This window comes from Dactylosporangium salmoneum (assembly GCF_039532525.1).
Lineage (GTDB): Bacteria > Actinomycetota > Actinomycetes > Mycobacteriales > Micromonosporaceae > Dactylosporangium > Dactylosporangium salmoneum.
In genome coordinates, this window is the sequence record NZ_BAAARV010000058.1 from 1 (window position 1) to 56,511 (window position 56,511).

At 72.3% G+C, this 56,511-nt stretch carries 52 protein-coding genes and 1 tRNA gene (1 of these 53 only partly in view); 33 read left to right on the plus strand and 20 right to left on the minus strand.

The genetic code is table 11. The annotated features are described in order from the left end of the window. Positions 1-52 precede the first annotated feature (52 nt). Both ABD352_RS30005 and ABD352_RS30010 read right to left on the minus strand, forming a co-directional pair. Positions 53-826 (minus strand): class I SAM-dependent methyltransferase, encoded by a 774-nt coding sequence (locus ABD352_RS30005; protein WP_344615873.1) that lies wholly within the window; start codon positions 824-826, stop codon positions 53-55. A gap of 14 nt (positions 827-840) precedes the next feature. Next, complete coding sequence (locus tag ABD352_RS30010; protein WP_344615874.1) at positions 841-1,191, minus strand: winged helix-turn-helix transcriptional regulator; 351 nt, start codon at positions 1,189-1,191, stop codon at positions 841-843. Between the two features lie 48 nt (positions 1,192-1,239). Here ABD352_RS30010 and ABD352_RS30015 point away from each other — a divergent pair, with 48 nt between their 5' ends. Then, positions 1,240-2,025, plus strand: coding sequence for an SDR family NAD(P)-dependent oxidoreductase (locus tag ABD352_RS30015; protein WP_344615875.1), 786 nt, complete (start codon positions 1,240-1,242; stop codon positions 2,023-2,025). Here ABD352_RS30015 and ABD352_RS30020 read toward each other — a convergent pair. Next, entirely contained in the window at positions 2,000-2,866 is an 867-nt protein-coding gene (locus ABD352_RS30020) for an RNA polymerase sigma-70 factor (protein ID WP_344615876.1), read from the minus strand. The two genes, ABD352_RS30015 and ABD352_RS30020, sit on opposite strands and share 26 nt — an antisense overlap. 22 nt (positions 2,867-2,888) lie before the next feature. Next, complete coding sequence (locus ABD352_RS30025; protein WP_344615877.1) at positions 2,889-3,629, minus strand: helix-turn-helix domain-containing protein; 741 nt, start codon at positions 3,627-3,629, stop codon at positions 2,889-2,891. 215 nt (positions 3,630-3,844) lie between these two features. Here ABD352_RS30025 and ABD352_RS30030 point away from each other — a divergent pair, with 215 nt between their 5' ends. Genes ABD352_RS30030 through ABD352_RS30040 form a run of 3 tightly spaced genes read left to right on the plus strand, consistent with a single transcriptional unit; the run spans position 3,845 to position 6,233 of the window. Beyond that, positions 3,845-4,510, plus strand: a complete 666-nt coding sequence (locus tag ABD352_RS30030; protein ID WP_344615878.1) for a DUF4097 family beta strand repeat-containing protein — start codon at positions 3,845-3,847, stop codon at positions 4,508-4,510. A 14-nt stretch (positions 4,511-4,524) separates the two neighbouring features. Next, positions 4,525-5,463, plus strand: a complete 939-nt coding sequence (locus tag ABD352_RS30035; protein ID WP_344615879.1) for an ATP-binding cassette domain-containing protein — start codon at positions 4,525-4,527, stop codon at positions 5,461-5,463. Then, entirely contained in the window at positions 5,460-6,233 is a 774-nt protein-coding gene (locus ABD352_RS30040; protein ID WP_344615880.1) for an ABC transporter permease, read from the plus strand. The genes ABD352_RS30035 and ABD352_RS30040 overlap by 4 nt, the downstream gene beginning before the upstream one ends. A gap of 81 nt (positions 6,234-6,314) precedes the next feature. Here ABD352_RS30040 and ABD352_RS30045 read toward each other — a convergent pair whose 3' ends face one another. Genes ABD352_RS30045 through ABD352_RS30055 form a run of 3 tightly spaced genes read right to left on the minus strand, consistent with a single transcriptional unit; the run spans position 6,315 to position 8,163 of the window. Next, positions 6,315-6,509 carry a CsbD family protein gene (locus ABD352_RS30045; RefSeq protein ID WP_344615881.1) on the minus strand — a complete coding sequence of 65 codons (195 nt, stop codon included), beginning with the start codon at positions 6,507-6,509 and terminating at the stop codon, positions 6,315-6,317. A 41-nt stretch (positions 6,510-6,550) separates the two neighbouring features. Then, the gene (locus ABD352_RS30050; protein WP_344615882.1) at positions 6,551-7,180 is read right to left on the minus strand and encodes a DedA family protein; all 630 of its coding nucleotides are present in this window, start codon (positions 7,178-7,180) and stop codon (positions 6,551-6,553) included. Positions 7,181-7,206: 26 nt separating this feature from the next. Next, complete coding sequence (locus tag ABD352_RS30055; RefSeq protein ID WP_344615883.1) at positions 7,207-8,163, minus strand: sigma-70 family RNA polymerase sigma factor; 957 nt, start codon at positions 8,161-8,163, stop codon at positions 7,207-7,209. A gap of 60 nt (positions 8,164-8,223) precedes the next feature. On the opposite strand from ABD352_RS30055, the gene ABD352_RS30060 reads away from it, so the two are divergent. From ABD352_RS30060 to ABD352_RS30075, 4 genes are all read left to right on the plus strand, one after another. Continuing rightward, entirely contained in the window at positions 8,224-8,880 is a 657-nt protein-coding gene (locus ABD352_RS30060; protein ID WP_344615884.1) for an RluA family pseudouridine synthase, read from the plus strand. A gap of 23 nt (positions 8,881-8,903) precedes the next feature. After that, on the plus strand, positions 8,904-9,890 hold the full coding sequence (locus ABD352_RS30065) for a hypothetical protein (RefSeq protein WP_344615885.1): 987 nt from the start codon (positions 8,904-8,906) through the stop codon (positions 9,888-9,890). Between the two features lie 18 nt (positions 9,891-9,908). Continuing rightward, positions 9,909-9,981 (plus strand) — tRNA-Arg (locus tag ABD352_RS30070). Positions 9,982-10,652: 671 nt separating this feature from the next. Beyond that, complete coding sequence (locus tag ABD352_RS30075) at positions 10,653-11,246, plus strand: hypothetical protein (RefSeq protein WP_344615886.1); 594 nt, start codon at positions 10,653-10,655, stop codon at positions 11,244-11,246. A 105-nt stretch (positions 11,247-11,351) separates the two neighbouring features. Here the strand turns inward: ABD352_RS30075 and ABD352_RS57765 are convergent, their stop codons facing one another. Then, positions 11,352-11,702 (minus strand): DUF3592 domain-containing protein, encoded by a 351-nt coding sequence (locus tag ABD352_RS57765; RefSeq protein WP_425553689.1) that lies wholly within the window; start codon positions 11,700-11,702, stop codon positions 11,352-11,354. Positions 11,703-12,434: 732 nt separating this feature from the next. Between ABD352_RS57765 and ABD352_RS30085 the strand changes: the two genes are divergently transcribed. Further along, positions 12,435-13,235, plus strand: coding sequence for an AfsR/SARP family transcriptional regulator (locus ABD352_RS30085; RefSeq protein WP_344615888.1), 801 nt, complete (start codon positions 12,435-12,437; stop codon positions 13,233-13,235). Here ABD352_RS30085 and ABD352_RS30090 read toward each other — a convergent pair. Genes ABD352_RS30090 through ABD352_RS30100 form a run of 3 tightly spaced genes read right to left on the minus strand, consistent with a single transcriptional unit; the run spans position 13,174 to position 16,513 of the window. After that, positions 13,174-13,611 carry an SPW repeat domain-containing protein gene (locus ABD352_RS30090; protein ID WP_344615889.1) on the minus strand — a complete coding sequence of 146 codons (438 nt, stop codon included), beginning with the start codon at positions 13,609-13,611 and terminating at the stop codon, positions 13,174-13,176. The two genes, ABD352_RS30085 and ABD352_RS30090, sit on opposite strands and share 62 nt — an antisense overlap. Positions 13,612-13,646: 35 nt before the next feature. Further along, entirely contained in the window at positions 13,647-15,257 is a 1,611-nt protein-coding gene (locus tag ABD352_RS30095) for a glycoside hydrolase family 10-like protein (protein ID WP_344615890.1), read from the minus strand. Positions 15,258-15,313: 56 nt separating this feature from the next. Continuing rightward, positions 15,314-16,513 carry a DUF4407 domain-containing protein gene (locus ABD352_RS30100; protein WP_344615891.1) on the minus strand — a complete coding sequence of 400 codons (1,200 nt, stop codon included), beginning with the start codon at positions 16,511-16,513 and terminating at the stop codon, positions 15,314-15,316. A 149-nt stretch (positions 16,514-16,662) separates the two neighbouring features. Here ABD352_RS30100 and urtA point away from each other — a divergent pair, with 149 nt between their 5' ends. From urtA to urtE, 5 genes are read left to right on the plus strand one after another with little or no spacing between them, the layout of a single operon-like run. Beyond that, on the plus strand, positions 16,663-17,883 hold the full coding sequence (gene urtA, locus ABD352_RS30105) for an urea ABC transporter substrate-binding protein (protein WP_344615892.1): 1,221 nt from the start codon (positions 16,663-16,665) through the stop codon (positions 17,881-17,883). A gap of 16 nt (positions 17,884-17,899) precedes the next feature. Continuing rightward, positions 17,900-18,772, plus strand: coding sequence for an urea ABC transporter permease subunit UrtB (urtB, locus tag ABD352_RS30110; RefSeq protein WP_344615893.1), 873 nt, complete (start codon positions 17,900-17,902; stop codon positions 18,770-18,772). Next, a complete protein-coding gene (gene urtC / locus ABD352_RS30115; protein WP_344615894.1) occupies positions 18,769-19,803 on the plus strand; it encodes an urea ABC transporter permease subunit UrtC in 1,035 nt (344 codons plus the stop codon). Before urtB ends, urtC begins: the two co-directional genes overlap by 4 nt. Beyond that, on the plus strand, positions 19,800-20,555 hold the full coding sequence (gene urtD / locus ABD352_RS30120; RefSeq protein ID WP_344615895.1) for an urea ABC transporter ATP-binding protein UrtD: 756 nt from the start codon (positions 19,800-19,802) through the stop codon (positions 20,553-20,555). Before urtC ends, urtD begins: the two co-directional genes overlap by 4 nt. Then, positions 20,542-21,237, plus strand: coding sequence for an urea ABC transporter ATP-binding subunit UrtE (gene urtE / locus ABD352_RS30125; RefSeq protein WP_344615896.1), 696 nt, complete (start codon positions 20,542-20,544; stop codon positions 21,235-21,237). The genes urtD and urtE overlap by 14 nt, the downstream gene beginning before the upstream one ends. Here the strand turns inward: urtE and ABD352_RS30130 are convergent. Both ABD352_RS30130 and ABD352_RS30135 read right to left on the minus strand, forming a co-directional pair. Next, a complete protein-coding gene (locus ABD352_RS30130) occupies positions 21,227-21,652 on the minus strand; it encodes a GNAT family N-acetyltransferase (protein WP_344615897.1) in 426 nt (141 codons plus the stop codon). The genes urtE and ABD352_RS30130 overlap by 11 nt on opposite strands. A gap of 76 nt (positions 21,653-21,728) precedes the next feature. Beyond that, positions 21,729-21,923 carry a hypothetical protein gene (locus ABD352_RS30135; protein WP_344615898.1) on the minus strand — a complete coding sequence of 65 codons (195 nt, stop codon included), beginning with the start codon at positions 21,921-21,923 and terminating at the stop codon, positions 21,729-21,731. A 200-nt stretch (positions 21,924-22,123) separates the two neighbouring features. Here ABD352_RS30135 and ABD352_RS30140 point away from each other — a divergent pair, with 200 nt between their 5' ends. The 7 genes from ABD352_RS30140 (at position 22,124) to ABD352_RS30170 (ending at position 28,239) form a co-directional block, all read left to right on the plus strand. Then, the gene (locus ABD352_RS30140; protein WP_344615899.1) at positions 22,124-23,155 is read left to right on the plus strand and encodes a helix-turn-helix transcriptional regulator; all 1,032 of its coding nucleotides are present in this window, start codon (positions 22,124-22,126) and stop codon (positions 23,153-23,155) included. Positions 23,156-23,299: 144 nt separating this feature from the next. Next, positions 23,300-24,532, plus strand: a complete 1,233-nt coding sequence (locus tag ABD352_RS30145) for a hypothetical protein (RefSeq protein ID WP_344615900.1) — start codon at positions 23,300-23,302, stop codon at positions 24,530-24,532. A gap of 58 nt (positions 24,533-24,590) precedes the next feature. Next, on the plus strand, positions 24,591-26,060 hold the full coding sequence (locus ABD352_RS30150; RefSeq protein ID WP_344615901.1) for a glutamate-cysteine ligase family protein: 1,470 nt from the start codon (positions 24,591-24,593) through the stop codon (positions 26,058-26,060). After that, the gene (locus ABD352_RS30155) at positions 26,054-26,803 is read left to right on the plus strand and encodes an enoyl-CoA hydratase/isomerase family protein (protein ID WP_344615902.1); all 750 of its coding nucleotides are present in this window, start codon (positions 26,054-26,056) and stop codon (positions 26,801-26,803) included. The genes ABD352_RS30150 and ABD352_RS30155 overlap by 7 nt, the downstream gene beginning before the upstream one ends. A gap of 99 nt (positions 26,804-26,902) precedes the next feature. Further along, positions 26,903-27,121: a hypothetical protein gene (locus tag ABD352_RS30160; protein ID WP_344615903.1), complete on the plus strand. Its 219-nt coding sequence runs from the start codon at positions 26,903-26,905 to the stop codon at positions 27,119-27,121. A gap of 68 nt (positions 27,122-27,189) precedes the next feature. After that, positions 27,190-27,633 (plus strand): DUF4396 domain-containing protein, encoded by a 444-nt coding sequence (locus ABD352_RS30165; RefSeq protein WP_344615904.1) that lies wholly within the window; start codon positions 27,190-27,192, stop codon positions 27,631-27,633. Positions 27,634-27,642: 9 nt separating this feature from the next. After that, a complete protein-coding gene (locus ABD352_RS30170) occupies positions 27,643-28,239 on the plus strand; it encodes a DUF998 domain-containing protein (RefSeq protein WP_344615905.1) in 597 nt (198 codons plus the stop codon). On the opposite strand, the gene ABD352_RS30175 is transcribed toward ABD352_RS30170, so the two are convergent. The 4 genes from ABD352_RS30175 to ABD352_RS30190 form a co-directional block, all read right to left on the minus strand. Further along, complete coding sequence (locus ABD352_RS30175) at positions 28,184-28,882, minus strand: NRDE family protein (RefSeq protein ID WP_344615906.1); 699 nt, start codon at positions 28,880-28,882, stop codon at positions 28,184-28,186. The genes ABD352_RS30170 and ABD352_RS30175 overlap by 56 nt on opposite strands. Before the next feature lie 10 nt (positions 28,883-28,892). Next, entirely contained in the window at positions 28,893-31,379 is a 2,487-nt protein-coding gene (locus tag ABD352_RS30180; protein WP_344615907.1) for a putative bifunctional diguanylate cyclase/phosphodiesterase, read from the minus strand. A 40-nt stretch (positions 31,380-31,419) separates the two neighbouring features. Beyond that, entirely contained in the window at positions 31,420-33,195 is a 1,776-nt protein-coding gene (locus ABD352_RS30185; protein WP_344615908.1) for a S8 family serine peptidase, read from the minus strand. A 99-nt stretch (positions 33,196-33,294) separates the two neighbouring features. After that, positions 33,295-33,792: a winged helix-turn-helix transcriptional regulator gene (locus ABD352_RS30190; protein WP_344615909.1), complete on the minus strand. Its 498-nt coding sequence runs from the start codon at positions 33,790-33,792 to the stop codon at positions 33,295-33,297. 65 nt (positions 33,793-33,857) lie between these two features. Between ABD352_RS30190 and ABD352_RS30195 the strand changes: the two genes are divergently transcribed. The 5 genes from ABD352_RS30195 (at position 33,858) to ABD352_RS30215 (ending at position 43,359) form a co-directional block, all read left to right on the plus strand. After that, the gene (locus tag ABD352_RS30195) at positions 33,858-34,364 is read left to right on the plus strand and encodes a PaaI family thioesterase (RefSeq protein WP_344615910.1); all 507 of its coding nucleotides are present in this window, start codon (positions 33,858-33,860) and stop codon (positions 34,362-34,364) included. A 174-nt stretch (positions 34,365-34,538) separates the two neighbouring features. After that, positions 34,539-36,485: a glycosyltransferase family 39 protein gene (locus ABD352_RS30200; RefSeq protein WP_344615911.1), complete on the plus strand. Its 1,947-nt coding sequence runs from the start codon at positions 34,539-34,541 to the stop codon at positions 36,483-36,485. Positions 36,486-36,601: 116 nt separating this feature from the next. Next, entirely contained in the window at positions 36,602-37,816 is a 1,215-nt protein-coding gene (locus ABD352_RS30205) for a bifunctional glycosyltransferase family 2/GtrA family protein (protein WP_344615912.1), read from the plus strand. 139 nt (positions 37,817-37,955) lie between these two features. Further along, positions 37,956-38,993: an ABC-2 transporter permease gene (locus ABD352_RS30210; protein WP_344615913.1), complete on the plus strand. Its 1,038-nt coding sequence runs from the start codon at positions 37,956-37,958 to the stop codon at positions 38,991-38,993. 307 nt (positions 38,994-39,300) lie between these two features. Further along, complete coding sequence (locus ABD352_RS30215) at positions 39,301-43,359, plus strand: AAA domain-containing protein (protein ID WP_344615914.1); 4,059 nt, start codon at positions 39,301-39,303, stop codon at positions 43,357-43,359. Here ABD352_RS30215 and ABD352_RS30220 read toward each other — a convergent pair. Further along, positions 43,356-43,721 carry a DoxX family protein gene (locus tag ABD352_RS30220; protein WP_344615915.1) on the minus strand — a complete coding sequence of 122 codons (366 nt, stop codon included), beginning with the start codon at positions 43,719-43,721 and terminating at the stop codon, positions 43,356-43,358. The genes ABD352_RS30215 and ABD352_RS30220 overlap by 4 nt on opposite strands. A gap of 107 nt (positions 43,722-43,828) precedes the next feature. On the opposite strand from ABD352_RS30220, the gene ABD352_RS30225 reads away from it, so the two are divergent. Both ABD352_RS30225 and ABD352_RS30230 read left to right on the plus strand, forming a co-directional pair. Next, positions 43,829-44,206 carry a winged helix-turn-helix transcriptional regulator gene (locus ABD352_RS30225; protein WP_344615916.1) on the plus strand — a complete coding sequence of 126 codons (378 nt, stop codon included), beginning with the start codon at positions 43,829-43,831 and terminating at the stop codon, positions 44,204-44,206. A 7-nt stretch (positions 44,207-44,213) separates the two neighbouring features. Further along, positions 44,214-45,047: a hypothetical protein gene (locus ABD352_RS30230; RefSeq protein WP_344615917.1), complete on the plus strand. Its 834-nt coding sequence runs from the start codon at positions 44,214-44,216 to the stop codon at positions 45,045-45,047. Here the strand turns inward: ABD352_RS30230 and ABD352_RS30235 are convergent. Both ABD352_RS30235 and ABD352_RS30240 read right to left on the minus strand, forming a co-directional pair. Further along, positions 44,978-45,466 (minus strand): hypothetical protein, encoded by a 489-nt coding sequence (locus tag ABD352_RS30235; protein WP_344615918.1) that lies wholly within the window; start codon positions 45,464-45,466, stop codon positions 44,978-44,980. The two genes, ABD352_RS30230 and ABD352_RS30235, sit on opposite strands and share 70 nt — an antisense overlap. A gap of 61 nt (positions 45,467-45,527) precedes the next feature. Further along, a complete protein-coding gene (locus ABD352_RS30240; protein ID WP_344615919.1) occupies positions 45,528-49,202 on the minus strand; it encodes a family 78 glycoside hydrolase catalytic domain in 3,675 nt (1,224 codons plus the stop codon). A 168-nt stretch (positions 49,203-49,370) separates the two neighbouring features. Here ABD352_RS30240 and ABD352_RS30245 point away from each other — a divergent pair, with 168 nt between their 5' ends. The 5 genes from ABD352_RS30245 to ABD352_RS30265 form a co-directional block, all read left to right on the plus strand. Further along, on the plus strand, positions 49,371-50,183 hold the full coding sequence (locus ABD352_RS30245) for a cyanophycinase (protein WP_344615920.1): 813 nt from the start codon (positions 49,371-49,373) through the stop codon (positions 50,181-50,183). A 13-nt stretch (positions 50,184-50,196) separates the two neighbouring features. Further along, a complete protein-coding gene (gene cphA, locus ABD352_RS30250; RefSeq protein WP_344615921.1) occupies positions 50,197-52,821 on the plus strand; it encodes a cyanophycin synthetase in 2,625 nt (874 codons plus the stop codon). Beyond that, positions 52,803-54,254, plus strand: a complete 1,452-nt coding sequence (locus ABD352_RS30255) for a serine/threonine-protein kinase (RefSeq protein ID WP_344615922.1) — start codon at positions 52,803-52,805, stop codon at positions 54,252-54,254. Before cphA ends, ABD352_RS30255 begins: the two co-directional genes overlap by 19 nt. Before the next feature lie 134 nt (positions 54,255-54,388). Next, the gene (locus ABD352_RS30260; protein ID WP_344615923.1) at positions 54,389-55,888 is read left to right on the plus strand and encodes an FHA domain-containing protein; all 1,500 of its coding nucleotides are present in this window, start codon (positions 54,389-54,391) and stop codon (positions 55,886-55,888) included. 97 nt (positions 55,889-55,985) lie between these two features. Beyond that, positions 55,986-56,511 carry the start of a sensor histidine kinase gene (locus tag ABD352_RS30265; RefSeq protein ID WP_344615924.1) on the plus strand. The gene runs 575 nt beyond the window's last position, so the window shows 526 of its 1,101 coding nt (coding positions 1-526); its start codon is at positions 55,986-55,988; its stop codon lies beyond the right edge, outside the window.

Sequence of the window (56,511 nt, forward strand, 5' to 3'; positions counted from 1 at the left end):
GCCCGGCCGCCTACGCCGGTGTGCCGCCGGGGCCGGGCACGGGCCCGGCCGCCTACGCCGGTGTGACGCCCGCGACCGCGGCGTCGGTGCCGCCGCGCCACACCACGCCGGTCTCGGCGAAGCCGGCCGCGCGCAGCGCCTCCAGGTGCCAGGCGGCCGGTGGCAGCCACTCCGGCGAGTGCGGCTCGCTGTAGATGCGGTGGCGCTCCTCGACCAGCGGGGCGAGCACCGGGTCGACGGCGGCGAGGTCCCACCAGTCGCGCCACGACGGCACGGCGCCGGTGGCGTAGCGGCCCTCGCGGCGCGCGTCGGCCCGGGCCACCAGGCGCCGGGACAGACCGGGCAGCGCGTCGTCGGGCATGTGGTCGGCGTTGACGAAGACGCCGCCCGGGCGCAGCACGGCCGGCAGCTCCGCGTAGAGCTCGGTGAGCCGCTGCGGGGCCAGCCAGTGCAGCGCGGTCGCGGTCAGCACGGCGTCGTACGCCCGATGTGGCAGCCGGGCGGCCCAGCCCGGGTCGCGCAGGTCGGCGGGGACCAGGGTGGCCCGCTCGCCCAGGGAGGCCCCGGCGATGGCCAGCAGCGCCGGGTCGAGATCGAGCAGGGTGATCCCGACCCGGTCGAACCGGGCCAGCGCCCGCAGGCTGATCGAGCCGGTGCCGCCGGCCAGATCGAGGATCTTGATCGGGTCGCCGGGCGCCTCGGGCGCGACGGCATCGACCACGTCGAGCATCGCCGAGATGCGGTGCTCGCGGTCGGGCATGTACGCCTCTTGCTGGCGATCCCAGCTCTCCTGCCACGCGCGCGAATCGAGCTTGTAAGGAGTCATGGACATCAGGCTAATTACATCGATGCGGAACTTCCACCCCTTCGCACCGCCCATGCGGTCAGCGGGGCCAGCGACGCCATGAGGTCGGCGCCCTCGGCCGACAGCGCGTACTCCACGCTGGGCGGCACGGTCGGGAACACCGTGCGCTCGACCAGCCCGTCGCCCTCCAGCCCGCGCAGCGTGCGGGTCAGCATCCGCTGGCTGATGCCCTCGATGGCCCGGTGCAGCTCGTTGAAGCGGTACGGCCGGCGGGCCAGCAGCGCCAGCACGAGCAGCGTCCAGCGCTCGCCCATGCGGCGCACGATTCCGGTGACCGGGCAGGCGTCGTACTCGGCGACGGGCACACGGGTGTGCGCATCCAACATGAAAGTGCCTCCTTACGCGCTCGCCGCGAGTTTATTTCGATACGAGGCATGAAGACTGTGGTCATCAGCGGGGGCACGGACGGGATGGGGCGGGCCACGGCGCTCGCGCGGCGCGAGCGCGGCGACGCCGTGGTGGTGATCGGCAGCAACGCCGAGAAGGGGCGGGCGCTCGGGCCGGGCATCACGTTCGTCCAGGCCGACCTGAGCTCGACGGCGGAGGTCGCGCGGGTGGTCGCGACCCTGCGCGAGCGCCTGGAGTCGGTCGACGCGCTCGTGCTGTGCGCCAACCGGCAGAGCCCGCGGCGGCGCGAGACGCCGGAGGGGCTGGAGTACACCTTCGCGCTGTACTTCCTGAGCCGGCACCTGCTCGCCGAGGGACTGCGCCCGCTGCTGGAGGCCGCGCCCGCGCCGGTCGTCGTCAACGTGGCCGGGGTCGGGATGACCAAGGGCGCGATCGCCTGGGACGACCTGCAGCTGCGCCGGGGCTACGGCATGGTGCGGGCCCAGCTGCAGGCCGGGCGGCTCAACGACCTGCTCGGCGCGGGGTACCGCGGGAAGGCGCGCTACGTGCTGTACCACCCCGGCTTCACGCGCAGCGGGGACCTGAGCCCGCTGCCGGCGCCGCTGCGCCTGACCCTGCGGCTGCTGGCCCGGGTCGCGGCCCGCCCGGTCGCCGCCTCGGCGGCCCCGATCGTGGAGCTCGTCGACCACCCGCCGGCGGCCCGGCTGACCGCGGTGGACCGCGGCAAGGTGCTCGATCCGTCGCTGCCGACGCTCGACCCGGCCGCCGCCGAGCGCCTGCGCGAGGTCATCGAGCGGGCGGGATGGCGGTGAGCTTCTCCGGGTTGGCGATCAGGTGGATGGTCTCGATCAGCCCGTCGCGCAGGAACAGCGTCATGGCCGACACGACCGCGCCGCCGGCCCGGGCCACGATGCCCGGCCCGCCGTTGAGGTCGACGATCTCGGCCGTCAGGCCGTCCGGCGTCCGGCCGGCGAACGTGACCAGCGCGCGGGCCACCAGCTCGGCGCCGAGGATCGGCTTGCGCGGGGCCTGGGCCAGCCCGCCGCCGTCGCTGATCAGGGCCACCCCGGGGGCCAGCACCTCGACCAGCCGGCCCAGGTCGCCCCCGGCGCAGGCGGCCAGGAAGCGCTCGGTGACGGCGGTCCGGGTGGCCCGGTCGGTGTCGTAGCGCACGCGCTGGTCCTCGACGTGGGCCCGGGCCCGGGCGGCGGTCTGGCGGACGGCCGGCTCCGAGCGGTCGACGATGCCGGCGATCTCGGCGTAGGAGTAGCCGAAGGCCTCGCGCAGCACGAAGACGGCCCGCTCCAGCGGCGACAGCGACTCCAGCACCAGCAGCATGGCGGTCGACACGGAGTCGGCCAGGGCCACGCGCTCGGCCACGTCGGGCCCGGTGACCACCGGCTCGGGCAGCCAGGAGCCCACGTAGGCCTCGCGCCGGGACTGGGCGCTGCGCAGCCGGTCGACGGCCAGCCGGGTGGTCACGCGGACCAGGTAGGCCTCGGGGTCGTCCACCTCGGCCTGGTCGACGGCGCTCCAGCGCAGCCAGGCGTCCTGGACCACGTCCTCGGTGTCGGCGGCGCGCCCCAGCACCCGATAGGCCACGCCCCTCAGCCGCTCGCGATGCGCGTTGAAGACCTCGAGGTCGTCCGCCATACGCCGATCGTAGGCCGCACGGCTATCCGCGGTCGGGGCCTCCCGGTGTCGCTTCGGCCTTCGCGTAGAGGATCTCGTGGGCCTGCTCCGCGGCGCGGATCATGCTCTCGGCCACGAAGTCGACGAAGCGGGCGATGTTCTCGAGCCGGCCAGCGGCCGGGGAGTCCGGGCCGAGGATGGCGACGCCCTGCCGCGCGGTCTCGGCCAGCTGGGCGCTGGACCGGGCGCTGGCGATGATCGACTGGTACCAGACGTCGTTGTCGACGATGTAGCGCTCGCGGCGGCGTTCGTCACGCTCCCGGCGGATGAGGCCCAGGCCTTCGAGAAGCGCGACCGCCTTGGAGACGGACCCGGGGCTGACCTGGAGGTGCTGGGCCAGCTCGGACGCGGTGAGGCTGCCCTCGTCGCTGATGTAGAGGCAGGTCAGCACCCGCGACACCATCTTGGGCAGGCCCTGCCCCATGAGAAGGGTGGTGAACACCTCCTCGTATTCGCGCACGGCTCCGGCGTCGCGGCCGTGGGCCGTGGAGGTCGCCTGCGGCCCCCGGGGCGCGGCCTGCCGGCGCCGGTGCGCGCGGTGTTCGGTGGCGCGGTGGGCCAGCTCGGCGCGGTAGCCGGTGGGGCCTCCGTTGCGCATCACCTCGCGCGTGACCGTCGAGGTGGGGCGGTCGAGGCCCCTGGCGATCTCCGCATAGGCGAGCCCGTCGGCCAGCCCCAGCGCGATCTGCTGGCGCTCCTGCTGTGTGAGCCTGCCTCCCGGCATCGCGATCTCCCTTCCCGCTCCCTCAGCATAGCGTTCATTCTCGAATCAATGCAACGACGGAGGGTCGTTGCGTTGCATTGAAATCCGACTCGTTGCAACGATATCCGAACCGTGAGCTGCAAATATGTGCTGGAAGCGCAACGAGCTTGTTGCGTGATCCTTGAACGCAACGTAGCTTTTCCTGCATCGGAAACAACGAGTGCAAGGAGCGCACGATGCAGAAGTTCGACACCCCCGCCCCGATCGCCGCCGTCCTCGACATCCCCGCGGGGCGCGTCCAGCTCATCGCCGCCGACCGGGCCGACACCACGGTCGAGGTCCGGCCGGCGGACGCCTCGAAGGGTCGCGACGCGAAGGCGGCGGAGCAGGCCAAGGTCGAGTACGTCGACGGCGTCCTGCGGATCGAGGTCGAGGCGAAGCACCAGATCCTCGGCCCCTCCGGGTCCGTCGAGGTGACGGTCCAGCTGCCGGCCGGTTCCCGGGTCGAGGCGAAGGCGGCCAGTGCCGAGTTCCGGGTCGTCGGCCGGCTCGGCGACGTGGTCTTCGACGGCGCGCACGGCGCGATCAAGGTCGACGAGGCCGCGAGCGCCCGCCTCACCGTCCAGGCCGGCGACGTCTCGATCGGCCGCCTCAACGGCCCCGCGGAGATCACCACCGCCAAGGGCGACATCCGGATCGCCGAGGCCGTGCGCGGCGCGGTCGTGCTGCGCACCCAGGCCGGCGACGTGGAGGTCGGCGCCGCCCGCGGCGTCTCGGCCGCTCTGGACGCCGGCACGGAGCGCGGCCGGATCCACAACTCGCTCAAGAACGCCGACGGCAGCCCGGACCTGCACATCCACGCGACCACCGCCTACGGCGACATCGTCGCCCGCAGCCTCTGAGGAGCACCCCCACCATGACCAACCTGGCCATCGCGGCGAACGGGCTGCGCAAGTCCTACGGCGACAAGGTCGTGCTCGACGGCATCGACCTGGCCGTTCCCGAAGGAACGATCTTCTCCCTGCTCGGCCCGAACGGCGCCGGCAAGACCACCACCGTCCAGATCCTGTCCACCCTGATCCCGGCCGACGGCGGCGCCGTGCGGGTCGCCGGCCACGACCTGGCCGGCCGGCCGGACGACGTGCGCGGCGCGATCGGCGTCACCGGCCAGTACTCGGCCGTCGACAAGCTGCTCACCGGCGAGGAGAACCTGCTCCTCATGGCCGACCTCAAGCACCTCTCGCGCCCGGACGGCAGGCGCAAGGCGGCCGAGCTGATCGAGCGCTTCGACCTCGTCGAGGCGGCCCGCAAGCCGGCGGGGACCTACTCCGGCGGCATGCAGCGCCGGCTCGACCTGGCGATGACCCTGGTCGGCGACCCCCGCCTGATCTTCCTGGACGAGCCGACCACCGGCCTCGACCCGCGCAGCCGCCGCTCGATGTGGCAGATCGTGCGGGAACTGGTCGCGGGCGGCGTCACCATCTTCCTCACCACGCAGTACCTCGAGGAGGCCGACCAGCTGGCCGACCGCATCGCCCTGCTCGACCACGGGCGGCTGATCGCGGAGGGCACCGCCGAAGAGCTGAAGCGGCGCATCCCCGGCGGCCACATCCGGTTCACCTTCGCCGACGCGCACCAGCTCGACGCCGCCCGCAGCCTCGTCGGCGCCGGGACCGCCGACCCGGAGGCGCTCACCCTGCAGGTGCCCAGCGACGGGGGCGTCCGGGCGATCCGCGAGCTGCTCGCCCTGCTGGACGAGCGCTCGGTCGACATCGCCGACATGAGCGTGCACACCCCCGACCTCGACGACGTCTTCCTCACCCTCACCGGCCAGCAGAAGGAGGCCATCCGATGAGCACCATCGCCCTCGCCGCCCGCGACTCGTCCACCATGGTCAGGCGCCAGCTCAAGCGCGTGGTCCGCTACCCGGCCATGACCGTGCAGCTGGTCGTCACGCCGATCATCATCCTGCTGCTGTTCGTCTACGTCCTCGGCGGCACGCTCGGCAGCGGGATCGGCGGTGGCCGGGCCGCCTACGTCAACTACGTCGTCCCCGGCATCCTGCTCATGACGGCCGCCATGGCGTCGACCGGAACCGCCGTCATGGTCGCCACCGACATGACCGAGGGCATCATCGCCCGGTTCCGCACCATGCGGATCTTCCGCGCCTCGGTCCTCACCGGCCACGTCGTCGCCAGCGTCATCCAGCAGCTCCTCGGCATGGCGCTCCTCGCCGGCATCGCGCTGGCGATCGGCTTCCGCCCGAACGCGGGCGTCGTGGAGTGGCTGGCCGCGATCGGCATGCTCACCCTGTTCGCCGTGGCCATCACCTGGCTGTCGGTCGCCCTCGGCCTGAAGTCCCCGACCCCCGAGGCGGCCGGCAGCGCCCCGATGCCCCTGATCCTGCTGCCCTTCCTCGGCAGCGGCTTCGTCCCCACCGACTCCATGCCCACTGTGCTGCGCTGGTTCGCCGAGTACCAGCCCTTCACCCCGATCATGGAGACCGTCCGCGGCCTCCTCCTCGGCACCCCGATCGGCAACAGCGGCCTCATCGCCATCGCCTGGTGCGCAGGCATCGCGGCGGTCTCCTACCTCTGGGCCAAAAGCATCTTCAACAAGGCCTGAGGTGGCCCGCAGCGACGGGGCCAGAACGCAGGGCGGGCCGCCCCCGAGATGGGGGCGGCCCGAAACCCGTCGCGTCAGCGGTCAGTGGTCGAACGCGTCGCGCACGTTGCGCCCGGCGTCCTTCACGTGGTCGCCGGCCTGCTTCGCCTTCGCGGCGGCGCGCTCGGCTGCGCCTTCGGCCTCGAGTCGTTCGTTGTTCGTGGCGTCGCCGTACTTCTCCTTGACGGCGCCCTTGAACTCCTCGCCCTTGTGCTCGACCTTGTCCGTGAAGCTCATCGCACATCCCTTCCACGTTTCCGGTCTCTCGCCTTGCTACATCAGGGGTGCCCGGCCTTGCGGGTTCGCAAACGCATCCGCTGGGCCGCGGTCGTCACACCGGTCACGAGCAGGGAGAGGACCACGCCCAGCGCGGCGGCGGCCAGCGGGTTGCCGCTGAAGACGTTGCCGCCGAGGTAGCCGAGGCCCACCGTGTAGAGGCTCCACAGCAGCGCGCCGGCGGCGATGGCCGGCAGGAAGCGGCGGCGGGGGAACTCGGCGTACCCGCTGACGAGGGCCACCGTCGTGCGACCCAGCGGGACGAACCGCCCGGCGGCGACGATCGCGCCGCCGCGCCGGTCGAGCAGGCGGGCCACCCACGCGACCGCCCGCCACGAGCGCTCGCCGCGCACGAAGCGCTCCACCAGCCGGCGCCCGCCGCGCCGGGCCGCCTCGTGCATGAGCAGGTCACCGGCGACCACCGCGGTCACCGACGCCGTCAGCACGACGGCCACGTGCAGGTGCCCGCTCGCGGCCAGCGCGCCCCCGGCGATGACGCTGGTCTCCGCCGGCACCGCCGGGATCAGACAGTCCAGCACCAGCAGCACGAAGATCACCAGGTACGCCCATCCGGCCATTGCCTCCATGCCCTCCACGGTGCCGTCGCGGGGCGTCTGGCGCAGCGGTGCCACCCTGCCGATCTCCGGTGGGGCTTTCCCTACCCCGCCGCCTCGAACAGCCCGAAGAGCCGCGGGTCGTGGAACGCGATCATCTCCCTGATCAGGCCGCCCTCGATGCGCAGCACGCCGACGGCGAAGGGTTGCTCGGCGGTGGCACCGGGCGGCGTGTGGTAGGCGATCAGCGCCGGGGAACGGTTGGCCCGCACGGGCACGGCGCGGACCCGCCCCACGTGGGCCGGGGAGCCGGGCGGGACGCTGAGCGAGAGCGTGTCGACGATGGCGGACTTTCCGAGGTACCACATGGGCAGCGGCGGCATCGCGGCGCGCGCCTCGTCGGCGATCAGCCGCGCCATCCCGGCCACGTCGGCGCGCTCGAAGGCCTCGACGTAGCGGCGCAGCACCTCCCGCTCGCCGGGCTCCGGCCCCCGCTCCGGCCGCCAGTCCTCGCCCCGCTCCGGCAGCCGCTCGCGCAGCGTGGCGCGGGCCCGCTGCAGCGCGCTGTTGACCGAGGGCCCGGTCGCCCCGAGCAGGTCCGCGGTCTCCGCCGCCGACCAGCCGAGCACGTCGCGGGCGATGAGCACGGCCCGCTGCCGCGGCGGCAGGTGCTGCAGCGCGGCCAGGAACGCCAGCTCCACCGTCTCCCGGGCGACCAGCCGGGTCGCCGGGTCCTCGTCGAGCACCCGGTCGGGCAGCGGCTCCAGCCAGGGCACGTCGGCCCGCGGCGGCAGGCTCACGCCGGGCGCTGACGGCGGGGCGAGGTCCATCGGCAGCACCCGGCGCTGGGCGCTCTTGAGCGCGTCGAGGCAGGCGTTGGTGGCGATGCGGTACAGCCACGCCCGGACCGACGAGCGCCCCTGGAACTGGTCCCAGCCCCGCCACGCGCGCAGGAACGTCTCCTGCACCAGGTCCTCGGCCTCGTGGAAGGAGCCCACCATGCGGTAGCAGTGCACCTCGAGCTCCCGGCGGTGCCGCTCCAGCTGTTGGGTCAGGTCCATGGAAGCCCCTCCGTCGCAACGTGAAATGTTAGGACGATGTGGGCGGAGTTTCGTGAGCGCGTGATCCTGGAGGACGACGCGATCCTGGTGCTGGACAAGCCGGTCGGCGTCTCGGTGATGGGCGAGCGGCACGAGTCCGACCTGGTGCGGATGGCGGCCGAGGCCGGCGAGCAGCTGTATCCCGTGCACCGCATCGACAAGGTCACCTCCGGCATCATTCTCTTCGCCAAGGAGCTGGCCGCGCACGGCGGGCTGACCAGGCAGTTCAACAAGCGCACGGTCGACAAGGCGTACCTCGCGCTGACCGCCCCGGGCGGCCTGCCCCCGACCGGCCGCATCGACCTGCCGCTGAGCGTCGGGCGCAAGAGCCGGGTGCGGATCGCGGCTCCCCGGGAGAGCATCGTCCACCAGGGTGACAGCTGGACGGTCCCGGCCGCGGAGGTCTTCGACACCGTGCCGACGTACCCGTCGGTGACCACGTTCGCGGTGCGCGCCCAGACCGCCGAGCGGGCCCTGCTGGAGGCCGTGCCGCAGACCGGCCGCCGGCACCAGATCCGCGTGCACCTGGCCTGGATCGGGCACCCGATCGTGGGCGACCCGCTCTTCGAGAAGGCCCCGGCCGGGCGCACCTACCTGCACTCCTGGCGGCTGTCCTTCGACCACCGCGGCGAGCGCGTCACCGTGGAGGCCCCCGCCCCGCCGGACTTCACGGTGTAGCCGGGACCGGGCATGATGCGCCCGTGGATCTGGACCGGGAACGCTGGACGGCCCTGAGCGACGCCGGGGCCGAGGCGCTGGCCGCGCGGATCGCCGACCGGCTCGGGGCCGCCTCGGTGCGGGTGCGGCCGCACGAGTACGCCGGCCGGCGCAACCGGATCGCCGTCTTCGACCTGGGCGGCGAGCCCTTCGCGCTCGTGCCGGGCGGCCGGGCGCGGGTCGGGTACGACGCCGTGCGGTTCGTCCCCACCGCCGATCAGGTGGACAGCTACCGGGAGTCCGTCGAGGAGTACGGCATCCCGCTGAGCATCCACGAGTACGTCGACGCGTACACGTCACCCGCGCGGACGGTCGAGGTGCCGGCGCTGCTCGTGTCGGTCGAGGCGGTGCAGGCCGGGCTGACCGAGGTGGCGCCCGACGACCCGGCCGTCGCGCGCCGGGTCGAGCAGCTGCGCAGCACCGCGGGCGCGACCGGCGGGGACATGCCGAGGCAGGTCACGTGGCACGGGTTCGGCCGCGCGCTGCTCGGCCCCGACGGCACGGTGCACGCCGCCTGGCGGTTCGGCCGCCCGACGCACGGCGGGGAGGTGGCCCGGCTGGCCGCGATCGGGCAGCGGCTGCTCACGCCGGACGAGTGGGAGTACGCCTGCGGCGCCGGGGCCGCCTCGCTGTTCCGCTGGGGCGATGCCTGCCCGGCCGGCCCCGACCCGTACTCCGCCGCGAGCGGGCCGCACCGCGAGCCGAACCTGTTCGGGCTGCTCATCGGGCAGGACCCCTACCGCGACGAGCGCACCGCCGACCCGGCCGTGGTGTGCGGCGGCGACGGAGGCGGCATGGTCTGCGGCGGCGCGGGCGAGTTCGTCTCCTGGCTGACCGTCGCCACCGCCTACCGCGACCCCGACCACGCCGAGTTCATCCAGCGGGAGGGCGAGCACCTCGACCAGATGCTGATCCGCCCGGCGATACCCGTACCGGATACGCGATTTCGGCCGGACCCAACTCTCGCCTAGACTCGGGGGTCGGAGCAGGGCCTCGTAGCTCAGGGGATAGAGCACCGCTCTCCTAAAGCGGGTGTCGCGCGTTCGATTCGCGCCGGGGCCACCGATGGAAGGGCTGTTGACCAGCCCAAACGGGCTCCTTGACCAGCGGCGATGCGGTCAAGGAGCCCGTTCGTTGTCCGGCTGTCCCCGACGCTGACCGGTCGTGAACGGCTGTTCGCGGCAAATACGTGGCCAAGTTCGCCGTGCCTACCAGTGACCCAACGCGGCGTCCACCCGCTGGCGGTTCTGCTCGATCCCCCCGATCGAGGCACTTAGCGTAGATCCGCAGCAGCACTTCTACCGACTGTCCTGCCCACTCGGCGACGTCGGTCGGCAGCCCGCACCGGAGTAGCGATTTCCTGCCGGTCCTGATGATCTCGTGCGAGACAGATCCGCCTCGGCGTTGGGGCCGAGTCGGTTGGCGACCGGCTCCGATCGGCCGGTGACAGCGGGGTGTACAGACATCGCATATACGCAGACCGCGATAGAAAAAGACGGCGACGAGAACACCACAACCATCAAATCTACTATCCCGACGGTCGATGCATTGGTTGGTCCATCAAGCACTTCAATAACGAGGGCGACGAAGTCACCGTCAACGACTCCACGTTCTTGATGTTGGAGCTCATGAACGCTGGGACCCGACCGGCGCCGATGGACGACTCATTGCCGCCTTCGACCCCGAGGGACGCACTAGATAACCGTTGCCTTGCGCCGCAACCGGAGTGCCCGGTGTCGACGCGATCCGGCAACGCCGGCGTGCGCGCCGTTTGGCACGATGACCCTGTGGGCCAACGACCGATCAGGACACGGGCCGAACGGATGCTCGGATACCTGCGGGTACTTGAGGCCCGCGACCCCGCCACACCTCCTGATCGCCTCCGCGCCCTCGCGGACGATGACTACCGTCCGGTTCGGGTGTGGACCGCACGCAATTTCCACACGCCTGCCGATGCGTTGGAACGGCTCGCACGCGACGAAGACGACCACGTCCGATGGCGCGCAACCTACAACTTGAACCTGCCCGAAGTGGCAATCCGCTGGCAAGCCAACGGGGACCGGAAACGTCTCGGCGCCGGTTACAACGGCTGGCTGCACGACATGGCTCACCACCCGGGCGCGCCCGTAACACTCCGCGCCGAACTGCTCGCTGGTGGTGCGTGCCCGCAGTGGTGCCGGCAAACCGAGGACCAGGGCGCGAACGTCGATCGCGGGGATAACTCAAGGTCTGAGCGGAACTTGCGCACAAAGCCTCCCCGAACCATCGACAGCCATCGGGAACCGGGCCGTCAGCAGGAGGTTCGCGGATCGTCGCAGATCCGGTAACCAAGGTGACCTCGTTCGCATCGAGGAAGTCGGCGATTCGCTTCCAGCGGCAGCGCCAGGCCCCACCAGCCAGGCCGTGACGAGGAGGCTGTCGCCCGCCGTTACTTACGCGACGCGGGTGGCACCATAGGCGGCGGCGACCAGGAGTACGACTCCGCCGAGGCCCACCGACCAAAAGGCGCCCCCACCGCCGTTCACGTCTCCCACCCGGCCGGTCGGGTCCTTCGGGTCGTACCGAATTTGTATCCGCGCGCCCACCTTGACCTCGGTTTCATCGCCCGGGTTGGACACGTTGGCCTGGACGGTCTTTCCGTCGGCGGTGGTGAACCGAACCGCTGCGTTAGTACCGCTCTTGTCGTAAGACACCGCCACGACGTCGCCCGTTGTGACCAGTCCACGTTCCTGCAAGATCCGATGGTCGTAGTACATCTGGAGCGCGATGAACACGAACGCCACCCCGGCGACGGTGGCGCAGGCGACGCCAGCCCACTCTTTCGTTGCGCTACGCCGTGGACGGCTTCGGCCGGACAGCGTGGGACGGCGCATTGACGATCGGGCCGGCTCCTTTGCCTGATCGCCCAACCGCAACCGTCGTTGCCGTTCTCGCTTCCCTGCCATGCGATCATTATGTGCGCTGTCCGCACGTTGCAAACGTTGCGTACACTCGGGAACGTAGATCGGCACCGTCCTTCGGCGGTTGCACCTCCGCCCTGCGGGCCAAGGTCGCATTGACGATCGGTCCGTGGAACAGGAACGGGTGGGTGAGCGCACGCGCCCTGACGGCAAATACGCGGCCAACCACTACAGGACAACGGGTAGCCAGGCGGTGCTTGCGCGGATGAACGGTCATCCACCCGTGGGAGCACGCACCGCTCTCTAAAGCGGGTGTCGCGCGTTCGATTCGCGCCGCGGCCCCCCGCCTTCCCGGCGGGGGCGTGCACGTATCCCGCGAACAGTCGCGCGGTCGCACCGTTCGGGGGATGGGGGTCAGTCGGGCGGCGGACACTTCGCAATCTGGCATGTGCCTACATTCACTTGCGCCATGCACATCAACGTCCTGGGCGATCTGATCGCGACCCGCGACGGCGAGCCCCTCGACCTCGGGGGGCGGCGCCAGCGCGCGTTGCTCGCGTTGCTGGTGCTCGCCCGAGGCGAGACCGTCTCGGCCGACCGGCTCGTGGACGCGGTGTGGGGCGAGCAGCCCCGCCCGCCGCCGTCGCGGCGCTGCAGTCCTACGTCTCCCACCTGCGCCGACGCCTGGAGCCGGACCGCGGGGCGCGCTCGCGCGGGTCGGTGATCGTCAGCCGCGGCTCCGGCTATGCGGTACTGCTGGAACCCGAGGCCGTCGACGCCTGGCGCTTCGAGCGCCTGCTCCGCGAGCCCGGCCCCGACCCGATCGCCCGGCTCGGCGAGGCGCTCGCCCTGTGGCGGGGCCCGGCCTACGCCGAGTACGCCGACCTGCCGTGGGCCGAGGCCGAGGCGAGCCGCCTCAACGAGCTGCGTGAGGTGGCGAGGGACCAGCTCGCGGCGGCCCGGCTGGCCGGCGGGGAGAGCGCCGTGCTGGTGCCGGAGCTGGAGACGCTGGTGGCCGCCGCGCCGCTGCGCGAGGAGCGCTGGCGGCTGCTGGTCCTGGCCCTCTACCGGGCCCACCGGCAGGGCGACGCGCTGGCCGCGCTGCGCCGCGCCCGGCGGATGCTGGCCGACGCTCTACGCCGCCGCGGTCCTAGCGCTCGGCACCCGCGGGGTGGCCCCGCCCGCCCCGCCGTCCCCGGAGGCGACGCTGTCGGCGACCGAGCGCCGGATCCTGGACCGGCATCGGGGCGGGGTGGACGAGCGGGAGATCGCCGAGACGCTGTTCCTGACCCCGCGCTCGGTCCGCGCCGCCCTGGAGTCGATGCGCATCCGCCTGGGCCTGGCCTTCTGAGCGTCAGTCCCGCTCGTCGCCCGACCCCAGCGCCGCGCACACCAGGATCAGCAGCCCGACGATGATGTCGTTGGTGGTCGAGGTCGACCAGCCGTACTGCAGCACCAGCGGCGCCACGAGCAGCCACCCCGCCAGCCCGCCGGTCACCCAGGCGAACGCCGCGGACCGGGGCACGATCAGGCGGATGGTGGTCACGATCGCGATGGTGATGCCGGTGACCGCGTCGCTCCAGAAGACGTCGTAGCGGCCCGCCCCGATGTAGCCGAACGGCACGGCCGAGACCACGAGCCACACCGCGGCGAGGAAGGTGACGGTGAGCAGGGCCCGCGACCCGGTGCTCTTCAGCTCGCCGTCGGACGGGCGGTGGGGGTCGTCGGGCGGGGCGGCCCGGATGTGCGCGGGCGTGGTGAAGTCCTGGTCGGACAGGAAGCTCGTCGTCACTCCCGAAGCCTCGGCAAGGCCGGGATGATCGAGGATCACCCAGCGGGAGGGCTTTCGTTCCACGAGCGGTCCAGCTCGGTGACGCAGTAGGTGCCCTTCGGCCCGGTGTAGTCGCCGTCGCCGCCTCGGCGGGTGGCGACCAGGCGGGCCGTGGTGCCCTCCACGCGGTACACGGCGGAGGAGACGCCCTTGCCGGTCCAGCTCAGCCTGACGTTGTCCCCGTCGGCGGCCGACTTCAGCGCGGGCGCGGCCGGTGCGTTGCCGGGCAGCCACTTCATCACCGGCGGGAACGCCGGGGTGGAGTAGAAGTGCGCGGCGTACTTCGACACCGAGCCCAGCGCGTCGGCCCGCACGTTCTTGGCGCTGAAGTGAACGCTGCCGGTGACCTGCGGATACGTGCGGTTGAGGGCCAGTTCGCGGTCGAGTTCGCCGGGGTCGGAGAACGGGCCGGACTGTCCCACGCGGTAGTCGGCCTGGCCGATGTACAGCTGCACCCTGGTCGTCTTGACCACGTCCACCCACCAGGGCACAAGCTTGGCGTAGTCCGCGACGTCGAAGCCGATGTTCCAGTACAGCTGCGGCACGATGTAGTCGAGCCACTGCGCGCGCACCCACAGGCGGGTGTCGGCGTAGATGTCGTCGTAGCTCTGCAGTCCGCGGGTGGGGGAACCGGCGGGGTCGGTGGAGGAGTTGCGCCAGATGCCGAACGGGCTGATGCCGAACTTCACCCAGGGCTTGAGCTGCTTGATCCGCTGGCTCATCTCCTGGACGAGCTTGTTGACGTTGTCGCGGCGCCAGTCGGCCTTGCTCATGCCGTTGCCGTACTGCCGGTAGGCGGCCTCGTCCGGGTAGTCCTGCTTGCCCACCGGGTACTGGTAGAAGAAGTCGTCGAAGTGCACCCCGTCGACGTCGTACTTCTGCACCGCCTCCAGCATCGAGTCCTCGACGAACTTGCGCGCCTCCGGGATGCCCGGGTTGAAGTGCAGGCGGCTGCCTGTGGTGCCCACCGACGGGTAGACGATCGCCCACTCCGGGTGTTTGCGCAGCGGGTGGTCGGGGGCGAGCGCGTTGATGTCCGGTCCGGAGCCGGACGGGGCGGGCTGGCTGCCGCGGTACGGGTTGAACCAGGCGTGGAACTCGAGGTTGCGCTTGTGCGTCTCGTCGATCATCCACTGCATCAGGTCGAAGCCCGGGCCCTGGCCGCGTACCCCGGTGATCCACTCGGACCAGGGCGCGTACTGCGAGGGCCACAGCGCGTCGCCGCTGGGCCGGACGTGGACGAAGACCGCGTTGAGGTTGCGTTGCACCGCGAGGTCGAGCCAGCCGAGGTACTCGGCCTTGATCTGCTCGGCGGGCAGCCCCGGCCGGCTGGGCCAGTCGATGTTCTCGACCGTCGTGATCCAGATCCCGCGCAGCTCGCGGGGGGCGCTCAGGGCCGCGCCGCCACAGCGCTGGGCCCGCGGGTCGGCGGCGCGGTCGGCCCGGTCGCCGAGCCCGACCCGCTCGACCCGGGACGGATCCTCGGCCGAGGCGGACAGTGCGTCGGACCACACCGCCCGGACGGCCCCGACGCCCGCGACGAGGGCGAGCACGATGCCGGCGACGATGGACAGAGTCGGTGCGCGGCGGGGGAGACGGTGGCGCACCGGGCCAGTCTGCCGAGCCCACCGGCGCAAACGCCAGCGATTCGGAAACTTCTGTCCTAACGGACCAGTCGGGTCTGGTCCTCGAGTTCCGCCATGAGCCGCTCGGTCGCCTTGGCCACCGCGGCGTCCATCAGCCGCCGCTCGGCGACCACCGTCTCCAGGCCGTCGCCGGCGAGCTCCCGGGCCGACTGGGCCATCCGGAGCTCCTGCTCGTGCCGCTTGGTCGCGGACAGCTCCCGGCGCCGGGCCTCGCGGGCCTCGGTGCGCTCGTAGCCGTTGCCGTAGGAGACCAGCTTGAGCCAGACGGCGGCGCAGTCCAGGCAGACCAGCAGCGCGGCCACGCCGAGGTAGAAGAAGCCGAAGCCCCAGAAGTCGCTGGTCACCAGGTGCCACATGGCGGTGGTGCGGGCCCCGAAGCCGGCGCCGGCCTCGACCGAGGTCCGGTTGGCGGAGCGCTGCTCGGCGATCTGGCCCATGAGGTCGGCGACCTGGGCGGTGCGGGCCTGCCGGCCGTGCTCCTGCGAGGAGCGCAGGGCGGCCGCCTCGCCGTCGAGCCGGGTGGCCTCGTCCATGAGCGAGCGGGACTGCTGCACGAGCGTGTCGCAGTAGCCGCCGGACGGGCAGCCGGCCCGCTGTGTCACGCCGTTGGCCCGCGAGTCGGCCAGGGCCTGGTCGTACGTCGACGCCGACTCCTTGCGCTTGTCGGCCGCCAGCTTGTGCAGGTCGGCCACGGCCGCGTCGTCGGCGCCGTCCTGGGCCCGCAGCGCGTCGATCTGGCGCTGGAAGGTGGCGATCGCGCCGTCGTGCTCGAGCTGGGCCAGCTGCCGGTTGTGGACGGTGCCGAGGTACGCGTCGACCTCGCCCTTGTAGCGGGCCAGCATCAGCGGCTCGGTGATGACGACGGCGAAGAGCAGGGCGAGCAGCATCCGGCCGGCGTAGAGGCCGAAGGTGCGCCGGCGCAGGAGGTGGTGCGGGTCGGTGGAGTCCAGCCGCTCGTAGTTCACCGCCACCCGGCCGACCACGGCCCGGTCGTAGGCGATCACGGCCGCGGCGACCGGCGGGCCGACCAGCCACTGCCACCAGGGGTGGCTGTAGTTGGAGGAGGCGTCGACGAAGCTCGCCGCGCCGACGATCGCGTACACGCCGTACAGCAGGATGAAGATCCCGACCGAGCTGTAGAGCGCCCGATCGGTGTGGGTCCGCACGCTCGCGGGGTTGACATTGGCGACCTTGAGGAGCGCGTCGCGTGCAGCCATGCGCACGACGTTACGCGAGGATAAGTCGCATTTTCCGGCTTTCCGGATTGTGAGCGCCAGGTAACTCGCGCGTTATCGAAGCATTGAGATGTGTGAAACGGGGCGTCCATACGGTTCGGTCTCCCACCACCGACTGGACAGGACTGAATATGGCCCCACTGGCTCGACGCGGTCTCTTCGCGCTGGCAACCGTTACGCTCCTGGCCCTGGCGGGCTGCTCCGAGCCCGCCAAGGGCGACAGTGGTTCCTCGAGCGGCGACACGATCAAGGTCGGCATCCTGCACTCGCTGAGCGGCACGATGTCGATCTCCGAGGTCACCGTGCAGAAGTCGGAACTCATGGCCATCGACGAGATCAACGCCGCCGGTGGCGTGCTGGGCAAGAAGCTGGAGCCCGTCGTCGAGGACGGGGCCTCCGACTGGCCGACCTTCGCGGAGAAGGCGCAGAAGCTCATCTCCAAGGACAAGGTGGCCACCGTCTTCGGCGGGTGGACCTCGGCCAGCCGCAAGGCGATGCTTCCGGTGTTCGAGCGCAACAAGGCCCTGCTGTGGTACCCGGTGCAGTACGAGGGGCTGGAGAGCTCGCCGTACATCTTCTACACCGGCGCCACCACGAACCAGCAGATCATCCCGGGCCTGGACTACCTCAAGCAGCAGGGCAAGAAGAAGATCTTCCTGGTCGGCTCCGACTACGTGTTCCCGCGCACCGCCAACAAGGAGATCAAGGCGTACGCGGCGGCCAACGGGATGGAGATCATCGGCGAGGAGTACACGCCGCTGGGCCACACCGAGTACAGCACCGTGGTGAACAAGCTCGCCGCGGCCAAGCCCGACGCGGTCTTCAACACCCTCAACGGCGACTCCAACGTGGCCTTCTTCAAGGAGCTCAAGAACAAGGGCATCACCGCGGGCACCATGCCGACCGTCTCCGTCAGCGTGGCGGAGGAGGAGGTCGTCGGCATCGGCAAGGAGAACATCGCCGGCCACCTGGTCGCGTGGAACTACTACCAGACCACCTCGGGCGCGGCCAACGACAAGTTCGTCGCCGCCTTCAAGGCGAAGTACGGCGCCGACAAGGTCACGTCCGACCCGATGGAGGCCGGCTACAACGCCGTCTACCTCTGGGCCGAGGCGGTCAAGAAGGCCGGCAGCACCGACGTGGAGAAGGTCAAGGCGGCGGCCAAGGGCATCTCGCTCGACCTGCCGGAGGGCAAGGTCACGATCGACGGCGACAACCAGCACGTCTACAAGACCGCCCGGATCGGCGTCATCCAGCCGGACGGGCAGATCAAGGAGGTGTGGAACTCCGGCCAGCCGATCAAGCCGGACCCGTACCTCAAGGGCTACGACTGGGCCAAGGGCCTGAGCTGAGGAAGGGGCGTCGGCCATGATCGCCAACCAGTTCGTCACCGGCCTGAGCATCGGCGCCGTGCTGCTGCTCATCGCCCTCGGCCTGACCTTCACGTTCGGTCAGATGGGGGTCATCAACATGGCGCACGGCGAGTTCATCATGGCCGGCGCCTACACCACCTACCTCGTGCAGAACTTCGCCGGCACCCAGGCGGTCGCCGTGGCGCTGCCGATCGCCTTCGTCGTCGGCGGCGTCATGGGCCTGGTCCTGGAGCGCCTGCTGGTCCGGCGCTTCTACGGCCGGCCGCTGGACACGCTGCTGCTCACCTGGGGCGTCAGCCTCATCCTGCAGCAGGCCGCCATCGACCTCTTCGGCGCGCCGAACGTGCAGGTCAGCGCGCCCGAGTGGCTGCGCGGCGGGTTCCACGCGGCCGGCGTGGACATCGCCTACAACCGGCTGTTCATCATGGCGCTGGCGGCCGCCGGCGTGACCGGGATCTGGCTGTACCTGACCCGCCTGTCCGCCGGGCGCCGGATGCGCGCGGTGATGCAGAACCGGCAGCTCGCCGCGATCAGCGGGGTGGCCACCGACCGGGTCGACCAGCTCACCTTCTTCATCGGCTCCGGGCTGGCCGGGCTGGCGGGCGTGGCGCTCACGCTGATCGGCCCGGTCGGCCCCCAGATCGGCACGTACTACATCGTCGACGCCTTCCTGGTCGTCGTGGCCGGCGGGCTGGGCCAGCTCAAGGGCGCGGTGCTCGCCGCCGTCGCGCTCGGGCTGCTCAACAGCTACGTCGAGCTGTGGACCAACGCCAGCTTCGCCAAGGTGGTGGTGTTCGCCGTGATCGTCGCCTTCCTGCAGGTCCGGCCCCAGGGCCTGTTCGTCCTGCGCTCCCGGGCGCTGTCGTGAGGCGCTTCGGCGGCCCCGCGCTGTTCGTCGCGGCGCTGCTGGTGATGACGCTGGTCGTGCCCAACGTGTTGGGGCCGTTCCGGCTGCAGCTGCTGGGGAAGTACCTCTGCTTCGCCATCGTCGCCGTGGGCATCGCGATCGCGTGGGGCCGCGGCGGCATGCTGACCCTCGGCCAGGGCGTCTTCTTCGGCCTCGGCGGCTACGCCATGGGGATGTACCTCAAGCTCGCCGACGCCGGCGGCGGCCTGCCCGACTTCATGGTCTGGAGCGGCGTGGACAGCCTGCCGCTGGTGTGGAAGCCCTTCGCCAACCCGGTGTTCGCGGTCGCCATGGTGGTCCTGCTGCCGACCGCGGTGGCCGTGCTCCTGGGCCTGTTGGTCTTCCGCCAGCGGGTGCGCGGCGCGTACTTCGCGGTGCTGTCCCAGGCCCTGGCCGCCGCGTTCGTCATCCTGCTGGTCGGCCAGCAGGGCCTCACCGGCGGGACCAACGGCCTGACCAACATCCAGTACTTCTTCGGGCTCGACCTCTACGAGGAGTCGAACCAGCGCCTGGTCTACCTCGTCACGGTCGGCGTGCTGGCCGTCGTGTTCGTGCTCGCCTGGCAGCTCAAGGAGAGCCGCTTCGGCAAGCTGCTGGTGGCCATCCGGGACGGGGAGGACCGGGTGCGGTACCTCGGCTACGACCCCGCCGTCGTGAAGACCGTCGCGTTCGCCTTCTCCGCCGCCCTGGCCGGCCTCGCAGGCGCGCTCTTCGTGCCGGTCGTCGGCATCATGTCCCCGGCGGAGCTCGGCATCGTCCCGTCCCTGGCCATGCTCATCGGCGTGGCCATCGGCGGCCGCTACTCACTCGTCGGCGCGGTGGTGGGCGCGGTCCTCTACAACTACGCCGAGACGTCCCTGTCCGAGGCGTGGCCCTCGGGCTGGAAGTACCTGGTCGGCGCCCTCTTCATCGCCGTCATGGTGTGGGCGCCCCGCGGCCTGGCCGGGCTCGAACTCAAGAAGCTCGATCTCAGGAAGGTGGCACGCCGATGAGCCTCCTGGAAGTGCGCGGCCTCAACGTGGTCTTCGACGGCTTCAAGGCCGTCACTGACCTCGACTTCGACGTGGCCGAGGGCGAGCTGCGCTTCGTGATCGGCCCGAACGGCGCCGGCAAGACCACGCTCATCGACTGCATCACCGGCCGCACCCGCCCGGCGTCGGGCAGCATCACCTTCGACGGGCACGAGATTCTCGGCCGCAAGGAGCACCGGATCGTGCGGCTGGGCATCGGCCGTACCTTCCAGACCTCCGTCGTCTTCGAGGAGCTCACGGTCGGCGAGAACCTCGACCTGGCGGCCTCCTTCCGCCGGCCGCTGCCCGCCCTGCTGCGCCGCCGCCGCGCCTACCCCGACGACGTCGTCCGGGTCCTGGAGACCACCGGCCTGGCCGGCCTCGTCGAGCGCAAGGCCGGCGTGCTGTCCCACGGCCAGCGCCAGTGGCTGGAGATCGGCATGCTGCTGGTCCAGCAGCCCCGCCTCCTGCTGCTCGACGAGCCGGTGGCCGGCATGAGCCGCGACGAGCGCGAGCGCACCGGCCAGCTGCTGGTCGAGGTGGCCAAAACCCACACGGTCGTGGTCATCGAGCACGACATGGAGTTCCTGCGCCGCTTCGCCACCGTGGTGACGGTCCTGCACGAGGGCCGCCTGCTGCGCCAGGGCAGCGTGGCCGACGTCCAGGCCGACCCGAGGGTCCAGGAGGTCTATCTGGGAAGGGCGCGAAAGGAGCCGGTGGATGCTGGAAATTGAGTCGATCGACGTTGCCTACGGCCGCGCGCAGGTCCTCTTCGGCCTGTCGATGACCGTGCCGCCAGGCTCCCTGACCTGCGTGATGGGGCGCAACGGGGTCGGCAAGACCACCCTGCTCAAGGCCATCATGGGCGTCCTGCCGGTCCGCAAGGGCCGGATCACCTTCGACGGCCACGACGTCACCCGGCTGAAGACCTACGACCGGGTGCGCCTGGGCCTGGGCTACGCCCCGCAGGGTCACGAGACGTTCCCCCAGCTGACCGTCTGGGAGAACCTGCGGGTCGTGCTGGAGGCCTCCCCGAAGGCCACGAAGTCCTCGCTCGACGAGGCCCTGGACGTGTTCCCGGCCCTGCGCCCGTTCCTGCGCAGCAAGGCCGGCTTCCTGTCGGGCGGCCAGCAACAGCAGCTGTCCATGGCCCGGACCCTGATCACCCGCCCATCGATGCTGCTGCTGGACGAGCCGACCGAGGGCATCCAGCCCTCGGTGATCCTGGAGATCGAGGACTCGATCGAGCGCCTGCACAAGGAGACCGGCGTGGCCGTGCTGCTGGTCGAGCAGTACCTCGACCTGGCCCTTCGCCTGGCGGACAACTTCGTCATCATCGACGCCGGCGAGGTCGTGCGGGCGGGTGACCGCACCGACCTGCAGGACCCCGCCGTCCGTCAGCTGCTCACCGTCTGAGGTCCTTCACCATCACGCTGAATTCGTCGATCGCGGTTTTGACATCGGGCTGCGGCCACTTCTCGTAGCCCTGCTTGCGATAGAGCGATATCGCCGGGAAATTGTCCGGCGCGACCCCGAGGGCGACCCGCCGGAATCCTCGTCCGGCGAGTCGCGCCTCGGCCTCCCGGAGCAGCCGCGAGCCCACCCCGCGTTTGCGCCATTCCGGGTGTACCTCAAGGTGCCGCAACAACGGCACGGCGTGCAGATGGCGACGGATCTCGGGCTCGTCGGCGGGCTCCCAGCGCAGGTAGACCACCCCGACGGCGAGGCCGCCGACCCACGCGACGAGCAGTTGCCCCAGTCCTTCGGCCTGGCGGCGGAGCTGGTCGGCGAACATTTCCGCGTCGCCGAGCACCCCTACCAGCTCCGCCATATCCCCAGGTGTGGCCGATCCGATATCCACGTCCGATTCCCCCACCACGCAAGTTTCGCCGATGGATGGATGGATGTCAGTGGCGCAATAGCGCGAGAAGCGTGAGCACCACGACCGCGACGGCAAAGCCGCGCAGCGCGAGGTTGCGGGGCCGGAACCACGCGACGCGGGGCTGGGTGGCCGCCAGCGCGCCCGCGGCCAGACCCACGGCCACCATGACGAGCGGGGCGAGGTCCGCCGCCCGGCTCGCGTCGGTCGAGAACGTGATCATTGGTCACCTCCTGAACTTCAGGTCTTGTCTGAAGCGGCCAGTCGGATGATCGAGACTCAAGCGTAGACTTCAGTGAATTCCTGAAACAACTTGATTGTGCTAGCTTGAGATGACGAACAGCTTGAGCCCGTGTTCATTCACGTTTCACCTCCAGGGCCGACTGATTTCAGTAGTTGACTGAACAAGCTGAAGGGGGCCTCATGGCGCCCGTTGATTTGGCGCGACGCCTGCGCGAGCTGCGCGAGAAGACCTGGGACGGGGCGCGGACCCAGGGCGATGTGGCCAAGGCGCTCGGCGTGAGCGTCCCGCTCATCTCATCCTGGGAGAGCCGCGCCAATCCCGTGCGCCCGCCGCGTGCGCGGCTGGCGACCTACGCCCTGCTGTTCTCCACCAACCGCCCGCCGGTCGACGAGAAGGGGCGCCTGCGGCTGCCGGCCGAGCACGCCCTCGGCGACGACGAGCGCCGCCGCCGGCGGGGCCTGGAGGACGAGCTGGTCGCGCTCGGCGGGCCGGTCGAGGGCCCGTCGGGGCTGGACGACCCGCGGTGGCGGTTCGGCCCCGACGAGGACGTGGTGGTCGTGTGCGCCCCGCTGCCGATGGAGCTGCGCGCGCAGATGCCCTACGCCGACCCGGCCGACCCCGACTACGTGGCCCTGCTGGAGTACGCCGACCTCGACGCCCTGCTGGAGATCTACGGCCACCTGCGGGCGGTGAACCCGCGCAGCCGGGTGCAGCACGTGCTCTCCTCGGGCCTGCGCGACGAGGACACCACCGCCCACCTCGTGGTGCTCGGCGGCGTCGACTGGAACGACCTCACCCGCGACGTCCTGGCCGCGATCAGCCAGCCGGTCGAGCCGCTGCCCTCCGACGACCCGCAGGGCGCCGGCTTCCGGGTCGGCGGCGCGACCTACCGCCCGGTGTTCGGCACCGACGGCGGGCGGCGGGTGCTTCTCGAGGACGTCGTGCACTTCTACCGCGGGCCCAACCCGTTCAACCGGACACGCACGGTCACGATCTGTTCGGGCACGCACGGCCAGGGGACCTACGCGGTGGTCCGCGCCCTGACGGATCCCAGGCTGAGGGCCGGTAACGCGGCGTACATAGAGTCGAAATTCGGCGACGCCGAGGCGTTCAGTATTCTTGCGCGGGCCCGCGTGCGCAGTGGCAAGGCCGTCGCCCCCGACTGGACGGACGACAGCATGCGCCTGCACGAGTGGTTCACCCCTGCATAACCGTGTTGATCCTGGTCCGTCGGGCATGACGCAAAGTCGCCCGCCGGGCGCGTCGCGGGCCGGGTCAGGCTCGTTACGCACTCGTGGGCTCGCAGCTCCACTTACTGTGCGTAGTAGCACAACGGACGAGAAGCTACGGAACAGATGCCTGCGGACACCGCCGTTCAGCACCATCACGACAGCCACGCCGCGTTACTGCGCACGCCGGTGGGCCCCGGCACCGTCGGCGCCACCGTCGACGCGATCGTCGTGCCGTCCTTCCGCCGGGCGACCGCGCTGGACGCCGCCTTCCGCGCCGCGCGTGACCTCGGGTGCCGGATCGTCGTCGCCTGCACGACCCGGGCCAACGCCCGCGACGCCGCCCTGCTCGGCTCGCGCTACGGGCTCGTCCCGGCCGTCATCGCGGTCGAGGGCATGGCCCGCAGCCCGCTGCCGGCGTTCCGGACCACCGAGTGGCTGTACGGCACCCGCTTCCAGCACAAGGAGCGGCGGCGCCCGGCCGACACCAGCCTCAAGCGCAACGTCGGGCTGCTGCTCGCGCGGATGGTCGGCTGGGAGCGGATCGTCTTCCTCGACGACGACATCGTGGACATCGACGTCGAGCAGCTGCGCGCGGCCGCGGCCCTGCTCGACGACTTCGACGCCGTGGGGCTTCGCAATCACGGCTACCCGGACAACTCCGTGGTCTGCCACGCGCACCGGCTCACCGGCGGCGCCCAGGGCGCGTTCATCGGCGCCGGGGCGCTGGCCGTGCGGGCCGACCGGGCCGGCTCCTTCTTCCCCGACGTGTACAACGAGGACTGGCTGTTCCTCGCCGACGCCATCGCCGCGGGCCGGGTGACCGCGCTCGGCGAGATGGCGCAGCAGAAGTACGACCCCTTCGCCAGTCCCCGCCGGGCCAAGCAGGAGGAGTTCGGCGACTGCCTCGGCGAGGGGCTCTTCTGGCGCCTCGACGAGGGGCAGGCCCTGGACACCGCCGGCGAGCGGTTCTGGGAGGAGTTCCTCGGCCACCGGCGGCAGTTCATCGCCGAGCTCTACGACCGGGTGCTCAAGGCCGAGGGGCTCGCGGAGCCGCTGCGCCAGCGCATGCTCGACTCGCTGGCCACCGCCCGCGACAGCAGCCGCCTGATCCGGCCCGCCCGGATGGTCGAGTTCGTCGCCCACTGGCGGGCCGACCTCGAGACCTGGCGCGCGTACGTGGCCGCCCGGGCCGGCGCGCGCACGGTCGCCGAGGCGCTGGCCGAGCTGGGGCTGGAGAACTTCGGGCCGGTGGAGACGGCGAGCGTCGCCCCGATCGAGGCGCGACCGGTGCCGGCGCCCGCGTGGTGGCGGCGGCTCGTGCCCGTATTGACGGGCGCGCGTGGGATGCAGGAGTAAAAAGCCGCCGCCCGTGGTATGCCAGAAAGCACGGCTTCCCGCGCGGAGGTGGCATCCCATGGGCAAGGACGTCGAGTCGCACGTGTTCAGCCGGGAAGACCGGATGCGGTACCGCGACAAGGTGCGCCAGTGCCTCGACGCGTTCGCCCGGATGCTGGCCGAGGCGCCCTTCGAGGACGGCGGCGGGATGAGCGGGCTCGAGATCGAGCTCAACCTCGTCGACGAGCACTACGACCCGGCGCTGCGCAACCAGCGGGTGCTCGACACCCTGGCCGACCCGGCGTTCGTGACCGAGCTCGGGCAGTTCAACATCGAGATCAACGTGCCGCCGCAGCGGCTGCACGGCAACGGGCTCGCGCGGTTCGAGGCGCAGGTGCGGGAGAGCCTCAACGCGGCCGAGGAGCACGCCGCGCAGGTCGACACCCGGCTGGCGATGATCGGGATCCTGCCCACGCTGCGCCGCGACCAGCTCACGTCGGACGTGTTGTCGGCGAATCCGCGGTACGCCCTGCTCAACGAGCAGATATTCGCGGCCCGCGGCGAGGATCTGCTCATCGCCATCGACGGCGTCGAGCGGCTGCACGTGCGGTGCGACTCGATCGCGCCCGAGGCGGCGTGCACCAGCGTGCAGTTCCACCTGCAGGTGGCCCCGCAGCGCTTCGCCGCCTACTGGAACGCGGCCCAGGCCATCGCGGCCGTCCAGGTGGCGCTCGGGGCCAACGCGCCCTTCCTCTTCGGGCAGGAGCTGTGGCGGGAGACCCGGATCCCGCTCTTCGAGCAGGCGACCGACACCCGCGCGGAGGAGCTCAAGAGCCAGGGCGTGCGGCCGAGGGTCTGGTTCGGCGAGCGATGGGTCACGTCCATCTTCGACCTGTTCGAGGAGAACGTGCGGTACTTCCCGGCGCTCCTGCCCATCTGCGAGGACGAGAACCCCATCGCGACCCTGGACGCCGGCGGCACGCCGCGGCTGGGGGAGCTGCGGCTGCACAACGGCACGGTCTACCGCTGGAACCGTCCCATCTACGACGTCGTCGACGGGCGCCCGCACGTGCGGGTGGAGAACCGCGTGCTGCCGGCCGGCCCGACCGTGGTCGACAGCATGGCCAACGCCGCCTTCTACTTCGGGCTGGTCCACCGGCTGGCCGGCCAGGACCGTCCGGTGTGGACGCAGATGTCCTTCGGCGCCGCCGAGGAGAACTTCCACACCGCGGCCCGGCACGGCATCGACGCCTCGGTCTTCTGGCCCGGGCTGGGCTCGGTCCCGGTGACGGAGCTGGTCCTGCGCCGCCTCCTGCCCCTGGCCCACGAGGGCCTCGACGAGTGGGGCGTCGACCCGGCCCACCGCGACCGCCTGCTCGGCATCGTGGAGCAGCGCTGCCTGGCCCAGCGCAACGGCGCCACCTGGCAGGTCGAGGCCGTCCATGCGATCGAGGGCAACGGCCCGGTGCAGCGGGACGACACGATGCGCAAGCTGCTGCAGGAGTACCTTCCGAGGATGCACTCGAACGTCCCCGTCCACGAATGGTGAGCGGCCGGCTGGTCCTGGCCAAGGACGGCCCGATCGCCACCCTGACGATCGCCAACCCGGCCAAGCGCAACGCGATGACCGCCGCGATGTGGCGCGCCCTGCCGTCGCTGCTGACCCCGCTGGCCGAGGACCCGGCGGTGCGCGTGCTGATCCTGGCCGGGGCCGGCGGGACGTTCTGCGCCGGCGCCGACATCACCGAGGCCGCCGACATCGCGCGCGCCGGCGACGACAGCATCGCGGTCGTCGCCGAGGAGGCGCTGGCCGCCTTCCCGAAGCCCACCATCGCCCGCATCGACGGCTTCTGCGTGGGCGGCGGCTGCCAGCTGGCGGTCGCCTGCGACCTGCGCTTCGCCGCCGCCGACAGCCGCTTCGGCGTGACCCCGGCCAAGCTCGGCATCGTCTACCCGCCCTCGACCACCCGCCGCCTGTCCGCCCTCATCGGCCCGGCCCGCGCGAAGCTGCTGCTCTACACCGCTGAGCTGATCGACGCCGCCTCGGCCGAGCGCTTCGGCCTCGTCGACGCGGTGGTGCCCGCCGCCGATCTGGCCGCCGCGGTACATCGAACGGCCACCACGATCGCCGCCCGCTCCCTGCTGACGCAGCGCGCGGCGAAGGCGGTGCTGTCCGGGGCGGCGCCCCCGGCGCAGGACGAGGCGGAGCTGCAGGAGGGCATCACCGCCTTCCTGGAGCGCCGCCAGCCGGTCTTCGGCCATCAGGGCGCGCCCGCGCCCGGCATGTCGTAAACCGCCGCCCCTCGGCTGCTGCCGGAATCGCTCGTCGATCCGTCGATTCATATCCGGCTATCTCCTTGGCAGTCTCGGTCGATGGACCACTCCTCTCACGTGACGCTCGGCGGGTTTCTGGCCGGCGGTGTCGCCGGTTTCGGCCTCGGCATTCTTTACGCAGTTGTCCGCCGCGCATGGCGGGATCTCGCCGGCGCGAAGGCGAATGCGGCCGGTGCGGAGAAGGCGGCGTGGAATCGGACGGGCGAGTTCGTGATCCTCGGCTTCTTCCTGGCGGTGTTCGCGGCGCTTGCGCTCGGTGGCCTCGGCGACCGGTAGACGAACGTCACCGTGCACCGCATCGAGGAGCGCTTTGCCGATACCCCCAGGGGGTATACCATCGGATCATGAAATCCCTGACCCGTCAGGCCGTGGCCGCCACGCTGCACTGCCTCACCGGCTGCGCGATCGGCGAGATCCTCGGCATGGTGCTCGGTACCGCCCTCGGCTGGGGCAACCTGGCCACCGTCGTGCTGTCGATCGCGCTGGCCTTCGTCTTCGGCTACGCGCTCACCCTGCGCTCGGTGCTGACCGCCGGATTGGCGCTGGGCGCGGCCCTGCCGGTGGTGCTCGCCGCCGACACCGTCTCGATCGCCTCGATGGAGATCGTCGACAACGCCGTCGTGCTCGCCATCCCGGGCGCGATGGACGCCGGGCTGACCAGCCCGCTGTTCTGGCTGAGCCTGGTGATCTCGCTCGTGGTCGCCTTCGCGGTGACCGTCCCGGTCAACCGCTTCCTGATGGCGCGGGGGCGCGGGCACGCCGTCGTACACCAGCACCACCATCACTAACCTGGAGAGATGATCTCCCGCTGGGCCGCGGTCGTCGGCGCGCTGGGCACCGCGGGCCTGGCGGTGGCCGTCGCGGGGGCGCCGCTGTCGACCTACGTCTCCGAGTCGGGCGTGCCCGGCGCGCCGCACGCGGGCCTCTACGCGGCGAGCATGGTCCTGCTGGCCGTCTCGCTGGCGCTGCTGGCGACGGTGCCCACCCTCAGGCTCGTGGCCGCCTGCGTCGGGCTCGCCGCGGCACTGGCCGGGGTGACGGCCGGCGTGCACTGCAGCCCGGGGTGCCCGCTGCCGCCGTACGAGACGCCGGCCGCCCGCGACCTCGTGCACGCGACCGGCGCGGTCGGGGCGCTCGGGCTCTGCGCGCTGGCCATGCTCCTGTGCGCCACGTTGCCCGCCGCCGGGCGCTTCTGGCGGCGGGCCGGCCGGATCGGGATCCTGGTGGCGTACCCGCCGCTGATCCTCTCGGCGGCGGGCATTCTCCTCGTCGGGCGCTCCCTCTTCACCGGGGTCGCCGAGCGCCTCGCCCTGGCCGCGGTGTGCGCCTGGGTGATCTTCAGTTCGGCAGCGGTACCTCGAACCAGTGCGCCTCCGGCCCCGGGTTCCCGGTGAAGTCGTAACGGACCCCCGGCTCGCCGATGGCCACGAGGCTGGCCGACCCGGAGCCGTAGAGCAGGCCGTCGAACTCCTTGCGGACCAGCAGCGGCCGCTCGGCCGCGCCGGTGAACTCGCCGCCGGAGAGCAGGGCGATCCAGTCTCCCCAGGCGGCCGCCGGGAGCAGCCCGGGCTTCGGGTCGGGGGAGACGGCCGCGCGCAGCGGGGCGAAGTCGTTGACGTCGATCCCCTGGTTGACGATCACGTGGTCGCCGGGCGCCAGCAGCCGGTGCGTGACCGTCGTGCCGTCCCAGGAGGTGACCGAGACCTCGGTGGGATCGGCCCGCACCAGATGGAAGGCGTCGAAGGCGCGCAGCACCTCGTCGCCCGGCGGGTTGGGGGCCAGCGGCAGCGACCCGCGGGTGGGGCGGTCGCCGGCCGGTGGCAGCGGCGGGGAGCCGTTGAGCAGCGCCGTCACGCTCGGGCGGGCCGGGTCCACGGCCAGCCAGGTGCCGCCGGCGGTGCCGTCGCGGCCGCCGAAGCGGCCCGGCCAGTGCTCGGCGGGGGGCTCCCAGGGGCGGCCGAGGTACTCGTCGCGGACGGCGGCGAGCAGCACGGGCCAGGTGGCGTCGGGGTCGAACCGGAGGAGCACGGTGCACATGGACCGAACGTTATGCCCCTCCCAGCTGAGGGATCCGCGCGGTCAGCCAATCCGCGAAATCGTCCGCCGGCAGCGGCTTGGAGATGAAGAACCCCTGGACCAGGTTGCATCCCTCCTGCCGCAGGTGGAGCAGGGTGTGCTCGTCCTCGACCCCTTCGGCCACCACCATGAGGTCCAGGGCGTGGCCGAGCTGGACGGCCGAGCGGACCACCGCCCGGTCGCGGTGGTCGACGGCGATGCGCTGCACGAAGGAGCGGTCGATCTTCATCTCGTGGATGGGCAGCTCGCGCAGGCGGCCCAGCGACGAGTACCCGGTGCCGAAGTCGTCGATGGCGAGCTTCACCCCGAGCGCGTGCAGCCGGTCGAGGATGACCATCGCGCCGGTCGGGTCGGCCATGATGCTGCTCTCGGTGATCTCCAGGGTCAGGGCGCTGGCCGGCACGCCCGTCTGGCCGAGCAGCCGGGCCACGATGTCGGGCAGGTCGGACTCCTGCAGGCTGTTGGGCGAGAGGTTGACCGCGACGTGGATGTCGTGGCCCATCCGCCGCCAGGTCGCGCAGCGGCGCAGCGACACCTCGAGCACGTGCAGGGTCAGCGGGCGGATCAGCCCGGAGTGCTCGGCCAGCGGGATGAACTCGTCCGGCGGCACGAAGCCGTGGGCCGGGTGGTGCCAGCGGGCCAGGGCCTCGGCGCCGACGACCAGGCCGGTGGCGGTCTCGATCTTGGGCTGGAAGACGACCACGATGTCGTGGCGCTGGATCGCCTCCCGCAGGTCGGCCACCATGGCCAGGCGGCGCGGGCTGTTGCGGTCGTCGTCGCTGGTGTAGACGCGCACGCCGGCGTGGGTGGTCTTGGCGACGTACATCGCCACGTCGGCCCGCTGGATCAGCGTCTTGGCGTCGTGGCCGTGCTCGGGTGCCAGCGCCACGCCGATGCTGACCCTGGCGTTGAGCCGCAGGTCCCCGATCGGGATGGGCTGCTCCATGGCGGCGTCGAGGTCGTCGCCGACGGCCAGGGCGACCTCCCGGGTCCGGATCTCCGGCAGCAGTACCGCGAACTCGTCCCCGCCCAGCCGAGCCACCGTGCCCCGGCCGTCCACCCGCTCCTGCAGCCGCTCGCCGACCTGCCGCAGCAGCTGGTCGCCGACGTCGTGGCCGAGCGCGTCGTTGATCTCCTTGAACCGGTCCAGGTCCATGAGCAGCACCGTCAGCGGGGTGCCGGCGGCCCGCAGCTCGTCGACGAGCGCGGAGAAGCGCTGCCGGTTCGGCAGGCCGGTGAGCGGGTCGTAGAGGGCCAGCCGCTCGTTCTGGGCCACCTCCCGGCGCAGCTCGTCGAGCAGCCGGGCCTTGGCCAGCGACAGGCTGGCGTGGTTGGCCAGCGCCTGGAACAGCCGCAGCTGCTGCTCGCCGAAGGTCGGGATGTCGGCGAGGCTGTCGGCCACGAGCAGCACGCCGGCGGCGCCGTCGCTCAGCGGCACCGGGACCGCGATCCCGTCCTCGATCGAGCCGATCACCCGGCTGCCCTTCGGCACGAGGACGGGCGCACCGGTGCGGGCCGGCTGCCACCAGGCGGTCTCGGGCAGCGCGTCCACGGTGCTGATGTCGAGGTGGCGCCGGCCGTGCATGCGCAGCCGCACGTGGGTGCCGTCGGGGTTGGGCACGATCAGCTCGGCCCGCTCGGCCCGCAGCTGGTCGCGGGCCTGCTCCAGGACGATCCGGGCCACGCCGCCGGTGTCGAGCGACCCGTCGAGCGCCCGGGTGAAGGCGTAGAGCTCCTCGACCTGCTGGTGGCCCTGGCTCTGCTGGACGAAGGTGCGGTAGGCGCGGTACGTCACCGCGGAGACGATCGTCAGCAGCACGATGGCCCGCGGGTCCTTCTCGATGGCCAGCACGCTGACGAGGCCGATGCTCGTGGTGATGGCGACCAGCGGCATGCCCTGCAGGGCGCCGGGCAGGCGCTTCCACTCGCCGGGGTCGTCGTGCAGGGCGATCACGGCGGTGACCAGGACGGCGGCGATCGCGTCCGACACCAGCATGACGATCAGGACGAGGAGCCACTCCTTCGGGCCGGTGGGCAGCACCGGCCCGGACAGGGCGCGCAGCAGCACGGCCGCGGCCGTGGTCTGCACCCCGAGGAGGGCGACGTTGAAGCCGAGCTTCACGCCGCGCTGGCCGCGCAGGCCGGCCAGGCCGATCACGCCGCCGATGAGGCGCACGCAGAGCAGCAGGGTCGGGTCGACGGACAGCAGCCCGAGGACCATCGGGATCTCGCTGAGGCTCATCGCGTGGCCGCCGCGGCGCACGCGCACGTGCACCGCGAAGCCCTCGGTCAGGGCGAACGCCACCAGCAGAATCCCCAGCGGCATCGGATCCGGGTCGGCCGGCAGGCCCACGCTGCGGATGCGCAGCGCATGGGCCGCGATGGTCGCGACGCCCAGCCAGAGGCTGAGCGTCGCGACCCGGGCGTCCGGGCGGCTCCACCCACGTGCTTTCGTCATCATTGCCCTGTGTTGTGCGAGTCTCGGCGTGGTCGTACTGCTAGTCCCAGATGGAGGACGACCAGTAGCTCCCACTCCAAGTTCGGCCGCTCCACGTGTTTCCTGACCAAGTTCGCCCGCTCCATGTGCGGCCGTCCCATGTGGCACCGCTCCAGGTGCGCCCGCTCCAGGTGCGGCCGTCCCAGTTGGTGCCCGACCAGTTCACGGCGGCCCAGCTCTTGCCCGTGGACCCGTTGCCCAGCGTCGTGCCGGTCCAGGCCGAGCCGTTCCAGGTGCCGCCGTTCCACGCGGTGCCGGCGGTGGCCGCCTTGGCCCAGGTGGTGCCGTTCCAGGCCTTGCCCATGATGTCCTTCTCGCCGGTGAGCATCACGCCGCTGGTCGGGTCGGCCACGTGGGCGGTGCCCCGCGAGGCCTCCAGCGTGCCGGTGCCGGTCGACGCCGCCCAGCTCTGGGTCACGGTCGGGGTCGGTGCCTCGAAGGCTTTCTTGATGTTCAGCTCGCCCGCGCCGCGGCCGAGCGCGTCGGCGTTGGGCATGGCGTCGGCGGTGCTCGTGAGCAGCTTCTTCACCTGGTCCGGGGTGAGCGACGGGCGTTGCTGCAGCAGCAGCGCGGCCGCGCCGGAAGTGATGGCGGCGGCCTGGGAGCTGCCGCTGCCGCGGAAGTAGCGGCCCGTGGTGTCGCCCGGGACCAGCCCCGTGGGGTAGTTCACGTCGACGTACGAGCCGGGGTCGCGCAGGCCGACGATCGAGCGCCCGGGGGCGGTCAGGTCGACGGAGCGGGTGGCGTTGCCGCGGCTGCTGAACTCGGCCACGACGTCGTCGGAGCGGGTGTCGGTGCCTTTCGAGTCGGCCGCCCCGACCGCGATGACGTACGGGTTGGCCGCCGGCATCGACAGCGAGCTGCGGGAGGTGCCGTCGTTGCCGCCGGACACCACCACCGTGATGCCCTTCTTCCAGGCCGACTCGACCGCGTGCGAGAGCGGGTCGAGCTTCTCGTCCTGGTTGGAGTCGGTGCCGAAGGACAGGTTCAGCACCTTGATGTTCAGCCCGGTGTCGTTGCGGTGGGTCACGACCCAGTCGATCGCGGCGATGACCTGCGACACGTCGGTAGCGCCGTCCGCGGCGGCCACCTTCACGCTGATCAGCGTGGCCAGCGGGGCCATGCCGGTGAAGTTGGTCGGATCGGAGACGGTGGCCAGGTTGGTGCCCGGGTCGCGACCCGCGATCAGGCCGGCCATATGCGTGCCGTGGCCGAAGGTGTCGACATAGCGCAGGTTGGCCGCCTGCGACTCGAACGACAGGTCCGGGCCGTTGATGATCCGGGTGCTGTCGTTGAGCCCGGCGACCTGTGAGACGCCGGAGTCGATCAGTGCGACGCCGACGCCCATGCCACCCAGCTGACGGCCGCTGGAGTCGGTCTTCTTCCACACGTCCAGCGCGCCGGTCGCGCGCACGACGCTGAACATCGAGTTGGCGTCGCCGTCCGCGCGCCAGGTGGCCGCCTCCAGCCCCACTTTCCCGTCGACGGTCACGCCCCGCACGCCGGGCGCGGCCTTCAGTGCTGCGATCTGGTTGTTCGGTACCTCTGCCACGAATCCGTCCACGACGGACAACGGTTTGCCGACCGTGCCGCCGGCGCGGGTGACCGCGTGGGCGGCGGCGTCGGCGTCGCTGTACTCGACGATGACGCGCGTCAGGTCGGCGCTGGTTGCCGCCGGCGTGGCTGCGACCGCCGGCACGCCCGGCACGACCGCCCCGGCCGCGATCGCGATCGCGGCGGAGGCGGCGCCCAGTGCGGTCCGGTATCTCCTCGGCATGCGGGCCCCTTCCATGGGTCGATGACTCGCCGTGATCCATGGTTGGGCAGCCGGTAGCGTCGCGTTGTCAACAGGTTGGTCAGTCTTCGCGCATAGTGCTCAAGCTTCTGGGGATTCCACCGCCTTTGTCCGTTTGACCGCCCCGGGGCCGGGCTGCGGGACCACGTCCCGGGGCGGGACGTCGGAGTGTCCGTGCTCGCAGACCAGCACGGCGTGCACGTCGGCGCCGCAGCCGCGGTGCACGGTCTGCAGCGGCGGGCCGCCCGGATCGGCCAGATACCGGTCGCCCCACTCGCGCACCGCGACGAGCAGCGGATAGAGGTCGAACCCCTTCTCGGTCAGCCGGTACTCGTCCCGGGCCCGGGCGCCGGGCTCGCGGTAGGGGACCCGGCGCAGGATGCCGTTGTCGACCAGCAGGGCGAGCCGGTTGGTGAGCACCTGGCGGGGGATGCCGGTGCGCTCACGCATGTCGTCGAAGCGGAACACGCCGTTGAAGACCTCGCGCAGCACGACGATCGTCCACCGTTCGCCGAGGATCGCCATCGTCCGGCCGATCGTGCAGTTCTCGACCGACCACTCGAGTGCCCTGGGTCTCATGTTGCCAGGCTATCGCCGTGCTGGGTCTTATTGACAGATTCAGCCCCCGCCGCGACGCTGGGTCCATGACGCAGACCGAGACCGACCACCGCCGCCGCACCTTCGCCTGGTCCGACCCGATGCTCAACGCGGCGGAGATCGGCCGGCGGAGCGGGCTGGAGCTGCTGCAGGCGATGTCCCGCGGCGAGCTGCCGGCCCCGCCGATCATGCACCTGCTCGGCGCCGGCCGGCTGGAGGCCGAGGAGGGGAGGGTCGTGGTGACGCTGGAGCCCCAGGAGTACCACTACAACCCCCTCGGCAGCGTGCACGGCGGGGTGCTGTCGACGCTGCTGGACACCGCCACGGGCTGCGCGGTGCACTCGACCCTTCCCGCTGGCGTGGGGTACACCACCCTGGACCTGACCTCGAAGTTTCTCCGCCCCGCGTCGATCGCCTCGGGCGTGCTCACCTGCGTCGGCACGATCATCTCCAAGGGCCGCCGGACCGCCCTCGCCCAGGCGCAGATCACCGACGCCCGCGGCGGCCTCGTCGCCCACGCCACCTCCACGTGCATGCTCTTTGAGATGGGCTGAGCTAGTCGTCGCTTCGCTCCAAGTGGGGGGCTCCGCCCACCCACACCCCTGACACACGTCCTCGCCCTGGTCGAGAAGTGGCGGGCTCGTCGTGGCTGGGCTCGGGCCGGGTTCACAGGTGGCGCACAGCTCGGGTTGAACGGGCCGGAAGGGTTGCGGCGCACCTTGATGGTCATGACGACCACGCTGACCCCTCCGGCCGCGCCCCCGGCCGCTCCGCAGCAGACCGAGGCGCGCCGAAGAGGCGGCGATCCGGTCTGGACGCGCCCGGCGCTCGGGCTGCTGCTGCTCGCCACCGGTGTGCTGTACCTGTGGAACCTCAGCGCCTCCGGCTGGGGCAACGCCTTCTACGCGGCGGCCGCCCAGGCCGGCGGCGAGAGCTGGAAGGCGTGGTTCTTCGGCTCCTCGGACGCCTCGAACTTCATCACGGTCGACAAGACGCCGGCCGCGCTGTGGGTCACCGGCCTGGCGGTGCGCCTCTTCGGGCTCAGCTCGTGGAGCATCCTCGCCCCGCAGGCGCTGATCGGGGTGGCGACGGTCTGGCTGCTGTACCTCACGGTCAAGCGCTGGCACGGACCGCTGGCCGGCCTGCTCGCCGGGGCCGTGCTCGCCACCACGCCGGTGGCCACGCTGATGTTCCGCTTCAACAACCCCGACGCGCTGCTGATGCTCCTGCTGGTGGCGGGCGTGTACGGCATGCTGCGCGCCATCGAGCGCGGCAGCACCTGGTGGCTCGTCTTCGCCGGCAGCGCGGTCGGCTTCGGCTTCCTCACCAAGATGCTCCAGGCCCTGCTCGTCGTGCCCGCGTTCGGCCTGGCCTACCTGCTCTTCGCCCCGACCGGATGGGCGCGCCGGCTGACGCAGCTGCTCGTCGCCGGGGCCGCGGTGATCGTCTCGGCCGGCTGGTGGGTGGCGATCGTGTCGCTGACCCCGGCGTCCTGGCGGCCCTACGTCGGCGGCTCGCAGTCCAACTCGATCCTCGAGCTGACCCTGGGGTACAACGGCTTCGGCCGGCTGACGGGCAACGAGACCGGCAGCGTCGGCGGGGGCGGCGGCAACGGCGGCGGCTGGGGCGCGACCGGCTGGTCCCGCCTGCTGGACGGGCAGACCGGCGGGCAGGCCTCCTGGCTGCTGCCGGCGGCCCTCATCCTGACCGTGGCCGGGCTGGTCTGGTCCTCGCGCCGGGCCGCCTACGTGCTGTGGGGCGGCTGGCTGGTCACCACCGCCGTGGTCTTCAGCTACATGCAGGGCATCTTCCACGACTACTACACGGTGGCCCTGGCCCCGGCGATCGGCGCGCTGGTGGGCATGGGCGCGGCCACGCTCTGGCGGCGGCGGGCGGACCTCTACGCCCTGCTGGTCCTCGGCGGCAGCGTCGCGATCACGGCGGTGTGGTCGTACATCCTGCTGGACCGGGCCGACGCGTTCCACCCTTGGCTGCGGGTGGCGGTGCTGGCCACCGGCGGCCTGGGCGCGGCCGGCCTGCTGCTCGGCCAGCAGCTGAGCCGCCACCTGCGCCTGGCCGCGACGGCGCTCGCCCTCTTCGCCGTGCTCGGCGGGCCGGTCGCCTACTCGCTGAACACGGCGGCGACAGCGCACACCGGCTCGATCGTCACCGCCGGCCCGGCGGTCGCGGGCGGCATGGGCGGCGGTCGCTTCGGCGGCGGGATGCCCCCGACCGGCGGCTTCGGCGGCCGCGCCGGCGGCGCCTTCGGCGGGGCCGGCGTTGGTGGTGGCGGCATGGGTGGCGGCGGCATGGGCGGGCTGCTCAACGCCACGACGCCGAGCTCCGAGGTGGTCGCGGCACTGCGGGCGGACAGCGCGAAGTACACCTGGGTGGCCGCGGCGGTCGGCTCCAACAACGCCTCGGGCTACCAGCTGGCCACCGAGCTGCCGGTGATGGCGATCGGCGGGTTCAACGGCAGCGACCCGGCGCCGAGCCTGGCGCAGTTCCAGCAGTACGTCAACGAAGGCAGGATCCACTACTTCATCGGCGGGTCGGGGCTCGGCGGCCGCAGCAACGGCGGCAGCAGCGTCAGCGCCGAGATCGCGTCCTGGGTGGAGGCCAACTACACGGCCCAGACCATCGGCAACACCACCCTGTACGACCTGACCGCCTGACGCGTCCCACCCAAGGGCGGCCCTCTTCGGGGGCCGCCCTTTCGCCTGCGCAACTCACAGGCTGGGCACAGGTTGGCCGCAAGCTTCCGGAAGGTCCGAACCCGACCGTGGTGTCCATGAGCACTGAGACGCTTCCTCGCACCAACGGCGCCGGCGGCGGGAACACCGGCGCCGTTCTCGACGTCGTCATCCCGGTCTACAACGAGGAGGCCGATCTCGGCCCGTGCGTGCGGCGCCTGTACCAGCACCTGAGCGAGAGCTTCCCGTACCCCTTTCGGATCACCGTCGCCGACAACGCCAGCACCGACGAGACCCCCGCGGTCGCCGCCGCGCTGAGCGTCGAGCTGCCCGGCGTGGAGGTCCTGCGGCTGTCCGAGAAGGGCCGCGGGCGGGCGCTGAAGCGGGCCTGGACGGCGTCGGACGCCCCGGTGCTCGCGTACATGGACGTCGACCTCAGCACCGACCTCAACGCCCTGCTGCCGCTGGTCGCGCCGCTGCTGTCCGGGCACTCCGACGTCTCCATCGGCAGCCGCCTGGCCCGCGGCTCCCGGGTGGTCCGCGGCCCCAAGCGGGAGTTCATCTCCCGCAGCTACAACCGCATCCTCCGTACCGCCTTGAGCGCCCGCTTCTCCGACGCCCAGTGCGGCTTCAAGGCGATCCGCCGGGACGTGGCCGAGCAGCTGCTGCCGCTGGTGGAGGACACCGGCTGGTTCTTCGACACCGAGCTGCTCGTCCTGGCCCAGCGGGCCGGCCTGCGCATCCACGAGGTGCCGGTCGACTGGATCGACGACCCCGACAGCCGGGTCGACATCGTGGCGACCGCCGTGGCGGACCTCAAGGGCATCGCCCGCCTGGGCCGCGCGCTGGTCACCGGGAAGCTGCCGCTGGCCGCGCTGCGCAGCCGCCTGGGCCGCGCCCCGCTCGTGGAGGGCGTGCCGGCGGGGATGCTGCCGCAGCTGCTGCGCTTCGGCGGGATCGGGATCTTCTCCACGGTGGCGTTCCTGGCCCTGTACGCCCTGCTGCGCCCGGCCGCCGGGGCCCAGGCGGCCAACTTCATCGCCCTGCTCAGCACGGCGATCGCCAACACGGCGCTCAACCGGCGGCTGACGTTCGCCATTCGCGGCACCGACGGGGCGGTCAGACACCAGCTCCAGGGGCTGCTGCTCTTCGCGCTGGGCCTGGCCCTGAACTCGGCCGCCCTGGGCCTGCTGAACCTCGCGTCCCCGGCCCACACGCACCTGGCCGAGCTCGCCGTCCTGCTGGTGGCCAACGCCGTGACGACCCTGCTGCGCTTCGTCCTCATGCGGGTCTGGGTCTTCCGGCAGGTCTGATTCCCGCATATCGGATATTTCGCTATTTAGCGGGCAGGGCACGCGGCGGGTCGAGTGCGGACAAAAAGGTCAAGTCTGACGCGCCGGAGTCGCCCGTACGATACCGTCAAAAACGGTGAAAGCGGGATTTCTTCATGAAGTGCGCGACGGCGTCACGCCGCGCGCGGGTGCGCTGGTCCTCGCGGTGCTCGCCCTCCAGCTGGCCTTCATCGCCAGCTATATCGGGGCATTCCACGAGCCGACCCCGCACCGGATTCCTGTGGCCGTCGCCGCGCCCCCGGAGGCGCTCGACGACCTGGTCGGCAAGCTCGACCGGCTACCGGGCGAGCCGCTGGACGCGCGACCCGCGTTCAGCGAGGACGCCGCACGCCGGATGATCGACGAGCGCGAGGTGTACGGGGCGTTCATCGTCTCCAGCACCGACGCGACCGACCGGCTGATCATTGCCAGCGCCGCCGGGAGCAGCGTCGCCACGGCGCTGACCCAGATCATGACGCCGCTGGAGGACGCCCAGGACCGCGCGTTCACGGTCGAGGACGCCAGGCCGGCCCTGCTCGGCGACGCCCGCGGCCTTTCGGGGTTCTACCTCGCGCTCGGGTGGGTCGTCGGCGGCTACCTCGTGGCGATCGCGGTGAGCACCAGCAAGGGCTCCCGGCCGGCCAACCCGCACCGGGCGCTGATCCGGCTGTTGTCCCTGGCCGCGTACGCCGCGGTCGCCGGCGTCGGCGGCGCGCTCATCGCGGGCTCGCTCTTCGGCGCGCTGGACGGCCACCTGGCCCAGCTCTGGTGGTTCGGCGCCCTGCTGGTCTTCGCCTCGGGCTGCTTCACCATGGCCCTGCAGGCCGCCTTCGGCTTCGTCGGCACCGGCGTGACCATCCTGCTGTTCGTGATCCTGGGCAACCCGAGCGCGGGTGGCGCCTATCCGGCGCCGCTCCTGCCCGCGTTCTGGCGCGCGATCGGCCAGTGGCTCCCGCCGGGGCTGGGCACGGAGGCGATCCGCGGCATCGTGTACTTCGACGGGGTCGGGGTGGAGCGGGCGGCCATCATCCTCGGCGGGTACTCGCTCTTCGGCCTGGTCGGCACCCTGCTGGTCGCGCAGATCGCGCAGCCCCGGCAGATCGTCATACCGCCGAGCCAGGCGCTCGTGCCGGTGGGATCGTCGGCGGCGAGTCGCTGAACAAAAGGGGCCGTCGCCGAAGCGACGGCCCCTCCACGCGACGACGGTCAGCCCGCGAAGGTGGTCGTGATCTGCGTGAACTGCCGGTTGTTCTGCGCGATGCCGCTGCAGTTGGACTTCACGCCCAGCCCATGTAGAGGTAGGGCGCCGCGGCCCCGCCGGACGGGGGCGGGTTGGTGCCGCCCGTGGCTGGTGGTGGAAGGTGATGTGCCCGGTCGTGCCCGTGCGGTTGGAGTCCCACGACGAGCTGGCTGGTTGGGGGAGCGCTCTCCGGACTTCCCTTGTCAGGCCCGCTACGCTCGCAAGCGTGGACGACGCTGTGGACCGGCGGGGCGCGCTGGTGCAGGAGGCGGCCCGACGCTGGCGGTCCCAGCTGATCGACCTCGGCGGGCGCAACACGCTGCTCTACTACCGCGACCTGCGGTCCGGCACGCTCGACCTGAGCGCCGCCGACCCGGTCTCCCTGCAGTCCCTGCTCGGCGGCCGCACCCTGTCGCTCGGCCACCTCTTCGCCGACCGCGACGCGCACGCCGCCGCCATCAAGCGGGCCCGCACGATCCGCAACAAGGCCCGGGAGCTGGCCGAGGAGCGCGGCATCGAGACCTGCTTCGCCGCCATCGGCAGCGCCACCTGGAGCCCGCCGCCCGGCGGCGGGGCCGCCCCGGCCGCGCCGGTGCTGCTGCGCTCGGCCCTGCTGCGGGCCCGCGGCGCCGCCGAGGAGGACTTCGACCTCACGCTGCAGGGCGACCTGGAGCTCAACCCGACGCTGCTGCAGCTGCTGGAGGAGGACTTCGGCGTGCGGGTCGACGCCGACGAGCTCGAGGAGCTGGTGAGCTACACCGCCGGCTTCGATGCGCAGCCGCTGTACGAACGCCTGGTCAAGGAGGCGTCCGGCCGGGTCCGCGGCTTCGCGATCAGCCCCCGCTTCGTGCTGGGCACCTTCTCCTACGCCAAGCTGCCCATGGTCACCGACCTGCGGGTGGCGGCCCGGGCCCTGGTCGAGCACGACGTCATCGCCGCCATCGCCGGCGACCGCGACGCCCAGGCGGCGCTGCGCCCGGCCCCCGGCCTCGCGCTGCGCGACCCGGATTGGATCCCGCCGGAGAACGAGTTCCTGGTCCTCGACGCCGACTCGTCGCAGAACTACGCGATCAACGCCGTCCTGGCCGGCCAGCACAGCGTGATCAAGGGCCCGCCCGGCACCGGCAAGAGCCAGACCATCGCCAACCTCATCGCGTCCCTGGTCGCCCGGGGCAAGCGGGTGCTCTTCGTGGCGGAGAAGCGGGCCGCGATCACCGCCGTCACCGACCGGCTGGCCCGCCGTGGGCTGGGCGACCTGGTGATGGACGTGCACGACGGCACCACCTCGCGACGCAAGGTGGCGGCCGACCTCAAGGCCGCCTTCGACTCGGCCGCCCGCATCGCCCAGCCCGAGCTCGGCGTGCTGCACGAGACGCTGACCGTCCGGCGGGCCGCGCTCAACGACCACGACGAGGCCATGCACCTGCCGCGCGAGCCGTGGGACGTCTCGGTGTTCCAGGCCCAGACCGAGATGATCCGGCTCTCCGGCGCGGTCGTGCCGATGACCGAGGTGCGGCTGCGCGGCCCGGTGCTCACCGCGCTCGACGCCGCCACCGCCCGGCGGGTCCGCGAGCAGCTGCGCGACTACGCCACGCTGGGCGGGTTCGCCCTCGACGGGCTGCAGTCGGGCTGGGTCGGCGCGGCCGTGCACTCCCCGGCCGACGCCGAGGCCGCCTTCGAGCTGGCCGAGAAGCTCTCGACCCGGACCCTGCCCGACGCCCGCCCGGCCCTGCGGTACGTGCAGGAGCACGCCGGCCTGCGCGCCCCGGCCGACCTCGCCGGCTGGCGGGCCCTCTTCGCGCTGCTCGACGCGGTCGCCGCCACCCTCGCGCGCCTGCGCGAGGAGGTGTTCCGGACCGACCTCGCCGCGTACATCGCCTCGGCCGCCGACGCCGACTGGCGCCGCGCACACGCCGGCCAGCCCGGCACCGACCTCAGCTGGTGGGCCCGTCGGCGCATGCGCAAGCAGGCCGCCCAGCTGTGGCGCGGCCCGGGGACCCCGAGCCGGCCGGAGCTGTTCGCCGGCCTGCAGGGCGCGCTCGCCCAGCGCCAGGAGTGGGCCCGGCTCGCGGCCGACGGCGGCACCCCGCGGCTGCCCGCCGAACTGGCCCGCGCCCGCGCCGCGTTCGACCAGCTCGACGTGCAGGTGCAACAGCTGCAGCGGTACTGCCCCCAGCTCCCGATGGCCGGCATGGACCTCGACCGGCTGGGCCGCCTCGTGGCCGCACTGGCCGCCGACGAGCGCACCCTGCGCCGCATGCCGCGCCTCAACGAGCTGGCCGCCGGGTTCGCCTCCTTCGGCCTCGACCCGCTGCTGGCGGACCTGCGGGCCCGCCGGCCCGACGCCGACGGGGCGGCCGCCGTCTTCGACGCCTGCTGGCACGCCTCGATCCTGCAGCACCTCAACTTCACCGACCCGCGGGTCGGCGCCTTCGACGGCCCGCTGCACGCGCGCAACGTCGCCGAGTTCCGTGACGCCGACCGCCGCCACATCGACGCCACCACCACGCGGGTGCTGCGCGCCGTGGCCGAGCACATCACGCGGACCCGCGACGAGTACCCCGACGAGAGCCGCCTGGTCGAGCACCAGGCCAACCTCAAGCGCCGCCACCTGCCGATCCGCCAGCTCTTCGCGACCGCCCCGCACATGCTCACCGCCCTGCGCCCGTGCTGGGCGATGAGCCCGCTGGTGGTCTCCCAGCTGCTGCCGCCGCAGGCCGACCTCTTCGACGTGGTCGTCTTCGACGAGGCCAGCCAGGTCACCCCGGCCGACGCCGTGCCGGCCCTGCTGCGCGGCCGCCAGATCGTCGTGGCCGGCGACGAGCACCAGCTCCCGCCGACGTCGTTCTTCACCGCGGCCGAGGAGGGCACCACCCCCGACCCGCTCGGCGTCAACGCCGACGGCTCGATCGACCTGTCGCTGACCTCCGGCTACGAGTCGATCCTGGACGTGCTGACCGCGCTGCTGCCCGGCTACATGCTGCGCTGGCACTACCGCAGCCAGGACGACCGGCTGATCGGCTTCTCCAACGCGCACATCTACGACGGCTCGCTGGTCACCTTCCCCGGCGTGGCCGGCGTGGGCAGCGTGTCCCACGTCCACGTGCCGTTCGACGCCTCGGGCGAGGCTTCCGAGGACTCGGCCACGGCCGAGGTACAGCGGGTCGTGGAGCTGGTCCTGCAGCACGCCCAGGTGCGCCCGAACGAGTCGCTCGGCGTGATCACGATGGGCATCACCCACGCCGAGCGCATCGACCTCGCCCTGCGCAAGGCCCTCGCCGCCCGCCCCGAGCTGCACCCGTTCTTCGCCGAGACCTCAACCGAGCGCTTCTTCGTCAAGAATCTCGAGCGGGTCCAGGGCGACGAGCGCGACGCCATCATCCTTTCCATCGGGTACGGCAAGAACTCGGCCGGGCGGCTGCTGTACCGCTTCGGCCCATTGCTGCTCCCGGGTGGCGAACGCCGCCTCAACGTCGCCGTGACGCGGGCCCGCCGCCGGATGACCCTGGTCAGCTCGTTCACCGCGGCCGACATGGACCCGGCCCGCACCACGTCCGACGGGGTGCGCCTGCTGCGGGCCTACCTCGAGTACGCCGAGTCGGGGGGCACGGGCCTGACCGGCGCCGCCTCCGCGTTCTCCCAGCTCAACGCCTTCGAGCAGGACGTCCGCGACCGCCTGGCGGCCGCCGGCATCCCGGTCGTCCCGCAGTTCGGCACGGCCGGCTACCGCATCGACTTCGCCTGCGCCCACCCGACCGTCCCCGACGAGATGGTCCTGGCCATCGAGACCGACGGCGCCTCGTACCACTCGGCCAGCACCGCCCGCGACCGCGACCGCCTGCGCCAGGAGCAGCTGGAGCGGCTGGGCTGGCGCTTCCACCGCATCTGGTCGACCGACTGGTTCGCCGACCCGGTGGCCGAGACCTCCCGCGCCCGGGCCGCCTACGACGAGGCGGTCGCCGCGGTGGACGCCCGCCGCACCGACGAGCCCACGGTGGTGCTGAACCTGGCCGCGGACGAGCCGGAGCCGGTGGCAGGGGAGGACTCCCGCCCGCTGCCCCGCCCGGCGCTGACCCCCGGCCGCCCGATCGGGGAGTACCCGCGCGAGCTCCTCGTCGACCTCATCCGCTGGATCGAGTCCGACACCCTGCTGCGCACCGAGGAGCAGGTCATCGAGGAGGCCCGCAGGCAGCTGGGCTTCAAGCGCGGCGGCTCCCGCATCAACGCCGCCCTCATGGACGCGCTGCACGAGGCCCGCGACGAGCAGCGCCCGGAAACGGACTAGACGAAGGCGGTCCCCAGCCAGACGGTGACGGCGGCGGCCGCGAGCAGCCCGATGTTGAGCCCGATGAGCCGCCCCTCCCCGCGCGAGAGGTGCAGCGCGATCCCGCCCACCTGCACGAGCACCAGCCCGGCGGCCGCCGCGATCGCCAGCCCGGCCGCGATCCCGGTGAGCGGCGGCAGGATGAGCCCGATCGCCCCGAGGATCTCGAGCGCCCCGATGACCCGCACGAGCGGCATCGGCACGGTGTCGACCCACCCCATCATCGGCTGCAGCCGCTCCTTGCTCTGCGCGACCTTCTTGCCGCCCGCATAGAGGTAGAACAGTGCCAGCAGCCCGGCCAGAACCCAGAACGCAACCTTCACGACGCCCTCCTACCAGGACACTTACCTTTCGTAAGGAACCCCATGATGCGTCACTATCGAGGGGCCTACAAAAGGCACACGCGTGTGCCTGACGCACAGGGAGCGCCATGTCGGAGTACGAACACCTCTGCATGATCCGGGGGGACGGCGGCCACACGCTGCGCCAGATCCTGGAGCAGATCTGCAACAAGTGGACCCTGCTGGTGGTCGCCACCCTGGACCAGCAGACGCTGCGCTTCACCGATCTCCATCAGCGGGTCCCGGGCATCTCCCAGCGCATGCTGACCCTGACCCTGCGCAATCTGGAGCGCGACGGCCTGGTCGCCCGCGAGGTCCACGCCGAGGTCCCGCCGAGGGTGGAGTACACCCTGACCGCTATGGGCCGAAGCCTGCTGGGCCCGGCCCTGACCCTGGCCGGCTGGGCGATGGAGCACGTCCCACATATCGAGCAAAGTCGCGCCGCCTACGAGCGCCGCAGGACATGATCCCGGCGTGAGTCCATGGGGGGCAATCGCCGGCTGCCTGATGTTCGTGGTCGCGGGCATCGCCCTGCTGTTCTCGGACGGCGGCATCGGAGACAAGATCGGCGGCGTGCTCGGCATCGCGTTCTTCGGCCCGGGCGCCGTGCTGATCGCCGTCCGCATGCGCACCGACCGCCCGAGGCCCCCGTCGGACCTGCGCCGCGACGACTGGTTCCCCGCCGGCGACGAGTTCACCGAGCCGGAGGCCGCCTTCGTGCTGGCCCTGCGCGAGGGCGCCCGTGAGCTCCCGGCCGCCGGCGCGGGCAGCGAGGTCTTCCGCAACGAGCACGATGGCTCGGTGGTGGCCGAGGTCTCCATCCGCGACCAGACCGAGCTGCTGAGCGTCGGCCTGCACCTGCTGGACGGCCGCCTGCGCGGCGACCAGCTGGACAGCCACACCTACCTCCCGCCGGAGGAGCCGAGCCCGCTGGCCATGCCCGCGCCGGCCGCCCATGACGAGCTGGGTCCCCCGCTGGCCTGGCTGGAGTCCCTGCTCCGCCGCCCGGTCGAGCTGCTGGTGTGGCGGCACAACGGCACCCCGTACGCCGCCCGCTACCAGTTCACCGACACGACCGAGGGCCTGGTCGAGGCGTTCGCCGAGGACTGGGCCCCGCCCGGCCTGTTCGACCGCCTTCGGCGCGAGGGCGGCACGCGGGGCAAGGGCGGGAGCTGGGTCCGCACCGCCGCCCTGCCCGACCCCGACTCCGTGGTCCCCGTGCGGGTCGACGGCCTGGCCTATGAGACCGGGCTGCTGCCTAGGTTCCTGTGGTACCAGTGCCCGTTCGAGCGTCGCCGCCCAGCGTGACCCGGGCGAGGGCGGGCCGCGTCAGGCTGGCCAGCCAGAGCGTCTCGCCGTCCTGGCGGAGTCCGGTCAGCATCGGGTAGCGGCCGGCCGGCCCGTGGAGGGTGCGCAGGACCCGGCCCTCGGCGTCGACCAGGGCGGCGATCGTGTGCGGGCCCGGCCCGGGCTGGATGCCGGTCGGCAGCAGGGCGACCAGGCGGCGCAGCTGCGGGTGGGCGCCAGATGCGGCCGTCCTCGGTACCGCAGAACACCGCGCCCGACCCGTCGGCCGCCACGTCCTCGGGCGGGCGGCCGGAGGGCAAGGGCAGGAGCTCGGCCCGGTCCAGGCGGGTGTCGTCGGGGGTCCAGGGGCCGGTGAGCGGCGGGGGCGTGGTGGCCGGCAGCTTCGCGGGGCGGATGAGCCTGGGGACACTCATGCCCATCAGTATTCGCCCGGGGCGGCGGGGATGGGAGCGCCCCGGTAGGACGCTCCCTCCCGTCGAACTAAGCGGCGGCCGTGAAGGTGTACGAGCCGGCCGGCAGGTAGAACGAGGCCGTGCCGGAGGGGACGGCCTGGGCCGGGGCCGCGATCGACGCCGCGTTGGACGTCGGGACGCGGACCGTGGCCGAGGCGCCGGCCGGGACGGTCACCCGCAGCGTGAGGGTGCCGCCCGAGACCGACCAGTCGCTGACCGCGTTGCCGTACGGGGTCTCGTACGCCGACTTCGCCGACGTGAGGCCGCCGCCCGGCTGCGGGGCGATCAGCAGGGCCGAGTAGCCGGGCGCGGCCGGGCCGAGTCCGCCGACCTGGCGGTACAGGAAGTCGCCGACCGAGCCGAGGCCGTAGTGGTTGAAGGAGTTCATGCCCGGGTCGTTGAACGAGCCGTCGGTGCGGATGCCGTCCCAGCGCTCCCAGATCGTGGTGGCGCCCTTGGAGATCATGTAACCCCAGCCGGGGAAGCCGGGCTGCATGAGGATCTGGTAGGCCGTGTCCGCGTGCCCGTTGTTCGCCAGCGCCGGCAGCAGGTTCTCCACGCCGAGGAACCCGACCGACAGGTGCCCGCCGGTCGAGGCAACCTTCGCGGCCAGCTTGTCCGCCGCCGCCTGCACCCGGTTGGCCGGGAGCAGGCCGAAGGCGAGGGCCAGCACGTAGCCGGTCTGCGTGTTGCCGCTGACCGTGCCGTCCGCGGCCACGAACCGGTTGGTGAACGCGGCCGCGACCTGGTCGGCGAGCTGCCCGTAGGAGGTCGCCTCGGCGCTGCGGCCGGTCGCCGCCGCCATCCGCGAGACCATGCGGGCCGACCACGCGAAGAAGGCGGTGGAGATGACGTCCTGGGCGGTGTTGTCGTTGACGTTGAGCCAGTCGCCGTACGTCGTCTGGTTGCGGATCAGGTCGGCGCCGGAGGTGCTGCGCAGGTAGTCCACCCACTTCGCCATGGCCGCGAAGTGCTCGTCCACGACCCGCACGTCGCCGTAGCGCTGCCACAGGGTGTAGGGCACGATCACCCCGGCGTCGCCCCACCCGGCGGTGCCGGCGCCGCAGCAGACGCCCGGGGCGACGTCGGTGAACGCCCCGTCGGAGTGCTGGGCGTCGACCAGGTCGTCGGCGAACTTGTCCAGGAAGGCGTGCACGTCCACGTTGAACGTCGCGGTGTTGCTGAAGATCGCGATGTCGCCGGTCCACCCGAGGCGCTCGTCGCGCTGCGGGCAGTCGGTCGGGATCGAGAGCATGTTGCTGCGCTCGCCCCACAGGATGTTGTGCTCCAGCTGGTTGAGCATCGCGCTGGACGTGGTGAACGTGCCGAGCTGGCTGCCGGCGGTCCACGCCGCCCGGCCGGTGAGCGTGTCGGCGGTCGGGGTGAAGCCGGCCGGCGCGCCGGTGAGCTCGACGTAGCGGTACCCGTGCACGGTGAACCGCGGCTCGTAGGTCTCGGTCCCGGAGCCGGCGAAGGTGTACCGGTCGGTGGCCTGGGCGTTGCGTAGGTTGGCCGTGTAGATCGTGCCGTCGGGGTTGAGCACCTCGGCGTGGCGCAGCTGCACGGTGGTGCCGGCCGGCGCGGACATCGACAGGCGGTCCCAGCCGGCGAAGTTCTGGCCCAGGTCGAAGACCCACACCCCGGCCTGCGGCTGGGTGATCGCCACCGGCCGGAAGTCCTGCTGGGTCTTCACGCCGGGGTCGACCTGGCTGACCAGGTTGGGCAAGGCGGCGGTCCTGACGGCGACGGCGGACCAGGCGGCGTCGTCGAAGCCGGGGCTGTCCCAGCCGGCGGCGGTCAGGCGGGCGTCGTAGGACTCGCCGTTGTAGAGGTCGTCGGCGCGGATCGGGCCGCTGGTCACCTTCCAGCTGGAGTCCGTGCGGACGGTCTGGGTGGTGCCGTCGGTGAAGGTGATGAGCAGCTGGGCGGCGTACCACGGCTGGGTGCCGTAGTGCTGGCTGCCGGCGAAGCCGAGGCTCCCGGAGTACCAGCCGTTGCCGAGCCAGGCGCCGAGCGCGTTGTCGCCCTGCCGGATCTGGCCGGTGACGTCGTACTCCTTGTACTGCAGCCGCTTGGTGTAGTCGGTCCAGCCGGGAGCGAGCACGTCGGTGCCGACCTTGGCTCCGTTGAGCCGGGTCTCGTGCAGGCCGAGCGCGGTGGTCAGCAGGCGCGCCGAGGCGACCGCCTTGCTCACCGTGAAGCCCTTGCGCACCAGCGGCGCGGCCTTGGCGATGACCACGTTGGAGGCCCACGGGCCGCTGCCGTAGGTGGCGACCGCCTTGGCCGCTGGCCAGGACGAGTCGTTGAAGCCGCCCTGGTTCCAGCCCGACGGGCCGCTGGTCGAGGACTTCCACGCGGTGTCGGTGGTGATCGTCGGGGCGCCGGCCACGGTCAGCTTGGCGATCATCCCGGCCGGCGACTGGGTGGTGTTCTCGGTGGAGATGGCGATGGTGTTGGTACCGCTGGTCAGTCGCCCCCGCACGTCCAGCGCGACGGCCTGCTGCCAGGACTGGTAGACCCGCGGCGAGGTGCTCACCTGCACGCCGTTGACCCACACGTCGGCGGTGTCGTCGCCGGTGACCACCAGGGTGGCGCTGCTCGGGACGGCGGACAGGGTGAAGGTCCGGCGGAAGTACCGCGTGGCCGCGGGCACCCCGGCGGCGGGGTCGCCCTCGGGGTACCAGATCCAGGTGGCCCCGGACAGGTCGGCGGCGACCGCCGGCTGCCCGACGAAGTCGCCGGTCCACTCGGTCGCCGGGGCGCGCAGCGCGGTCTCGAAGGTCTGGGTCGCGCCCCAGCCGCTCGCCCGGCCCTGGGTGTCCCAGACGCGGACCCTCCAGTAGTACTTCTTCATGCTCGACAGCGCCGGCCCGCCGTAGACGAGGTCGACCTGGTTCCCGGACGGCACCCGCCCGCTGTCCCAGACGTCGGCGGTGTTGGCGCTCGAGGTGGAGACCTGGACCTGGTAGGCCGCCTGCCGCTGCTGGTCCTGCGACGAGGACAGCTTCCAGCCGAAGCGCGGCTGGGCGGCGTCCACGCCGAGCGGGTTGCTCGCGTGCTCGACGGTGCCGCCGGCCACGCTCAGCGGGGAGACGGCGTTGGGGTCGGGCAGCACGACGGAGGTGTTCCACGGCGAGGAGCCGTAGAGGCCGAGGTCGAGCGCGGCCGGCCAGCCGCCGTCGCCGAAGCCGGTCTGCTCCCAGCCGGTCGGCGCGCTCTGCGCCGACTTCCAGGACGTGTCGGTGACCGCGTCGACGGTCCCGCCCGCGGTGACCACGTGGACGTGCCCGATGACGCCCGCCGGGCCGGACGTGGTGTTCTTCACCGCGAGGGCGACGGTGTTGGTACCGCTGGTCAGCGCGCTGCCCAGGTCGACGTACAGCGCGCTCTTCCACGAGTCGACCACCCGCGGCGAGCCCGCGAGCGGCTTGCCGTTGAGCCAGACGTCGACCGAGTCGTCGCCGGTGACGACGAGCTGGGCGTCGCTGACCGCGCCGGCCGGGACGCTGAAGGTCTTGCGGAAGTACCGGTAGCCCACGGGGGCGGTGGTGCGGGGGTCGCCCTCTGGGTACCAGATCCAGTGCGACCCGGAGAGGCTCACGGGCGTAGCCGCGACGGCCGGCGCGGGCGGCGCGACCAGCACGACGGCGGCGAGGCTGAGGAGCGCGGTGGCGGCCGCGCGACTTCGTTTTGTCAGGGACATGGCGGCTCCCTTTGGACATGAAACGTTTCATTAAAACGTTTCACACACATATGTTGCGCTCAATGTAGTGAGACGGGCGTCGATGTGCAACGGGCAGCTGCCCGGCCAAAACCGGCAAACGCCGTACGGCGGGCCCCGGCGGTTTGCAAGATGGGCTCTGGAGGTGGAATGCCCGGAATGCTGCTCGTCATCGGCGGTGCGGAGAGTCATGACGCCGGCGACGACGAGATCCTCGAGCGCTTCGTGCTGCTCGCCGGCGGGGCCGATGCGCACCTCGTCGTCATCGCCACGGCCAGCCTCAGCCCGGCCGACCGGGAGAAGGAGTACGCCGAGGTCTTCCACCGGCTCGGCGCCGGCCGGGTCACGCCCCTGCGGCTCGAGTCGCGCGAGGACGCCAACAGCGACCTCGCCGTGGCCGCCATCGAGCGGGCCACCGGCGTCTTCTTCACCGGCGGCGACCAGCTGCGGATCACCACCGTCGTCGGCGGCTCCCGGGTCGACTCGGCGCTGCACGCGCGGCTGGCCGAGGGCATGATCCTGGCCGGCACCAGCGCGGGCGCCACGATGATGTCGAGCACCATGATCCTCGGCGGCAGCCTCGCCTCGGTGAGCACCACGAGCGTGCACACCGGGCCGGGCATGGAGTTCCTGCCCAGCGTGCTCATCGACATGCACTTCGCCGAGCGCGGGCGGCTCAACCGGCTGCTCAGCGCCGTCGCGATGTTCCCGCACGAGCTCGGCCTCGGCATCGACGAGAACACCGCGATCCTGGTCGAGGGCGACGTCTTCGAGGTGCTCGGGCGGGGCACCGTCACCGTGATCGACGCCGGGAAGGCCATCGACATCAGCTGCTCGTCGGCCGAGCCGGATGGCCCGATCGCCCTGTGGGGCGCCCAACTGCACGTCCTGCCGGCCGGGCACCGGTTCAACCTGACCGACCGGGCGCCGATGAGGAGAGCGGAAGAGGATCATGCGGATTGAGAGCAGTCGGTGGTTGCGGGGGCCCAACCGGTACCTCGCCCGCCCCGTCCAGGTCACCCGGGTCCGCCTGGACGGGCTGACCGGCCGCGAGACCTGCGATTTCCCGGGCCTGCCGGAGCGGCTGCTGGACCTGCTGCCGGGCCTGGCCGAGCACCACTGCGCGGCCGGGGCGCCCGGCGGCTTCGTCAAGCGGCTGTACGGCGGCACCTACTTCGGCCACACCGCCGAGCACATCGCGATCGAGCTGTCGAACCTCATCGGGCGCGAGGTCAGCTTCGGCCGCACGGTCGGCACCTCCGACCCGTCGGCCTTCGACGTGATCATGGAGTGCCCGCTCGACGAGCCGTACGACTCGGAGATGTCCGAGCTGCTGCTCAGGGCGGCGATCGAGGTGGTGCTGCCGCTCACCCGCGGCGAGCCGTCCGCGGTGCCCGACCTGACCGGGGTGCAGCGGCGGTATGAGCGGCAGAAGCCCGGGCCGAGCACCGAGGCGATCGCCCGGGCGGCCCGCGAGCGCGGCATCCCGGTCGAGCGGGTCGGCGACCTGAGCCTGCTGCGCCTCGGCTACGGCCGGCACCGGCGCCTGGTCTGGGCCGCCCTCACCGACCAGACCTCGGCGATCGGCGTGGACATCGCCGCCGACAAGGAGCTGACCCGCAGCCTGCTGGGCGAGGCCGGCATCCCGGTAGCCGACGGCGGCGCGGCCGGCTCGGTGGAGGAGGCCCTCGCGCTCTTCGACGAGCTCGGCCCGCCCGTCGTGGTGAAGCCCCGCGGCGGTCGTCAGGGCATGCACGTGTACCTCGGCCTCGACACCGAGGACGCGGTGCGCGCCGCCTACGCGGCGGCGTCCGCCGACGGCGGCGATGTGGTCGTCGAACGGCAGCTCGACGGGCGCGACTACCGGGTGCTGACCGTCGGCGGCGAGATCGTGGCCGCCGCCGAACGGGTCGCCGCGCACGTGATCGGCGACGGCCGCACCGACGTCGCCGGCCTGGTCGAGCTGGCCAACGAGGACCCGCGCCGGGGCGTCGGGCACGCCCGGGCGCTCACCCGGCTGGCGGTCGACGCGGTCGCCGAGACGCTGCTGCGCCGGCAGGGGCTGACCCTGCGCGACGTGCCCGAGCCCGGCCGCACGGTGTGGCTGCGCGACAACGCCAACCTCTCCACCGGCGGCACCAGCGTCGACGTCACCCGGCGGGTGCACCCGTCGGTGTCGGACCTGTGCCGGCGGGTGGCCGGCCTGGTCGGGCTGGACATCGCCGGCATCGACCTGCGGCTGCCCGACATCGCCGCCGAGCTGCCGCTGGGGCGCGGCGGCGTGATCGAGGTCAACGCGGCTCCCGGCCTGCGCATGCACCTGGAGCAGCACGACGTCGGCGCGGCCATCGTGGACGCGCTCTATCCGGCCGGCGCGCCGTCGCGGATCCCGGTCGTTTCGATCACCGGCACCAACGGCAAGACCACGGTGGCCCGGCTGACCACCCACCTGCTCGCCGGGGCCGGCCTGCGGGTCGGCGTGACCACCACCGACGGGGTCGTGGTCGGCGGGCGGCTGGTGCAGCGGGCCGACGCCACCGGCCCGCGCTCGGCCCAGATCGTGCTCGGCGACCCGACGGTCGACGCGGCCGTGCTGGAGACCGCACGCGGCGGCCTGCTGCGCCAGGGCCTGGGGTACGACTGGAGCGACGTCGGCGTCATCACCAACCTCTCCAGCGACCATCTCGGCCAGGACGGCGTCGAGACCATCGAGGACCTCGTCGACGTCAAGTCGGTCGTGGCCGAGCGGGTCCGGGAGGGCGGCGCGGTCGTGCTCAACGCCGACGACCCGCGCAGCCGCGAGCTCGAATTTCCCGGGCGCGAGATCATCTGGTGCTCCCTCGACCCGCGCAACCCGCTGGTCCGCCGGCACTGGGACTCCGGCGGCCGGGCCTACCTGCTGGCCGACGGCTGGCTGGTCGAGCTCGCCGGCCGCCGCTGGGTGCCGCTGCTGGCCGCGCACGAGCTCGGCGGTGGCTTCGGCGGCGCGGCCCGGCACCTGGTGGCCAACGCGCTGGCCGCCGCCGCGGCCGCCCGGGTGCTCGGGGTGACCACCGCCCGGGTCGCCGAGCAGCTGCGCACCTTCACCGACAACCCGGGCCGGGGCACGCTCATGCGCTGCGGCGAGGTGCACGTGCTGATCGACTACGCGCACAACCCGGCCGCCATCGCCGCCGTGAGCGACCTGGTCGAGCGGGTCTGGGGCTACGAGCGCGCGGTCGCGGCGGTGACCCTGCCCGGCGACCGCCGCGACGACCTGCTGCGCGAGTCCGCGGCCGCGGTCGGGGCCCGCTTCGGCCGGGTGGTGCTCTACGAGGACGCCGACCGCCGCGGCCGGGCCGTCGGCGAGGTGCCCGGCATGCTGCGGGCCGAGCTCGCCCGGGTCGCCCCGCAAGCCACCTGCGTCGAGGTGCGCACGGTCGAGGAAGCCATCCCGGCCGCGCTCGCCCTGGCCCAACCCGGCGACGTGGTGCTGCTGCTCTACGAGAAGATCGAGCCCGTCCTCGCGCTACTCAGCGCGCTGGGCGCTCGCCATACCGGCGAGGTTGGTGTGGCTGACGTGAATCTGGGCAAAACCATGGCGTGGACAGGTACCGTCTGATCGAACCCCTCGGCACAGGCGGCATGTCCGTGGTCTGGCGCGCCTTCGACGAGGTGCTGGAGCGCTCGGTCGCGGTCAAGCTGCTCGCGCCGAAGCTGCTGACCGACCCCGTCTCGCGGCGGCGCATCCAGGCCGAGGCGCGGGCCGCCGCGCTGCTCAGCCACCCGCACATCGCCCAGGTCTACGACTTCGGCCACGGCCCCGACGGCGCCCCCTACGTCGTCATGGAGCTGGTCACCGGCCAGTCGTTGGCGCAGGCCGGGCCGCTGACCCCGGCCGAGGTGGTGCGGGTCGGCGCCCAGCTCGCCGACGCGCTGGCCGCCGTGCACGCCCGCGGCCTGGTCCACCGCGACGTGAAGCCGGCCAACGTGATGCTCACCGAGGGCGGCGCCAAGCTGGTCGACTTCGGCATCTCCGCGGTCGCCGGCGACGACAGCGACCGCGCCGGGCAGATCCTCGGCACGCCCGCCTATCTGGCCCCGGAGCGCATACGGGGGCTGCCGACCACGGCCGCCACGGACGTGTACGCGCTCGCGCTGCTGCTCTACAAGGCGCTCGCCGGGCACTTTCCGTGGCCCGAGGGGACGACCACGACCGGGGTGCTGGAGGCCCACCAGCGCACCCGGCCCGCGCCCATGCCTCCCGGGCTGGTCCCGCCGGGGGTTACCCGGGCCATCTCGCTGTCCCTGGCCAAGGCGCCCGAGAACCGCCCGTCCGCGTCGGATCTGGCCAGGATCCTTGCCGCGGCGGTACCGCAGATGCCTTCCGCGCCCCGGCGGCCCGAGGGCCCCGTGACCCACGCGCTGCCCCGCCGCCCGCCGCACGCCCGGCGCAGCCGGCTGACCGTGGGCGGGGTGGTCGCCGTGGCGGCCGTGGGCGGGCTCACCATGTGCTCCCCGGGCAACGCGGCCGAGAGCCCGAGCCTGGAGCCGGCCGCCGTCACCGCCGAGCCCTCGAAGGCGGCCGCGGTCGACTGCGCGGTCGAGTACTCGGCGCGCGACGAGCCGGGCGGCTCCTTCACCGCCGACCTGCGCCTGACCGCCACCGGCGGCGAGGGCGGCTGGAGCCTGACCTTCCAGCTCCCGGCCGGCCAGGCGATCGGCTCCATCGACGGCGCGACCTGGCACCAGCAGGGCGGCAAGGTCCTGCTCGGCGGGTCCGACCTCGGCGGCCTGACCGCCGGCGGGCGGTTCACGCTGGTCGGGGCGGGCGCCGGCAGCACCGGCGACTCCAGGTCGCTGCCGAGCGGCTTCGCGCTCAACGGCGCGGCCTGCCGCTCGGTCCTGCTCGCCTCGGCCGCGGCACCCGCCCAGACCCAGCCCCCGACGGCGCAGCCAACGGGAAGTTCCTCGGCGGCACCCTCGAAGAGGTCTTCCGGGGAGCGGAAGGGGAAGCACGACAAGGCGAAGAAGGACGGGAACGAGGACGACTGACCGTTTCGTAAGTTGATCGTCGTTTTGTAGGTTATGGCGGACAACCTTCCTGACTGGTACACAAGTCTGATCCTGTGGCGTCCCGTTCACACGGGCCGCGTCGCCTTAGGGTGTTGGGGTCGAAGGAGGACGCCGTGCGGTTCGAGATCAGCCGTGTCATGGACACGATCGAGCAGCGGCTGACCACGGACGTCACATTGGCGCAAGCCGTGGTCGACCTGGGCGAGGTCGCCCGGTTCGTGCCGCTGGACGGCGGCCGTCCCATCAACCTGCTGCGCCTGGGCATGGTGGTCGACGCGCTGAGCCGGTACCTCATTGACGCGGGCGCCATGCTGTACCCCGTGACCGGGCGCGAGGTGCTCTCCGAGGCCGCGCTGACCTCCAAGGAGCGGATGGTCCTGGGCCGCTGGGCCGACGACGGGCTGATCGAGGTCACGCCGGTGGTCGCCGACCGGGCGGTGGAGATCGCCGACTTCACCGGCCTTCCGCTGATCGTGGTGCGGGACGTGCCGCAGTACGCCCCCCGCTTCCCCTGGCTCACCGACAGCCCCGAGCGGGTCCTCCGGCTGACCCCGCGGGCCGGCGGCGCGGTGCTCACCCCCGGCGGCGAGCCGGCCCCGCCCAAGGACGGCAAGGAGCGCCTGGTGGTGGTGGGCAAGGCGACGCTGCCCATCGTCCCGTCGGACCCCGACGACCCGGCCGCCGAGAAGCCCATGGCCGAGCCCGTGACCTCCGCCGATTCCCCTTCCGCCCCTGCCGCCGACTCCACCTCCACCTCCGACTCCACCTCCACCTCCGACTCCACTCCCGCTTCCGACTCCACTCCCGCCGCCGACTCCACCTCCACCTCCGCTTCCGCCTCCGCCTCCGCTGCGGAGGAGCCCGCGGTGGAGGCCCCTGCGGAGCCTTCCGCGAAGCCGGACCAAGCCAAGGGCGGGCGGCCCGACGGGCTGCAGTCGTTCACCGCCCGCGGGGCGCAGCGCTTCGGCCGCACGAGGGTGGTGCGGCGGCGGTTCACGCGGGCCGAGCCCAGCGGCGTGGGCGCGTCGCTGATGGCCCGGCAGTGGCGGTGCAAGGAGCCCGACTGCCCGGCCTTCGGGGAGTACCGGCGCATCGGCCAGCCCGTGCCCCGGATGCGCGGCGGCGTGCCCGCCTGCCCGCGCCACGGCGAGGCGGTCAAGGACGCCGGCCCCCGCCCCGCGGCGTTCGCCGTCGCAATCGTCGTCGATGACCTGGCCCGCCGCCGCTTCGTCGTCGGCGCCGCCCGCCCGATGGTGGTCGGGCGCGAGCCGTCCGACCCCGACGACATCTCGGTCGGCGCCTGGCTGCACGAGGCGGCCGCCGCCTGGATCGCCAAGGAGCACGTCCGGCTCTCGGTCGAGGACGGCCACCTGGTCGTGACCGACCTCGCCGACAACGGCACGCTCATCTGGAAGCGCTCGAGTCCCGACATCAAGGAGGAGACCGAGCGCATCTACCGCAAGTCGTACCGCCTGGACGGCTGGGACTCGATCGAGCTCTACACGGGCGTCGAACTGGTCGTCGGCGACCACCGGCTGCAGACCGTCGTCGGTTCCGAGCCGGCATCGGTACTGCTGGACGCCCCCACGGTCGCCATGCGGTTGGTCGACTGACGGCGTAGCCGACACTCCGCCGGCTACGCCGAACGGCGTAGTCCGATACCAACCCGGCGTGGCTGTGCTCGGCCGCGAGCCTTCATAACATCGGCTCGTGGACGCCTCCCGCTGGCTGCGCTGGGACCGGCTGGTACCGGTCAAGGTGGCCGCGGTACAGCTGCTGGCCGTCGCCGTGGCCACCCACCACCCCACCGCCCGCCCGGCGCCGGACTCCCTGGGCTGGCTTCTGGTCGCGCTCGGCCCCCAGCTGCTGTTCGCCCGCGAGCGCGCGCCCGTCGCCGTGCTGGCCGCCGGCATCGTGCCGCCCGCGCTGTACTGCGCGCTGGGCTACCGCTACGGGCCGACCTTCATCGCCCTGGCCGTGGCGATGTTCTACGCCGTGCTGCGGGGCCACCGGGCGGCGGCCTGGGCGACCACGTTCGTCGGGCTGGCCGGGTACGTGGTGCTGACCCGCCTCCTCGGCCGCGAGCCCGTCCCCGGGCCCATGACCCTCGTCGCGATCGCCGCCGTGCTGGCCCTCATCCTGACCGCGGCCGAGGCCCTGCGCGCGGCCCGGGAGCGCCGGCGGGCCGAGGAGCGCCGGGCGGCCGGCGCCGAGCGCCTGCGGGCCGCCCGGGACC

What these genes read in the sequence shown, in the direction of transcription:
- ABD352_RS30020 (WP_344615876.1), bottom strand. Translation starts at nt 2,866, where the DNA reads ATGGCGGACGACCTCGAGGTCTTCAACGCGCATCGCGAGCGGCTGAGG.
- ABD352_RS30155 (WP_344615902.1), top strand. Translation starts at nt 26,054, where the DNA reads ATGGTGAGCGGCCGGCTGGTCCTGGCCAAGGACGGCCCGATCGCCACC.
- ABD352_RS30175 (WP_344615906.1), bottom strand. Translation starts at nt 28,882, where the DNA reads ATGTGCACCGTGCTCCTCCGGTTCGACCCCGACGCCACCTGGCCCGTG.
- ABD352_RS30205 (WP_344615912.1), top strand. Translation starts at nt 36,602, where the DNA reads ATGAGCACTGAGACGCTTCCTCGCACCAACGGCGCCGGCGGCGGGAAC.
- ABD352_RS30030 (WP_344615878.1), top strand. Translation starts at nt 3,845, where the DNA reads ATGCAGAAGTTCGACACCCCCGCCCCGATCGCCGCCGTCCTCGACATC.
- ABD352_RS30025 (WP_344615877.1), bottom strand. Translation starts at nt 3,629, where the DNA reads ATGCCGGGAGGCAGGCTCACACAGCAGGAGCGCCAGCAGATCGCGCTG.
- ABD352_RS30135 (WP_344615898.1), bottom strand. Translation starts at nt 21,923, where the DNA reads ATGATCACGTTCTCGACCGACGCGAGCCGGGCGGCGGACCTCGCCCCG.
- urtA (WP_344615892.1), top strand. Translation starts at nt 16,663, where the DNA reads ATGGCCCCACTGGCTCGACGCGGTCTCTTCGCGCTGGCAACCGTTACG.
- ABD352_RS30035 (WP_344615879.1), top strand. Translation starts at nt 4,525, where the DNA reads ATGACCAACCTGGCCATCGCGGCGAACGGGCTGCGCAAGTCCTACGGC.
- ABD352_RS30195 (WP_344615910.1), top strand. Translation starts at nt 33,858, where the DNA reads ATGACGCAGACCGAGACCGACCACCGCCGCCGCACCTTCGCCTGGTCC.
- ABD352_RS30180 (WP_344615907.1), bottom strand. Translation starts at nt 31,379, where the DNA reads ATGACGAAAGCACGTGGGTGGAGCCGCCCGGACGCCCGGGTCGCGACG.
- ABD352_RS30010 (WP_344615874.1), bottom strand. Translation starts at nt 1,191, where the DNA reads ATGTTGGATGCGCACACCCGTGTGCCCGTCGCCGAGTACGACGCCTGC.
- ABD352_RS30225 (WP_344615916.1), top strand. Translation starts at nt 43,829, where the DNA reads ATGTCGGAGTACGAACACCTCTGCATGATCCGGGGGGACGGCGGCCAC.
- ABD352_RS30165 (WP_344615904.1), top strand. Translation starts at nt 27,190, where the DNA reads ATGAAATCCCTGACCCGTCAGGCCGTGGCCGCCACGCTGCACTGCCTC.
- ABD352_RS30055 (WP_344615883.1), bottom strand. Translation starts at nt 8,163, where the DNA reads ATGGACCTGACCCAACAGCTGGAGCGGCACCGCCGGGAGCTCGAGGTG.
- ABD352_RS30185 (WP_344615908.1), bottom strand. Translation starts at nt 33,195, where the DNA reads ATGCCGAGGAGATACCGGACCGCACTGGGCGCCGCCTCCGCCGCGATC.
- ABD352_RS30100 (WP_344615891.1), bottom strand. Translation starts at nt 16,513, where the DNA reads ATGGCTGCACGCGACGCGCTCCTCAAGGTCGCCAATGTCAACCCCGCG.
- ABD352_RS30015 (WP_344615875.1), top strand. Translation starts at nt 1,240, where the DNA reads ATGAAGACTGTGGTCATCAGCGGGGGCACGGACGGGATGGGGCGGGCC.
- ABD352_RS30240 (WP_344615919.1), bottom strand. Translation starts at nt 49,202, where the DNA reads ATGTCCCTGACAAAACGAAGTCGCGCGGCCGCCACCGCGCTCCTCAGC.
- ABD352_RS30005 (WP_344615873.1), bottom strand. Translation starts at nt 826, where the DNA reads ATGACTCCTTACAAGCTCGATTCGCGCGCGTGGCAGGAGAGCTGGGAT.
- urtD (WP_344615895.1), top strand. Translation starts at nt 19,800, where the DNA reads ATGAGCCTCCTGGAAGTGCGCGGCCTCAACGTGGTCTTCGACGGCTTC.
- ABD352_RS30200 (WP_344615911.1), top strand. Translation starts at nt 34,539, where the DNA reads ATGACGACCACGCTGACCCCTCCGGCCGCGCCCCCGGCCGCTCCGCAG.
- ABD352_RS30170 (WP_344615905.1), top strand. Translation starts at nt 27,643, where the DNA reads ATGATCTCCCGCTGGGCCGCGGTCGTCGGCGCGCTGGGCACCGCGGGC.
- ABD352_RS30140 (WP_344615899.1), top strand. Translation starts at nt 22,124, where the DNA reads ATGGCGCCCGTTGATTTGGCGCGACGCCTGCGCGAGCTGCGCGAGAAG.
- ABD352_RS30245 (WP_344615920.1), top strand. Translation starts at nt 49,371, where the DNA reads ATGCCCGGAATGCTGCTCGTCATCGGCGGTGCGGAGAGTCATGACGCC.
- ABD352_RS30130 (WP_344615897.1), bottom strand. Translation starts at nt 21,652, where the DNA reads ATGGCGGAGCTGGTAGGGGTGCTCGGCGACGCGGAAATGTTCGCCGAC.
- urtE (WP_344615896.1), top strand. Translation starts at nt 20,542, where the DNA reads ATGCTGGAAATTGAGTCGATCGACGTTGCCTACGGCCGCGCGCAGGTC.
- ABD352_RS30190 (WP_344615909.1), bottom strand. Translation starts at nt 33,792, where the DNA reads ATGAGACCCAGGGCACTCGAGTGGTCGGTCGAGAACTGCACGATCGGC.
- ABD352_RS30045 (WP_344615881.1), bottom strand. Translation starts at nt 6,509, where the DNA reads ATGAGCTTCACGGACAAGGTCGAGCACAAGGGCGAGGAGTTCAAGGGC.
- ABD352_RS30235 (WP_344615918.1), bottom strand. Translation starts at nt 45,466, where the DNA reads ATGGGCATGAGTGTCCCCAGGCTCATCCGCCCCGCGAAGCTGCCGGCC.
- ABD352_RS30040 (WP_344615880.1), top strand. Translation starts at nt 5,460, where the DNA reads ATGAGCACCATCGCCCTCGCCGCCCGCGACTCGTCCACCATGGTCAGG.
- ABD352_RS30150 (WP_344615901.1), top strand. Translation starts at nt 24,591, where the DNA reads ATGGGCAAGGACGTCGAGTCGCACGTGTTCAGCCGGGAAGACCGGATG.
- urtB (WP_344615893.1), top strand. Translation starts at nt 17,900, where the DNA reads ATGATCGCCAACCAGTTCGTCACCGGCCTGAGCATCGGCGCCGTGCTG.
- ABD352_RS30145 (WP_344615900.1), top strand. Translation starts at nt 23,300, where the DNA reads ATGCCTGCGGACACCGCCGTTCAGCACCATCACGACAGCCACGCCGCG.